Origin of the sequence: Bacteroides sp. 519, assembly GCF_010500955.1 — a bacterium.
In the GTDB taxonomy this organism is placed as follows: domain Bacteria; phylum Bacteroidota; class Bacteroidia; order Bacteroidales; family Bacteroidaceae; genus Bacteroides.
This window is the reverse complement of the sequence record NZ_QVMJ01000011.1, coordinates 115,344-173,014: the sequence shown is the minus strand read 5'-3', so window position 1 is coordinate 173,014 and position 57,671 is coordinate 115,344. Positions and strand designations below refer to the sequence as shown.

Below are 57,671 nucleotides of genomic sequence, written 5' to 3'. Positions count from 1 at the left end.
ACCAGAACTCGGAACAGAGTTACCGGAAGATTATCGGTACATTGTGCGATTCTATTTTTATTGGTGATGCGTTAGAGAATATCAGCTTCATATTCTGGTTACAGGAAAAGAACGATTCGGTATTGCATTATTTACATGCAAGTTTAGAGTATCCTGTTTTGGCTCACGACAGACGGTTGCTTAAGATAGCCGATGTATACCATGAAATGGAGGAATACGATTTGGCAAAGGTGTATTATAACAGAATGATCGAAGAATTCGGCAATGATATTTATACTGTTGTTGAATGTTTGCAAAAGCTGAAAGATATTGAATTAGAAGCAGGAAACAATGAAGTTGCTTTGCAGTATATGGAACGGCATAACCTTTTACTCGATTCGATAAATACAATGAGTAAACAAAGTGATATTGATGATGTAAGAAGGCTGTATTATCTGGGACAAGAACATCAGAAAGTGAAGATGCAACGTTTGTTCATTGTAGTATCGGCAGTATTGATTCTTGTGTTTCTGTGTTTTCTTGTTCATTGGTTTATGCAAAAAAACAAGCAACAAAAGTTACATGCCGAGAAGTATAAAAAGACGTTAGAGGTTACCAAGGAAGAGAATAAACAACAAAAACAGGAATTGATAGAAAAGCAGTATCAACAACTGGAAGAGTTGAAAGAGCAACTGGCACAAACCCGGTTGAATTATCAGGATAAGTGGAAAGCAGCCAATTTCCAGCAGCGCGAAGAGCTTACAAAACGTATCTACAATGAAGTGCTTTTGTTTGAATCGGAGGATCGGTTTATAAGTAAAATGAATAAAACCCTGAATAATATCCCGGCTAAACTGAAAGCACAGTATCCGGAGATTAGCTTCAATGATATTTTATGGTGCTGCCTGTTTTTGCTTGATATACAAACAAATGATATTTGCCTTATAATGAATTATAAAGTAACCAGCTTGTATAAGTATAAACAACGGTTGTATAAGAAACTAGGGTTTAATAGTGCAAAAGAGCTGGAGGAGTTTTTGAAGAAGGAGTATGAGGTATTAGGATAGAAAATTTACGATTCGACGATTTACGATTTACAATTGAAGTTACTCAGTACACTATGTAACTTCAATCGTAAATTGTAAATCGTCAAATCGTAAATAACATTACTCGTCTTTCTCTTTGCAAGCCTCTACCCCTTGTTGAAGCATATAAACTACTTCGCTAAAGAATGGTGCAGGTATTTCTGCCGGAGGCACAATATCGTTATTATGTACATTTGCCCTGTAGTTAACCTGTACATTTGCTGTTTTGCAGAAATACAATGAGCCAAGTTTTATGTTTTCATTGTCGGGATAAGCTATACAGATTGCCCCGTCGGCAAAGTCTAAACAAACAGAATATTCAGAGCCGATATAATACAAACAATAGTAAGAGCCGGCATCGCCCGATGGATCACGTTCCCAACCATTTTTGTACATACGGGTGCCAAAGTAACCTGTTACCCATATATTGGCAAAGGCATCGTAAGTTTGGTCGGTAATATCAGCATTGCTGAATGTTGGGCGCAGAAGTTGTGGGAATGGCTGCAACACTTCGTAGTCGTCCAGTTGTTCCTTCCATTGTTTTTTATCCTCATCCGACAGTTCAATAGGATGCACTAAACGAATCTCTGCATCGTCGGGTAAGATAAATGTATCGTCGTTGATATCGGCATAGCTGCCATCGCCCGAGTAACGGAAAGTAGTAACAGGTTTACCGTCTTTATAAATGCCAAAGATAAGTGAGATAGCAAATATCTGCATAATGGGGTTCTGGATAAACAGTTCCTCGAAACCTTCTTTATCCCAGATGCGACCTTTAGCCAAACTTTGTTGCAAGCGTAGGTTTTGCATGGCAACAAGCGATTTGAGTTCTTTCTTCAGGGTAGTAAAGTCGGATTTTGCATCGTTGTACATTTCAAGATGATCTTTAGTAGTGGTTGCCGGAAATGATTTAAGTTCTTTTCCATCTTCGTTCTTCAACTCAATTGTGAGGTTACCCTTAAGTTTTACAAAGAATTTGCGTCCGCCAGTATCAAGAATCATCTCTCCACGTTCGTCGAGGCCAAGGTTAGGAACAATCTTATCGGCAAGCTGCTCTGTGGTGATGCCTAATGATTGTGCAGCTGCTTCCATGGTTTCGCCAGCTATACGCTTCACCAGTTTGTTGCGGTGGGTGCGTCCCATGTTGTCTACTGCAACAAGAGCAATACGTGAGTTCGATACCGCCATTGCTTTTACAGCATCGCCTGCCATTGCCGATCGTGAGCCATACACAAACTTGGTTACAGCATTTTTCAGTTTCTGTATCCCTTCGGCTCCACCGTGTATACCTGCAAGGGTCATGATACCTTTACTCTTGCTTTCGGCACCAACTTCCAGCCATTCATCAAATAAATAGAGAACAAGTGCCTTAAGGTCGGCCTCTTCAAAGTAAGGACGCATTTTTTCGGGGTAGAGCATCTTCTTCATGTCCTTATCCAACGCATAGACAGCAATGTAACAAACCACATAATCAAGCTCGGCAGGTTCGGTAGTTCCGGCTTTGTGTACCACTGGCCATGTTTTAGGGTCGGCAATAGTTTGGTTACTTTGCCAACTGGGAACAAATGCTTTTTGCCAGTTCTTGGGAGTGCTCTTTTTAACATAAGCAGCAATGTCGAAGTTAGCATCGGCTATTCCGGCCTGACCTCCACTCAATGAGGCTGCATTGAGGTTTTCGAGAGCTGCCAGTGCTTTTTCGGCCCATTCGCGAATATCTTTGCGCTTTTCGTTAAGCAGTGCTTCTACTGCAGGACGTGCAGATGGATACGCAGGCAGGTATTTTATTGCTTTGGTACGCAGTGTTTTATTTTTTACTTTAAGTAAATCTACCAACAATTGGGGATTGGCATCGGGGTTGTCGGTATAAAGTGCATGTATAAAACCAATATTATACCCTAGCGATGTATAAGTAGCATAATCGTATGCTACATCCTGATGCTGTGTAAGGAAGGCACGGGCTCCGGGAATAAACATATCCGATATAGCCTGGGTGTTATGTATGGTATCGCATTTATGCTCTACATCCGATATAAGTATTTCATCGTAGAAAGTTACCATTCCCCACGTAGTGGCAAACCCACTGTTGAAGCCTTCCATAATAAAGTCGTTTAACTTCTCAGCATCCCATCCGTAGGCAGCCGTGGCACCTTTTACAAAGTAGGCGATATGACGTGATTGCCCACTAACGGCAGCCATCTGAATGATTGGGCGCACAATATTAGCTGCGGGTGGAAAATCAACTACAAGCCCCAGGAATTCGAATATTTCATAATAGCCGTTCTCACGGAACACCTGACCGTTATCGTAGTACTCTTTCGAACCAAATTTGGCCAGACGGGTGCGATCGCCATCAATGAAGTAAGCGCGCAGGTCGTTGTGGTAATCTGCATATTCTGAATTTTCATTGCCCACATTGTATCGCATGGTTATGTAACTATTCAGATAATTGTCTAATTTGGGTACTACAGCATCGTAAAGTGGTGTTTTATCGGCATTGCCAAGTATTTGGTAGAAGTGTACAAACAGTTCACTAACATGGTTTGCCTGTTCTAGCTTCTCCATTTGGTATTGATACACCTGAATGATGAGTTCTGTTGGATAATTTTTGAAGAAAAGTATTACATCCTTCATATCATACCTCCCGCCATCGCTGTAGATACCACGCAACAAGTGAAGATCTTCCAGACCGATGTGTTTGGCCATATTCATGGCGTAGTTGTATTGGGCAGCGGTGCTGTTCCGGGTATCGTAGCTCTTGTTGTATTTCTCGTCGCGGAAGTTGGGATAGAAGCTTTGATTGTAATCTAACAGATTTATTGCTGCTCTCGGACGCTTTCTAAAGTATTCGGCATACTTATCGTTAAGTTTCTGGTGTTTAAACTCACACAATGCACACGAATTGAATAGTAATTCAATTCCATTGCGATCAGCGTCTTCGTTGAATTCATCCATCAGGGCATCAAGGATAGGACCATATTTACTGGTATCTTTCAGATAAAGGAATGACGATGCTCTAAGACGCGACAATTGATAGCACTTGGTGGTAACTTCGTCGAATTCGGCCGGATTAGATTCAAATAACTTATTAAGTTGATTTTTATATCTTTCAATGTCTTCATCACTAATCTGGTCGTATAACTTGTAGAGGAGTCTTTCTATTTGCTGTACAACACCAAAACCTTTGATATTGAGATTTGCTTTGGAGTTACAATGGCTCAAAAGATAGAGAGCTTCGTCTTGTCCTCCTTTGGCATAGAGCAAACCTGCATATTCTCCCAGGGCAGGGCCTTCTTTTTTGTATTCATCATCATATTTAACACAATACACAGGGTTGTCTTCGTGTGGAATTTTCTCTACTGGTGGTAGTATGCTGGCGGCTTCGTCGTCTCCTGTATACACATATTTATCTAAGGCAATCATTTGCTCATCAGTGAGCGGGGTAGTAATGCATTTATTGTAGTGTTTTACAAGCTCTTTTTCTACAAATATGCTGATGTTGAGGTTCTTTTGTTCTTCTTCGGGTTCTTCCTCGGGCTCTTCTTCGGGTTCTTCAATGGGTTCGGTAACTGGTTCGGGTTCGGTAGTTTCCTGGGCGGGTTGAGTTACCGGTGTGGGTTGAGTTACCGGTGCGGTTGCAGCAGGTGCTGTGCTTCCTTCTTCAACATAGCCTTTCTTTGTTTTTTCGGCTACCAGTTTGTCGGCTGCTTTTTGACAGGCTGCTTCGTCGGCAAAGTCTTTGGTTTGTGTTTGACCATCGGTACCTGTTTTACCATAGTTTACGGTGAAAGAGTTTCCGTTTACTTCGATGCTCCAAAACTTGTTGGACTTTGCATCGGTGTAGAAAAAAGTTCGTTTCATGTTGTTCTTTATATTTTAATGCAATTACAATAATTCAGTTGCACTGCAAATATAGAAACAACGGGGGTACAACACAAGACAAACAGCCTTAAAAGTTAAGACAGTCCATTTCTTTAAATTGCTGATTATTAGCCGATTGTTATTAAGACAAGTGTTTTACTTAAGACATTGAAGTTTTTTTTCTACCTCAAATCGATAAACTTGATTGTTTTTCTACTCATTGGCGGCATTTGTATTTTCGAAATATACTCTGCCGATTCAAACGAAATAGTTGGTGCTACTCTTACCTTTGAACGGAAAAGGTCTTTAATTTCTTTTTCGAATGCTTCGCTTTTTACTTCACTACCCACACGAATCAGAATTTCGTCGGTACCCAAATCATTGGTGTAAACTTCGATAACATAATTTATAACAGCAGGAATACTATCCAGTATGTCGAACAGTGCCGGCGGATAAAGTGTGGTGCCTTTGTATTTTATCATTTGCCCTTTTCGGCCCAATACAGGACAAAGGCGTATCGTGTTTCTGCCACATGCACACGGTTCGGTATGATGATAACAAATATCTCCGGTTTTGAAGCGTAGCAACGGCATGCCTTCTACACCCAGTGTGGTAATGGTAACTTCGCCTGCTTCGCCTTGGGCTACAGGGTTATTGTCGTCGTCCAGAAATTCAACGATAATTAATTCGGGTTGCAAATGTCCGCCGCATAGCTCGCTGCACTCAGTGAACGACGATTGCATTTCGGTAGAAGCATACGTTGAATGTAGTTGTAATTCGGGCCATTTATCGTGTATTCTGCGGCCCAATGTGTTGAGAGTAAAATCCTGGTTTCGTAGTGCTTCGCCTATACAAACACATTTCCGTAATGAGGAGTGGTTGTAATTGATATTGTTTTTTTCGGCAAACTCAATCAGTTTAATTAAGAAAGACGGAACAACCATTCCACAGGTAGGATGAATACGGTTAATTGTATCCCATTGCAATTCGGGGATACCGTTGCCTACACGGGCAATGCCCATTCCCAGTTCGCGGGCACCAAGAAAATAAGCCAAGCCAGCCATAAAGCGGCGGTCGATGGTGGTCATTAGTTGAAGGATATCATCGGGGGTGCATCCTGCAGTGGTAAACGAAAGGTATTCGTTGTACGAAAGCCGATCGAGATCATTTGATGTAAGGCCAAATGTTACAGGATTTCCCAATGTACCCGATGTGGTTACATAATCAATAATCTTGTTTTTGTTTACACATAAAAACTGTTGATTATGTAGTTGCAAGTCGGTTTTGGTTGTTACCGGGATTTGTTTTAGATCTTCAATTGTCTTTATCCGGTTGATGTCGATGTTATAATCGGCAAACATCTTTTGGTAAAAGGCAGAATTTGTTTGCAGATATGCCAGTTGTACATTGAGGAGTTTTTCCTGAAATGCCTTGATTTCATCTGCCGGCTTAAATTGTATTTCGGGAATCTTGTTCATGCTTTTACTTAATAACAACCTTGAGTAAATGTTCATAATTAGTAGGACCTATTAACCGTCAGCTAAAGAGACTGTGTGAAAACATCCTCCCCCTACCCCCTCCAAAGGGGGATACCCTGCGGATACATTGTATAGCGCAGCTATCCTCCTTCGGAGGAGGTGCCCAAAGGGCGGAGGAGGACGTTTTCACACAGTCTGCTAAAGCTGACGGCAATTGATAACTAATTATGAACACTTACCTATACATACAATTACATTCCTGAGTACTCTTTTACAGTATCAACAATTTGTTTCAATGCATTGGTATCTTTGTCGGTTGTATACAATGAAACTTCAACCTTCTGACTATCAGTAGACGAGAATTCCAAGTAAGAGAACTTAGAAAAAATGTCGATATAAGTTTTATATTCTTGTCCGCCGAAGCTAGCCATCATCTGAACAACAGGAAGTGCAAGGATAGCATCAATATCAAGAACCATGTACATTGTTTTACCTTTAATGCTCGAAGAATAACGGGCATCTTTCAATGTTTGGGTATAGTTGGTTGTTCCTTTATAAACTTTCTCATCATTGGTCATATACATCCGGTTGTCTTTTACTCCGAAATAGAAGTTAAACTCTCTCGATTTATATTGATATTGATGTGGAGCCAGTTCAACGAGACTTTCTCTGCTCGAATTGAACTTGTCTTTGTTTTTGTAAATAACATCCAGTGCGTCATCCTTTTTAGTGTCGGCATAAGCAACAAAGGTAGGCATGTCTGCCATTGTAACATTCAGTAATGCAAGCGAAACATCACCATTAAATGCTTCAACAAGTTCTTTAGCTACAGCAGCAGCTTCGCTGTCTTCTTCCATTGATTTGCTAAACTCAGGATTCTCCATTAACATCTTGTAAAGTTCTCCTCCGTTAACATTAAAGGTTCCAAAGAAAAGAGGTGCTGCCGGGAAATCGCCCATGAAGTTAGCTTTAACTTTGCCCATCGATTTGTTACTGTTTTTAATTTGCTTGTTAAGCTCCTCGTTTTGAGTAACAAATTCTATATGCGAAACAAGTTTGCCTTTTTCAAAAGAGAAATCTCCAACGATATTAAAATCTTTAGGATTTATGTTCTCGGGTAGAGTTGTACCCATCTGGCGCATTTGGCGAACAATCTCGTCGGAGTATGCTTCTAAAGAAGTAAAGAATAATACATCACCCTTCTTGCTTTGTAGTTTCTGGAAATAGGTGTTTGATTGTATACTTTCTTCTGTTTTAGCTTTTAAGAATGTTGCAATGTTGTTTTCCTGGAAGTTGCGGTTTACATTACCTACAATTGCAGCTGCATCATTGTATGCAATAAAGCCACCGTTGCTTTCCATGAATTTGTAACCACTTTTATCAACTATGCCTTCTGATATTTTCTCTTCTACCATAAAGTTAAGGAACTCCTGTACTTTCTTAGCATCGGCTACCTTCATTACTACCATAGGATCGGTAGATGCAGGAGTAGTAAACATATATACAGGTGATTTCACAGCAAAACCAGATTCTTCCGGACTCTTCATGATCTTTTCTATCTGAGCAACAGTAGCAGGTTTAAGCCCACTAGTCATTGTTTCGATCATTTTTTGTTGTAAAGCTTGGTTCTCTTTGTCGTTCAAACCAGCTTTGTTGGTCATTGCATTGAGATCGAGAGCTATCACTGTATTAGCATCAGCAGGAATTACCTGTGTATAATCGCCTGCGGTTTTTGAACAAGCACTTGTCATGACCAATAATACGGCCGAAAGTACTAACTGATTGATTTTCTTCATTTTCATACACAAATTATAATTGGTTAATAGAATTGAATGTAAAACATGCCGCAAGGGCTGCTGTTTCTGTACGCAGACGGGATTTCCCCAGACTGATGGGGGTAAAACCGTTATCAATAGCTTTCTTTACTTCTTCTTCACTAAAGTCTCCTTCAGGACCTATCAAAATCAGAGCATCGGCTCCGGGTTCAAGTATGTCCTTAAGCATTGATTTCTCTCCTTTGTAGCAATGCGCTATATATTTTTGTTGTTTATGTGGTTGAGTAATGAAATCATTGAATGAGATCATTTCATTTATTTCGGGCAGGCGTGCTTTGAGCGATTGTTTCATAGCCGACACCATGATTTTCTCAATGCGATCTGTCTTGATTACTTTGCGTTCCGAATACCGACAGTTCAAAAAAGAAAGTGCATCGAACCCTATTTCGGTTGCTTTCTCGGCAAACCATTCGTTTCTGTCCATGTTCTTAGTGGGTGCCATAGCTATATGCAAACGGCCTTTCCACAATGGCTCCTGAAAAATGGTTTCGTTAATAGATACCATACAACGCTTATTGTCGGCAGCACTGATCTCGGCTTTGTAGAAATGTCCGGTTCCGTCGGTCAGAGTAATCTCATCTCCTTGCGAAAGGCGAAGTACCCTCAGGCAATGTTTTGCCTCTTCTTCGGGTAATTCCGGTTTGTTACGGATATCCGGTGTATAGAATATATGCATAAGTTATTGTTCGCGTCGTTGAATTTCATCACGTAACAGAGAAGCGAGTTCATAATCTTCTTCTGCAATGGCTTTATTTAGTGCATTCTTTAAAGAGTCCAGACTTTCTTTGGCAAACGTGTTTTGTTCTTTTTCTTTCTTTTCGGCTTCTTCTTCCTCAATAGCCTGTCTTTCTTGTATGGTAATGCTCTCTCGTGCAAGAATTGATTCGTAAATATAAATAGGGCTGTAAAAACGTACTGCCAATGCAATGGCATCGGATGTGCGTGCATCGATCCGGATTTCCGAATCTCCTTTCTTAAAGTAGATATATGAATAGAACACTCCTTCGTGTGCCCGGTAAATAAGTATCTCGCTTATCGAAATATCAAAAAGGGTGAGGCACGATGTAAACAAATCGTGTGTTAGTGGGCGGGGTGCTTTTATATCCTTCATTTTCAGTGCTATGGATTGTGCCTCGGCCGAACCTATAATAATAGGTAACTGACGGTCGCCGTTTACCTCCTGCAACACCATAGCATAAGCCGAGGCCTGTGCCTGGCTGTTTGATATATTTATAACTTTTAATTCTATCTTTTCCATATTTTTTGAGTTATGAGTTTTGAGTTATGAGTTTTGAGTTATTTCCCTGCGGCATCATAACTCAAAACTCATAACTCAAAACTCAAAACTTATTTCTTCTTAAAGATAATTGCGAACAGAATACCAACTACAATCATATAAGCGGCAAACACAAACCATGTGCTTTGCCAATCTCCGGTACGGAATCCGGCATTAAATTCGGTGTAGTGGTTTACTACCAATCCGGCGGCATACGATCCCAGTACGGCACCAACACCGTTGGTCATAATCATAAATACACCTTGGGCGCTTGCACGGATAGACGAATTGGTTGTTTGTTCAACATACAACGAACCCGAGATATTGAAGAAATCGAATGCCATTCCGTACACAATGTTCGAAAGCAATAGCAACCATAAGCCGCTACCGGGATCTCCAATACCAAATAGCCCAAAGCGTAATACCCAGGCAAACATACTGATAAGCATTACATTCTTAATACCGAATTTCTTTAAAAAGAACGGTATGGTAAGAATAAACACCACCTCGGATATCTGGGATATTGATAATAAAACAACTGAGTGTTTTACTCCAAAGGAGTCGATATATTGCGGGTCGCTGGCAAAACTGCTCAAGAACAAGTCGCCAAAGCTATTGGTAATTTGTAAAGCCGCTCCTAAAAGCATGGAGAAAATAAAGAAGATGGCCATGTTTTTATCCTTGAACAAGGTAAAAGCCCGCAAGCCCAGTGAGTCGACCAACGATTTGTTTGTAGTGGTTTTGGTTATTTCGCATTTAGGCAGACTGAATGCATAGAATCCCAGTACCAGAGCAGCCACTGCCGAGAGCCATAACTGCATGTGATTCAGTTTGAATCCACTGAAATCCACCACCCACATGGCTGCAATAAAACCAATGGTACCCCAAACACGTATTGGTGGAAAGTCTTTAACTATATCGAGCCCCTCTTTTTCAAGCGCATTGTATGCAACCGAATTGCTTAATGCAAGGGTAGGCATGTAAAAGATAACGCTTAATAGCATGCAGGTGTACAGTAAACCATACTCTGTTTGAAAAGATGCAGCTATAAGAGATAGCGCCCCAAGCAAATGACAAAGGCCGAGCAATTTTTGTGCAGGTACCCATTTATCGGCAACAATTCCCATCAATCCGGGCATAAAGAGAGAGGCTATCCCCATTGTCGCAAAAAAACTTCCGATTTGCACTCCGTCAAACCCCAGGCTGTTGCCTACATAACTTCCAAAAGATATTAACCAGGACCCCCATATAAAATATTGCAGGAAGTTCATGATTATTAAACGTAGCTTTATACTCATATACTTTGCTTTAAATATAGCTTGGCGTGTGCAAAGATACAATTTTTGGATAAATTTACTATTGTTATTCTCTATTAATAATATTTTCTATTATAGTATTTATCGGGTATATTTGCAGGATGGAGAAATTTGAACTACACATTCTGGGATGTGGCTCTGCACTACCTACAACCCGTCATTTCCCAACTTCGCAGGTTGTGAACATACGCGAGAAACTATTTATGATTGATTGTGGCGAAGGTGCACAATTACAGTTACGCAAATCGCATCTTAAGTTTTCGCGTTTAAATAATATATTTATTTCGCACTTGCATGGCGATCATTGTTTCGGACTGTTGGGGCTTGTTTCTACATTTGGATTGTTGGGGCGTACTGCCGATTTGCATATCTATTCGCCCAAAGGCCTTGAAGAGTTGTTCTCTCCTCTGCTGGGGTATTTCTGTAACAATCTTCTTTATAAAATTTATTTTCATGAGTTCGTTACCAATAAACCAACTGTAATATACGATGATCGTTCGGTTAGTGTAACCACTATACCCCTGCAACACCGTATTCCCTGTTGTGGTTTTCTGTTTGCCGAAAAGCAACCTCCGGCCCATATTATACGAGATATGATTGATGCTTACAACGTTCCGGTTTACGAACTGAACCGAATTAAAAACGGTGCCGATTATATTACTCCTGATGGCGAAATTGTTCCTCATAGTCGGTTAACCCGTCCTTCATCTCCGGCGCGTAAATATGCTTATTGTTCGGATACCCGATATGTAGAATCTGTCATAGAGCAGATAAAAGGTGTAGATTTGTTGTTTCATGAAGCAACTTTTGCTCAGGCCGAACTTCCACGGGCAAAAGAAACATTCCACACTACCGCACAACAGGCAGCACAACTGGCAAAGGCTGCGGAAGTTAAAAAACTGGTTATCGGACATTTTTCGGCAAGGTACGAAGAAGAGAACATACTACTGAATGAGGCCTCAGCTGTTTTTGAGAATACAGTTTTGGCCAAAGAATTATTGTGTATCGAAGTGTAGCAAAAAAAAATACAATATTGTTTTATTGATAGAATTCAATAAATATCTTTGCAGTCAATAAGCCAATTGAAAGCAAACATTAAAATCATGAGAAGACAAAGCACACTATTTATTATCTTTTTTTTGTTCCAATTAAATTCATTCGCACATTTCGCACATACAGATATTCTTATAATGGCTCATCCCACAACCGATTGTGAAGCCGCAAAAGAGTGGGCTTATAGAAGAAATGCTACACCAGAGTTTATCAAACTAGCCGAGATATATTGGGAACAAGCATGTCGGATAGGTATTAATCCGGTAATTGCTTATTGTCAGGCAGCAAAAGAAACCGGTTATGGACACTTTGGCGGCATTGTAGATGTTGGTGCCAAAAACACTTGTGGGATGAAACGACGAGGTAGAAATGGCGATCATCTTAGTGACCACATGAGGTTTGAATCGTGGAGAGACGGCGTATTGGCCCACCTGGACCACCTGGCACTGTATGCCGGAGTAAGCGGTTATCCTAAAGCACAAACCAAAGACCCTCGCCACTATAAATATTTAAAAGGAATTGCCCCCACAGTAAGAAAAATGGGGTCTATATGGGCCAGCTCACATTATTATGGTGAGGAACTTATTGGATTAATAAAGTCTTTGGAGGAGTTTCAGAAGTAAGCTGGCATTATTTTATCTCATAAACTATAAAAATGAAAATGAAAAGAGCATTCACAACAATCATCAGAAAAACAATAATACTCCCTACAATTCTATTACTAACAGCCTGTTCTGTTGAAAGCAACTCACAAGAGGTAGTTGATGAATTTATTTCTCAATTTGATGAAATGAACCTTGACGAAGCAAAAGAATTCCTGAAAAAAGAATATGAGGGCTATCAGCAGCTTGAGGCTTTGTTTAATGGCGGTTCTTTTTTCGGAGACGAAACTCCTAAAGAATATGCTAAGGAAGACGAGTCATACTCCGAGTTTCCAACATTTGCGAAACCTGAAGATATTGAAAAGGAATACAAAGAATTCTCTGCCAATGCTTATATAATACAAGAATATAAATATCCAAAAACCACAATCAGGGTACGGGTAGATGAAATTGAAATTGAAGTTTCCGGAAATACAGATTACCAAGCTAATAAAATATTTTTTCACGATGGTAGTGTTGACGATAAAATACAGAAATTTGATAGCTGGGGAGATTTGAATACAACCAAGGTAATAGACAGTATACAAACCACTATTAGCTATTCCTATGCTGAAGATTATAAACAATACGAGTTTACAGATGAAGTAAATTTTAATGGCGGAAGCATTAAAGTTGCTAAAAAGCAAGGTAATATGGCCGAGCTTATTTTTACAGGTAAGGCCAAGGATTATGAAAAAATCATTGCTTTAAACGATGAAGGCAAAGTTTTAGAATTTTCATCATCTTCATCGGGAACAAAAGGAGCAAAGGAGATGAGTAAAGTATATGCTAAGGCTTTTAAAAAACTTGTAAATGAAGCCAACAATTTTAAAACAGTTGATAAATTGAAGAAAGCTGTAAGAAAAGCATACTCTAAACTACCATCGATAAATGATAACGAAAAGAGCTATACGGGCTTTTTCAAGGGTAATGTAAGTTCGTTTATTGTGTATATGCCCACCAACACAATATCAAAGCAAATTGATTTTACTTTAGTAAACAAAAATCCCAATATTCAAAAACTGATTTATGCGTTTGATACCAACAAAGAAGAAAACTGCTTTTTAAATCAGGCAGGCGAACTTGTGATGTACCCCAACAATGAAAACTTTTATCCGGAAAATGATTTATATTATTATACTGAAACGAAAAACGATGAAGATGATGAAGATGAGGACCCTGTCAGGGAGATTTACTTTCTGGATACCGACAAGGAGCAACTAGTAAAAATACCCGAGATACAATCTGTAAGGACAGTTACAAACACTTGTGTTTCTGTTGAAAAAGACGGAAAAAAGGCATTGTGGAATGCTGAAGGGAAAGCTGTAACACCTTATATATACGATTGGATTGAACGTGTTGAAGGCAGTGAAGATATAATACATGTTTTTATAGATAATGAATGCGGATTAATAAATACTAAAGGTGAAACCGTTTTGCCTGTAATTTACAACCAGATAAGCGACTATACAAACGGAAGGGCATTAGTGAACATATCAGTAGAAAGAGGTGAAAAACTGGTAATGTTTATTGATGAAGCAGGTAAACAGGCAATACCGCTAACACAGTATCTGAAAGCAACAGAGTTCTCCGAAGGCTTAGCTGTTGTTACTGATAAAAATAGAAAATATGGATTTATTGATGTTAACGGAAAAATTGTATTGCCATTAATTTATGATGACGCAATACCTTTTTCGCATGGGATAACACTTGTTGAGTACAACGGAAAGTATGGTTTAATTAATAGAGAAGGAACTTTTATTGTACCTGCCACATCATACGGTTATTCAATGACTGGTATGTATAAAAGAAAATACCACCTCGACCGAAATGTATATAATGAATATGGGGAGATTATAGAAGAAAAAGAATATTAATAATAATAATGAAAATGAAAAGAGCATTCACAACAATCATCAGAATAATACTCCCTACAATTGTATTACTAACAGCCTGTTCTGTTGAAAGCAACTCACAAGAGGTAGTTGATGAATTTATTTCTCAATTTGATGAAATGAACCTTGACGAAGCAAAAGAATTTCTGAAAAAAGAATATGAGAATTATCAGCAGCTTGATGATTTGCTTGATGGCGGTTCTTTTTTCGGAAACGAAACTCCCAAAGAATATGCCAAGGAAGACGAGTCATACTCCGAGTTTCCAACATTTGCGAAACCTGAAGATATTGAAAAGGAATACAAAAAATTCTCTGCCAATGCTTATATATTACAATACTATAAATATCCAAAAACCACAATCAAGGTACGGGTAGATAATATTGATGAAGTTTCCGGAAATGCAGATTACCAAGCTAATAAAATATTTTTTCACGATGGTAGTGTTGACGATAAAATACAGAAATTTTATAGCTGGGGAGATTTGAATACAACCAAGGTAATAGACAGTATACAAACCACCATTAGCTATTCCTATATCGAAGATTATAAACAATACGAGTTTACAGATGAAGTAAATTTTGATGGTGGAAGCATTAAAGTTGCTAAAAAGCAAGGTAATATGGCCGAGCTTATTTTTACAGGTAAGGCCAAGAATTATGAAAAAATCATTACTTTAAACGATGAAGGCAAAGTTTTAAAACTTTCATTATCTTCATCGGGAACAAAAGGAGTAAAGGAGACAAGTAAAGTATATGCTGAGGCTTTAAAAAAACTTGTAAATGAAGCCAACAATTTTAAAACAGTTGATGAGTTGAAGGAAGCCGCAAGAAAAACATACTCTAAACTACCACCAATAAATAATGAAAAGAGCTATACGGGCTTTTTCAGGGGCAATGTAAGTTCGTTTATTGTGTATATGCCTACCAACACAATATCAAAGCAAATTGATTTTACTTTAGTAAACATAAATCCCAATATTCAAAAACTGATTTACGCGTTTGATACCAACAAAAAAGAAAACTGCTTTTTAAATCAGGCAGGCGAACTTGTGATGTACTCCACCTATAAAAATTTGTATCAGAAAAATGATTTATATTACTATACTAAAACGCAAAACAATGAAGAGGAGAAGCCTGTTTACGAGATTTACTTTCTGGATACCGACAAGGAGCAACTAGTAAAAATACCCGAGATACAATCTGTAAGGGCAGTTACAAACACTTGTGTTTCTGTTGAAAAAGACGGAAAAAAGGCATTGTGGAATGCAGAAAGGAAAGCTGTAACACCTTATATATACGACAGGATTGAAGGCATTGAAGGCAGCGAAGATATAATACGTGTTTTTATAGATGATGAATGCGGATTAATAAATACTAAAGGCGAAACCGTTTTGCCTGTAACTTACGACCAGATAAGCGACTATACAAACGGAAGGGCATTAGTGAGCGTATCAGTGGGAAGAGGTGAAAGACCGGTAATGTTTATTGATGAAGCAGGCGAACAGGCAATACCGCTAACACAGTATCTAAGAGCAACAGAGTTCTCCGAAGGTTTAGCTGTTGTTACTGATAAAAATAGAAAATGTGGATTTATTGATGTTAACGGAAAAATTGTATTGCCATTGATTTATGATAGAGCAGAACCTTTTTTGCATGGGATAACAGTTGCTGAGTACAACAAGAAGTGTGGTTTAATTAATAGAAAAGGAGAATTTATTGTACCTGCCAAAGCGCACAATTATGGAATATCTGGAATATCTGGTATGTATAAAAGAAAATACTACCTCGACCGAAGTATATATAATGAATATGGGGAGATTATAGAAGAATGGTAATTGTTATTTATAATAGTATGAACTACGAAAATATTAAATGCCCAAATCCTAAATGTGGCTGGCAACCCGACGCAACAAGTGAATGGATTTGCAGTGAATGCGGAACCACCTGGAACACATTTGACACAATATAAAACCATAGATTATGCATGGATATACACTTTCGATAGAGAAGGAGATATTGTTTCCACTAAGTGTTATGATCAGGATGATGACTTGTTGTATGTAAAAAAAGCAATAGAACCTAACGTGTATGAAATAAGGAATACTAACGAAAAACTCATTTGGAAACAAATCAAAATGTTGGGAAATCCTGTAATTGAAGAAAGTATTTACTGTGTAGACACTTTTTTGGTAGTTTCGAAATCGGAAGGTTCTTTAGACAAAGAAGGAAGGTGCGAAAAGTTTATGCAATACAATTCACAAGGACTACTATATAGTACAATAGTAGAATGTGCCAATGTGTGCTAATGTGTTGATGTAGAAAATGGGCTAATTAGCTACACAATAATAAAATAATTATTTAATTTGCATATTATTTAGTCATTAGTCCATTTGCACATTTGCATATTGACACATTAGCATATTCGCACATTAGCATAAATGAATTTACCCATTGATTTTATCGCACAGATACATGATTTATTAGGAGAAGATGAAGCCAATCGTCTCATCAATTCCTTGCAAGAACCATCTCCCGTTAGCATCCGTATTAACCCCAGTAAGGTAAACAATGCTCAACTTTCAACGCTCAACGCTCAACTGAAAAGGGTACCCTGGTGCAACAACGGATATTATTTGCCGGAACGTTTAACATTTACCTTCGATCCTTTGTTTCATGCCGGGGTTTACTATGTGCAGGAGGCATCGTCTATGTTTCTGGAACAAGCAGTAAAGCAAGTAGTTACCAATCCTGTGCTGGCACTTGATCTCTGTGCTGCTCCAGGAGGTAAATCTACACATTTAAGAAGCTTGTTGCCCGATGGTAGTTTGCTGGTTGCCAATGAAGTGATACGTAACCGCTCGCAGATTCTTGCAGAAAACATAACCAAATGGGGTCATCCGGATGTAATGGTAACCAACAATGATCCGGCCGATTTTGCACAAACAAATGTGTACTTCGATTTTATTCTGGCTGATGTACCCTGCTCGGGCGAAGGCATGTTTCGTAAAGACGAAGGTGCAATTGGCGAATGGAGTGCTGCAAATGTAGAGATATGCCGGCAACGTCAAAGACGTATTATTGCAGATATCTGGTCGTCGTTAAAACCCGGTGGCATATTGGTTTACAGCACTTGTACCTTTAATACAAAGGAGAACGAAGAAAATGTAGACTGGATAACCCGTGAATTAGGAGCAACCACAGTGAACGTACAACATGAATCTGGTATCGAACTAGTGAACGACCTGACAGATAAGAAGTTGAATGTATATCGTTTCTTTCCGCACAAGGTGAAGGGCGAGGGCTTCTTTATGAGCGTTTTACAGAAACATCCGGATGATTCTTTTTCTCCGGTAATGCGGAAAAGCTCTTCAAATAAAAAGAATAAAAAGGTACAGACCGAGGAAATAATACGATCTTCATACTACAAACCGGAACAGGATGTGTTGGAACAAAAGCTAAGAGTGCTACAATCCGGTATTTCTTTAGGTACAGTGAAGGGAAAAGACATTATACCTTCGCACGCTTTGGCTATGACGAATGTGGAACAAAGAAACACATATCCCCAAGTAGAGGTTACTTATGAGCAGGCTATAAGCTACTTGAGGCGGGAGACAATTGTACTCGATCCCACTTATCCTAAAGGAACTGTTTTACTTACTTACAAGCAACAGATTCTGGGTTTTGTGAAGAATCTGGGTAATCGTGCAAATAATCTGTACCCACAGGAATGGAGAATCCGCAGTGGATATTTGCCGGAAGAGGTTAAGGCATTGGCTTTGAGTTGAGAGTTGAGAGTTGGGCTTTAAGTTGAGAGTTGAGAGTTACCATGCGGCATCGTAACTCTCAACTCTCAACTCTCAACTTAAATTAAGCTTTGCGGTAATTTCTGTTTCTGAAAATATTTAGATAACAAAGGGGCCATTGGTGTATTCAACTCTCTGGCATCCTGTGTACAACCCTTTACACATGCGCAACACCTTGTACATTTCTCGGCAATGGTATGTAATTCATCTCCGGCAAGGATGGCCTCGTTAGGACATAATTCTACACATGCACCACAATGAGTACATTTGTTGCTATCGGTAACCGGAGCCTTTGGCATAGGAACATTTTTCTTGCGCAAAGCCATCACCTTTCTCATAAAGCCCAAAAGAGGGAAGAATGGCTGTTTCGGACGTTGTATGGCACGTACATCAACAAGATGTAATCCTTCCACATCTGTAGCATTCAATACTTTTTCTGCAATTTCCCGGCCCAGGTTTTGTGCGTAAGCTAAATCATCCTTATCGGGTCTGCCTTGTGAAATAGGGTTTTGCACAGAACTAAATGAATGTTCGCCTACAAAAGTGGCAGCCGCTATTACCGAAAAACCATGCCTTACAGCGTAGATGTCAAGTTCCATTAAAGCTTTTTCGTACGCCCGGTTTCCATATACAGCAACCAGTACCGCCGGAGTATTATCACCTTTAATTTCTTCCATTCTCTTCATAGCAAGAGGAGCTATTTTACCTCCATATACCGGTGCTACTATAATAGCAAGAGAGTTTGCAGGGATTTGAACACTTCCGGGAGAATGGTAGGTTAAATCTATTTCAGAAACATTTTCAATACCCGTTCCCTGAACAATTGCAGTTGCTACTTGTTTAGAAGTAAAGGTGGGCGAAAAATAAACCAAATGCGCTTTTGTAAGTTCCATAATTGTGATGTTAAGCTGCAAATATATTGTTTTTATGCTTAAAATTTAGAAAAATGCATCAAAATCAAATTTTGTTATTATCTTTGCACCGTTGATTTAAACTCTGATATCCAGATTTCCAATTCAATAGCAATTATCCCTACTCATATTCATAATAACAAATTACAATACTAGCAACTCTGTAGTATCATAGTTATGCTTTGCCTACCTACATATAACCCTGAAATAATTACAAAAAATATATTAACTACTTATTTATACGTATGTATAACATCATTCAATTAAACGACAAAAGTCTGTCGGAACTACAAACCATTGCTCAGGAGTTGGGCATAAAAAAAGCCGATTCATTTAAAAAAGAAGAACTTGTTTACAAGATTCTTGATGAACAAGCTATTGCGGGAGCAACAAAGAAAGTAGCAGCCGATAAAATAAAAGAAGAGCGAAAAGACGATAAGAAAAAACGGTCGCGCGTAAGTGTGAAAAAAGAAGCCGATAAAGTAATAAGCGCTTCTAAAAACGGTGAAGTAAACAAAGCCGAAGCTGCAACGGAGCCTGCTAAACCAGCCAAAAAAGCCCCTTCTAAAAAAGAAAAAGAAGAAAAGGAAGTTAAAACAGAACCGACTGTAGCAGCAGAAAAAGAAACCAAGGCTCCTGCCAAAAAGAAACCGGCAGCCCGCAGCAAAAAAACCGAAGAACCGATAGCCGAAACAACCGAAAAAGAAGTTGTTGAAGAAGTTAAGGAAAAGGCACCTGCAAAGCCTAAAAAAGAAATAAAACTCATTGAAAATAAAAAGGAAGAGGTAAAAGAGCTTCCTGAAACAACCCCTGAAAGTGTTGTAGATGATTTCATTCCAATAGAAGATCTACCTTCGGTAAAAATGGAATTACCAACCGAGTTGCTAGGCAAATTTGAAGCTACAAAAGTAGAACCAACCAAACCACAAGAAAAACCTCAGCAACAACAACCACAACAACAATTCCAACCTCAACAACAGCAACAGCAACAACCCAAACGTGTTCGTGTTGTTCCCAATAACAATAATAATAATAATCAACGTCCGCCGGTACAAAGAAATAATAACGGTGGTGGATATGTTGAAGGACCCGTACAACAGCCTGTACAGGAACGCAAAGTTATTGAAAGAGAAAAACCATACGAATTCGACAATATATTAACCGGTACCGGTGTACTGGAAATCATGCAAGATGGTTACGGATTCCTACGTTCGTCCGACTATAATTACCTGTCTTCGCCCGACGATATCTATGTATCGCAATCGCAAATCAAACTATTCGGATTAAAAACCGGAGATGTGGTAGAAGGTGTAATCCGTCCGCCGAAAGAAGGAGAAAAATACTTCCCACTGGTGAAAGTATCGAAAATCAACGGACGCGACCCAGCTTATGTACGCGACCGCGTTCCTTTTGATCACTTAACTCCACTCTTCCCGGATCAGAAATTCAAGCTTTGCCGCAATGGGTACTCCGATTCACTTTCTGCCCGCGTTGTAGATTTGTTTGCGCCTATTGGTAAAGGTCAGCGTGCTTTGATTGTGGCTCAGCCTAAAACCGGTAAAACCTTGTTGATGAAGGATATTGCAAATGCAATCGCCTCGAACCATCCCGAAGCATATATGATTATGTTGCTTATCGACGAACGCCCCGAAGAGGTTACCGATATGGCCAGAAGCGTAAATGCAGAAGTTATTGCCTCTACCTTCGACGAGCCAGCCGAACGCCATGTAAAGATTGCAGGCATTGTTCTTGAAAAAGCAAAACGGTTGGTAGAGTGTGGTCACGATGTGATTATCTTCCTCGATTCAATAACTCGTTTGGCTCGTGCTTACAATACTGTATCGCCGGCATCGGGTAAAGTACTTTCGGGTGGTGTGGATGCCAATGCACTACATAAACCCAAACGTTTCTTTGGGGCAGCACGTAATATTGAAAACGGTGGTTCGCTTACCATCATAGCTACTGCACTGATTGATACCGGTTCTAAAATGGACGAAGTTATCTTTGAAGAGTTTAAAGGTACTGGTAACATGGAGTTACAGCTCGATCGTAATCTTTCTAATAAACGTATATTCCCTGCTGTTAACATTGTGGCATCAAGTACTCGTCGCGACGACTTGCTGCAAGACAAACAAACCCTTGACCGTATGTGGATATTACGCAAGTACTTATCGGATATGAATCCTATCGAAGCTATGGATTTTGTTAAGGACCGTCTTGAAAAAACCAAGAACAACGATGAATTCCTGATGAGTATGAATAGCTAAGGAATTAATGTGCTAATGTGAAAATATGCCAATGTGCCAATTACAATGCGGATACTGCAAAGTAATTGGCACATTGGCATATTTTCACATTGGCACATTAGCACATTACAGCCTGTTCTTCTGTGACTCTCCTGCACCAGTACCTTTGTACTTGTTTCTTCCCTGGTTAAAACGATAACGAATGGTGAGTCTTACACTACGCATGTTGGGCGTTTCATTTTTACCCATTACATAATAAGTTCCTTCGTAACTGATACGGCTACTTCGGCGGGTCAGGAAAATATCATATCCATTTAATTGTGCAGTTAATCTGTCGTTAAAGAAACTCTTACTCAGTCCGGCATCAATGCCCCAACTCGTTTTGTTTATATAGGTGTTCAGTGTATTGTATTTACTGCTCCAACTGGTGTTGAGATTAAACAAGATGTTTGCAGGCAGTTTGAACGTGTTTTGCCAACGCATATACACCCGGGGGCGATCGAAATCTTTCATTCCAAAAGCCGTATTGGCAGTATACCACTGCTTTTGTAGCATAACTGTGAACCGTGGCGACCAGAAGCCAATGGTAGGTGTAGCATTTATTGTGAGATAAGCAGTGTTGTAAGATTTTGAATTGATAGGTTTAAACAATACAATATTAGGATTCTCTTCCGAGTAGGGCACTGTACTTAATATTACATCGTTTTCGCGTCGGGCATAAGCTGCACTCACCTGCCAGTATTTGTAAACCCCTGTTAGAGAAACGTTATGGCTGATGGATGGACGTAAAAACGGATTACCGGTTTCGTAGGTATAGTGATTGGCATAATATATACTACTACGAAGCGAATAAAATCCGGGGCGTTCAATATCTTGTGCGTAACTTAGTTGCAACTGTGCATTCCCTATTGGCATAGATGCCGAAAGTGAAGGAAACAGGTTATCGTATTTCTTTGATTGTTCGTTTTGCAGTACGCCCTCGTCGTAATAATCGAACACTACATGTTCGTAACGCAACCCGGCTTGTAGTTGCAAGTTACCCAATTCACGGCTGTATTCAACAAAGGCTGCTGTATTTTTTTCTTTAATTTCGTTGTCATCGTTCTCCAATACACCCTCCTTATTGCGATAGTTGGTTGTACGGTTGGTGTACGAAAATTCGCCACCAAAAGAAAAATTACCACCTAACAACGGATGCGCCAATATCAATTTCGAAGCATACAACCTATTTTTGGTTTTATTGGTAGTAGTTACTTGCTGTGCATATCCAGTGCCCGTAACAGGGGTAATGGTTTCTTGCGCATCTTGTTTTTCGTGTTCATCTGTCCACAATAAATCCGTATTAAAGTCGATATCCCAATCGTTTACCGTTCCGTTATAATACATGTTTATGGAGTTTTGTGTATCCTGTCCATCAAGCGAGGTTACACTTTGCGAGTTCTCGTACAGTAGATCATCGGCCTTTATTGCCGTATCAAAATTGCTAAAGTAGCGTCCTTTCGGAGTGCGGTCGTAGCGATATTTAAAACCTACCGAATGTTTGGAGTTCCAGGCATAATTCATTCCGAAATCGGCAATCAAATTCTGGGTCTTATTATACCCGTTGGCTTGAAACAATTGGTTCCAATGCTTGTCCAGGTACGAATCTTGCGTTAGAGTAAATTCGTGCCAGTCTTTGTATTGGTATAGAAATAACATTCCAAAGATATCGAGTCCTCCGGTACGATAATTAAGGTTCACTTGTTCCAGTGCATCCCAATATTTATCATCGTAATCAACAAACGTGCGGTTACTGAATCCAAAACCTTCGCCCACAGGCTTCTTGGTTTGAATACGAATCACTGCTTTTACCGATGCATCATACTTTGCACCCGGATTGTTTATAACTTCTACCGATTTAATATTGTCGGCCGATAGCTGGTCCAGTTCAGAACTGTCACGCATTAGCCTGCCGTTGATGTAAACCACCGGTGTGCCACGTCCCAACACCTGGAGACTACCTTTTTGCGAAGCCACTCCGGGGATATAGTTCAACATATCTTGTGCTGTTCCTGTTTGCGCCAGTACACTTCCTTCAATATTAGTTATCATGGCACCGGCTTTAAGGCGGGTAACAGGCAGATTACCTTTCACAACAACTTCATCCAACATCTGTGTATCGGCCTCAAGAATAATCGTTCCAATATGCCCAGCCTGTATCGGTTGGTACGTTGTTTTATAGCCAATGTTGGTTATCTGTATAAGGCAAGGTTTTACAGTTAATACTGATGCGCTGATTGTAAAATTACCACCGGCATCGGTCACTGCCCCTGCAATAAAGGTTGAATCTTGTTGTACCAGTAGCACAACATTGGCATACTCAATGGGTTGTTGCTGTGCATCTGTAATTACTCCGGTTACACTTTGAGCAGTTGTTGAAAGCACATAAAGCAAAAATGCTAAGAGAAGTTTTGTTCGTTTCATTATTATGTAGTTAATATTCCAGTCTTTACAAAAGTTGACAAAGGTAGTGCATTTTAGTCTTTCTTCCACCACTTCCATGTAAACTTTTCATTCTCTATGGCTTCCTTTCTGCGCTCCTCGAAGAAAGATTGTTGCGGAAAAAGGTCTAATGCAATACCTTTAATCCACATTTGTTCCATCTGCCAGGGAAAGTACTGCATAAAGGAGAATGTGGGTTCGCCCACAACAAAGCGCTCTCCATGCATGCCGTAGCACACCACATAACCTACCAGTCCTACCTGATCTTTGAAGAAGATGATTGTAGGCAAGCGGGTTTTCATTAACTGATCCATAGTAAGTACCTTTATATCGGCCATAAAGCCGGATTGTATGGCTGCATGTTTCATGCCCATAAGGGTTATCTTACCATCTTCAACAGAAGCCCACTCGGTGAGTTGGGGAATGGAGTAAGTTCCGCCATAGTAACGGATAACTGATGCCAGACAGGCAACATCGGGATCGATATTGTGCTCCTTGGCACGAATAAATGTTCGGCGAATGTTTCTATCAAAATTTGATGGCATACTGTATTCTTTTGTTTTAACTGTTGCAAATGTATGGCTTTTTAGCACTTGAGGCATAGACAGTATATAGACAATTAAAAACTTTAAATACTTAATAATAAGCGCATTAATGTTTTATTTTTCATTCAATATAGACAGTATATCTCTATTCGATAAAAAATAACGATGCCTGCTAAAAATATTGCCAAATGTTAACACGATTTGCATATATCACCCAATTTTTGTATCTTTAGCATAGCATAAGATAGCAGATATAATACGGGAATGTTGGTAACTTGAAATTACTATCATTCCCGTATTCTGTTTTTGTAAAACTCCGTAGTTTTCTTTGGCGAATTACAGAGTTTCCCAAAGAAAGCTACGGAGTTTTCCAAACAGAGCTACAGAGTTTTCCAAAGAAAGTTACAGAGAAGCATGCTGGTAGAACAGAAAAAGCATTTGGAGTGAATCGTTGCAAGAAAACGAAGAGTTAATTAAATACAAAAGCGTTAAAGTGAGAGAAAAGGGTAAAGATGATGAAAAATGCATCCAATAAACAACTTGTTGTTTAGTAATTTTACAGCCAACAAAAGGCAAGAAATAAAAAAAACACCTTACTCACCCCTCTTTATACGGGCCACAAGGCCGATTTTATAGCCTATTTTCAAAATGCTGCATTTTGCATTGACGAAATGCTGCATTTCGTTGGATCAAAATGCTGCATTTCGAAAGAGTGAAATGCTGCATTTTGAAATTGCGTTTTGCAGCATAAGGAAATTGTAATTATTTATAGATAGATAAAAATACACATGCAACACTTCCCGATTAATAGTTTTGTATCCAAACATCCAGTGTTTGATTCTTGCCGAACGGTTTTCCCAATCCCTGCATAATCCGTTCTTTCAATCTGAGTTTTCGTTTAGATACAGATGTAGGTAGTATTGCTATTATGGTAGCAATATTTGCAACAGGTATACCTAGCTTTATCAGGCAACACAGTTGTATATCGTCTTCAGTAAGTTGCGGAAATTCTTTGGCTAGTCGTTCGGCAAAGTTATCGAATAACCAATTCATGGTTCTTAGTATTTCTGCCCACTGTATTGTGTCCAGGTATTTAGGTTTCTTCTTTAAGGTATTCAGTTCCTTTATATATTCTAATAAATGGGTGCAAAGAAATTTTTCGCGGTTACGCAAGCATTTGTTTTCCTCGGATAAAACCATTAAAGTTTCCAATTCCTGTAATTTTTCTTTCAACGATGCTGAATAGAGGGATACATTTTTTTGCAACTCACTGTTTTCTTTATTTAAAGCTTCATTCTGAATTTGAATTTCGGTTATGGCTTTTTGTTGTTCTTCCAACAGTTCCTGAACATCATTGTTCTGTTCCATTTCTGCCATAAGTTCGCTTATCCGGTTTTCGTTTCGGCTAATTTGCGATTCATTTGCAAAAATTTTCAAGGTGTAGTTTTTTATCTCTTCCTGATGTTTTTGAATAGTACGTTGTTTTCGTATTAATTTGCGTTGATATACAAAAATCAAAAGAGCTATAATAATTAGTAGTGCAATTAACAGTATTAATGAATTACGAACCACACGGTCTCTTTCTATTTTCAACTGATTCTTTTCATTTATAACTTTTTCCTGATTATATTTTTCCTGCATTTCAATAAGTGCACGACCACGTTCTATTTTATGAATGGAATCTGAATAGAACTGAAATTTATCTCCATACCCTATAGCCTCTTTATATTTCTTTTCTTTCTGACTTAAATAATATAAAGCTTTGTATGCAGATCTTTTTGTGTAAATGTTATCCGTTAACAAAGATTTGTTTAGATAATAGTATGCTGAATCATTTTTTTCTATTGATCGATAAAGATCACCTATTGTTAGTAAATTCTGGGGCAAATCCATATTTTGGTCCATTTTCAAATCAAGTGATTTTTGAATATATTCAAGAGCATGCGAATACTCTCCCATTCGAGTATACACTGAAGACAGTTCATTTAGTGCACGATTGATCGCTCGTATATTTTTCGTTTTTCTTGCAGCTTCAGCAGACATCTTATAATACTCAACACTTTTTTTCCAATCTTTTAAGGAAGCAGATATTCTACCAAGATAGGACAATGCAGCAGATATATAGGAATTATTTCCAGACAATTTAGCATAATCCAAACTCTTTATAAAAGCTTCTTCTGCGTATTGATACAATTGACGATATATATATATATTCCCCAACCCCGAATATATCAGATGCCCCAGTTGATAATCCTCTGTTTTTTCAATCTCTTTGCTTGCATCCAAATAAAATTGCGTAGCTTTTTCTGCCTCACGCCATTCTTCGTTTAGTGCCCCTTCCAAATACAAAGCCAATGCTTTTCTATGCGGATTATCTTGTTCCATAAAATACTGGTAGGCTATGTCTATTAACGAATCGTTCGATTCGTCGATATAATTTTTATACCGTGCTTGTGTAAGTAACAAGCACCAAGTGGCATGTTGCAGGCGGTTAGAGGCAACAGGCATAGGCATTTTTTCTAATATTGTCAATGCACTGTCGGGGTGTTGATACATAATGGATTCAGCGCGAATAAGTTCGGGTAGCAGGGCCTCATCCTTTTGGTGAGTGCAGGAAGAAAAAAATAGAACTAGTATAATAAATAAGAATTGGCTTTTCATTGTAAGCAGATATTTTTATTTGTACGCAAATGTAAACTTTACTTTCATTAATTCAAAGAAAAAAATAGATTTAATCTATTGGCTGACAAGCTTTAACTCCTATAACTCCAATTAGCTCCTTCCATTCTTAAATTTTCTTCCATGTCTTTAATAAAGTATGCAATTTTCTGTTTCAATTGTTCGTTTTCATCGTTGAATGCATCTTGGGTTTTTTGCAGCTTTTCATACATATCTATCTTGTTTTGCATCATCCGGTTTATTTGTTGTTCAAACATTTTTGGTGTTACTTTTTTCACTTCACTATATATGCCCAGCCCATGGTTTACATACTGACTGATGCGAAAATTGTACTCATCTTTTGCCGGGTAAACCAGTGCAGGTAATTGGGCTTTGATTCCTTCAAACATTGTATTCAAATCACCAGAAATGAGGGCAATATCGCACATAGGAAGTATGGGCGAAAGATTCATGAAACGATATAAAGTCATATTATCCGGAAGAAGAGACAGCTGTGCAGTGTTTTGTTCATTGTTACTTAGCAACATTACTTTGTACTGCTTGTTATTTATGCAGCTTTTTTTGATTACTTCGTAAAACCTGTCGAGCTTTTGTGGAGGCATTCCTTCTTCAAGCAGACCAATTATCAGGATGTTATTTTTATCTTTTTTTATTGTGGACAACCAATCCATCATGGCATCATCCGGATTGTGTAGTAATGGTGTTTCATCGTCCGAGGGTGGCAAGTACATTACCGGCACATCTGTTTTGTGTTGAGGTGCACTATTCAATAAATGTGCATCAATAAATATATATTTTATACCTTGTTGCTGGTAAAATGTTGCTTTTTCTTTTAACCCATAATCCAACAATACCATGTGAGGGCTAAACCAATGGAGATCGTTGGGATAATACACCCGACCAATTCCTTTATCAAGTAATCCGGATGTAAATACAGAGTCCGACGTATCTGTGTAATACACTTCATGCCCCATTTCGTACAGCATGGTGGCTAGTTTCAATGTTATTCGTACATTACCAGTGTTGGGCTGCATATCAAAAAGAAAAGTATACATTGCGTTTCTTGTATTTTATATTTATAATTATACAAATGTATAGCTTTTATGTATGCTTCGTATAGACACAATATGGACAATCGGGAATTGTAACTCGTTTAAAAACAATATGTTCCGTTTTTATTCTCAGCCCGATATAGACAGGCCATTCACACTCTTCCAAGAGTTAAAGAAGTTATCGTTTCGCCAGGAGTTATAACTCAAAAAATAGCTATCGGCTGAAAAGCTTTAACTCATTCTTGAATATCATTAACTTTCTCTTTAGCATTTAAATAATAAAAAGTATTTTTGCTGGAGAATTAAAAAACAATAACGGATTATGAAAGAAATCGATTGGTCAAATCTGTCTTTTGGCTATATGCCAACAGACTATAACGTGAGAATCAATTACCGCAATGGTGCATGGGGTGAACTCGAAATAAGCAGCAGCGAGTATATTAATATTCACATGGCTGCCACCTGTCTTCACTATGGCCAGGAATCATTTGAAGGATTAAAAGCTTTCCGTGGAAAAGATGGCAAAGTTCGTATATTCCGTATGGAAGAAAACGCAAAACGTATGCAACTATCTTGCCAGGGTATTATGATGGCCGAGTTACCAGTTGAACGTTTTGAAGAAGCCATTACTAAAGTAGTACAATTGAACGAGCGCTTTGTTCCTCCTTATGGAAGTGGTGCCTCTCTCTATATTCGTCCGTTATTAATTGGTACAGGTGCCGAAGTAGGTGTTAAGCCTGCCAAAGAATATATGTTTCTGGTGCTGGTAACCCCGGTAGGTCCTTACTTTAAAACAGGTTTCAAACCTTCTCCTTATGCTATTTTGCGTCATTACGACCGTGTTGCTCCGTTGGGTACAGGCCGTTATAAAATAGGTGGTAACTATGCAGCCAGCCTTATGGCAGGCGAAGAAGCACATCGCTTAGGATACTCGGCAGTATTGTACCTGGATGCAAAAGAAAAAAAATACATTGACGAATGTGGCCCTGCCAACTTCTTTGGAATCCGTGGAAACTCGTACATCACTCCGAAATCAGACTCTATCCTGCCTTCAATCACCAACAAAAGTTTAATGGTTCTGGCCGAAGACTTGGGAATGACTGTAGAATGCCGCCCTGTTCCGGTTGAGGAACTAAGCACTTTCGAAGAAGCAGGAGCCTGTGGTACAGCAGCCGTTATAAGTCCTGTGGGAAAAATAGACGATTTAGACGAAAATAAATCATACATCTTTAGTAAAGATGGCGAAGCAGGACCGGTTTGTACAAAACTATATAATAAACTAATGGCCATTCAATGTGGCGACGAGCCTGATACTCATAATTGGGTAACAGTACTATAAACTAGTTGAGAGTTAAGAGTTGAGAGTTGAGAGTTACCATACGGCATAACTTTTAACTCTCAACTCTCAATTCTCAACTCTCAACTTTTTAATGTTGTGGGAAAAAATAAACTACAGAAGTTTGCCGACATGGCAAGCTATCCGCATGTATTTGAATATCCTTATTCCGTTGCCGATAATATTCCTTTCGAAATGGCAGGTAAATGGAATAAGGAATTCTTTAAAAACGATAATCCAATTGTGCTGGAATTAGGTTGCGGCCGGGGCGAATACACCGTTGGCCTGGGTGCAATGTTTCCAGATAAGAATTTCATTGCAGTAGATATAAAAGGTGCCCGTATGTGGAGTGGCGCTACCGAATCGTTGGAAAAAGGCATGAAGAATGTAGCTTTCTTACGTACCAATATAGAAATTATTGACCGTTTCTTTGGAAAAGACGAGGTAAGCGAAATATGGCTTACTTTTTCTGATCCACAGATGAAGAAGGCTACTAAACGCCTCACCTCAACGTATTTTATGGAACGCTATCGCAAATTTCTGAAAGATAAAGGCATTATCCATGTAAAAACAGATAGCAACTTCATGTACACTTATACCAAATACATGATAGAAGAAAACAAGCTGCCGGTTGAGTTTATTACAGAAAACCTGTATAACTCCGGGTTAGTTGATGATATATTAGGAATTAAAACCTATTATGAACAACAATGGCTGGATCGCGGCTTAGATATTAAATACTTAAAGTTTCTTTTACCTACCGAAGGTAATCTGGTTGAACCCGAAATAGAAATAGAACTTGATTCTTATCGCAGTTACAACCGAAGTAAAAGAAGCAGTCTACAAAAGAAGTAATGAGTAGTGAGTAGTGAGTTTTGAGTAACGATGCCGCATAACTCAAAACTCATTACTCATAACTCACTACTCATTACTCACTACTCAAAACTCATTACTCAAAACTCATTACTTATGACATTATATCCCAAACTAATTCTTGATGCGCTTGCAACAGTAAGATACCCAGGAACAGGTAAAAACATAGTAGAGTCTGGCATGGTTGACGATGACATGCGCATTGACGGAATGAAAGTATCCTTTTCGCTGATTTTCGAAAAGCCTACCGATCCCTTCATTAAATCTATTGTTAAGGCTTCGGAAGCAGCAATCCTTACTTATGTAAATAAAGAAGTTGAAATAGTAGGTAACATCAATATAAAATCGAAGCAAGCACCCCGTCCCGAAGCAGGTAAACTCTTGCCACAGGTTAAAAATATTATTGGCGTATCTTCCGGAAAAGGCGGAGTAGGGAAGTCTACCGTGGCAGCTAACCTAGCTGTGGCTCTGGCAAAGATGGGTTATAAAGTAGGACTGTTAGATGCCGATATCTTTGGCCCTTCCATGCCCAAAATGTTTCATGTAGAAGATGCTCGTCCTTATGCCGAGAAAATAGATGGGCGAGACATGATTATCCCAATCGAAAAATACGGAGTTAAGCTATTGTCGATCGGTTTCTTTGTCGATCCCGACCAAGCTACCTTGTGGCGCGGAGGTATGGCAAGCAATGCATTGAAACAGCTTATTGGCGATGCTGAATGGGGAGAACTGGATTATTTCCTGATAGATTTACCTCCCGGCACAAGCGATATTCATCTTACCATTGTTCAAACACTTGCATTAACAGGTGCTATTGTTGTAAGTACACCGCAAGAAGTAGCTTTGGCCGATGCCCGTAAAGGAATCAATATGTTTACCAACGATAAAGTAAACGTTCCCATTATTGGATTGATCGAAAATATGGCCTGGTTTACTCCTGCCGAACTTCCTGAAAACAAATATTACATCTTTGGAAAAGATGGTGCAGCCAAACTTGCCGAAGAGATGCAGGTACCTTTACTGGGACAGGTTCCTTTGGTACAAAGCATTCGCGAAGGAGGCGATGAAGGCACACCAGTAGTACTTAATGAAGATTCGGTTACAGGACAGGCATTTATAGCAATTGCAGAAAATGTAGTTAAGCAGGTTAATCGCAGAAATGATGAACAACCGCCAACACAAATAGTTGAAATAAGTAAGAAATAACGAATTGTAATGATCCCGGTTAAATAAGGACTTACAGACGAATAAAAAGGATATTTAGCGTACCGATTTATAAACAAAAAAGACTAGTTTTGCTATTATAATATTGCAAAACCAGCCATGAATAAAACAGATTTACTTGAGAGTTTTGTTGATGCTTTGAGCCAGAAAGCATCCAGGAAAGCCGAACTAATTTCGACTGTAACTGATATTTTACGGATTGAAAAAGAATCGGTAGCCCGTAGGATGAATGGAAAAGTACAATTTACTATCCGCGAAATGGGGATACTAGCTAAAGAACTGGATATTTCGCTCGATTTATTGTTGAACCTGCAACAAGATTATATACCCATATCTTTTAAAATGAATTCTCCCGTATCTGTTTCCATGGAGGATTTTTTATGCTATATGGAAGAATTGGTTACTGTGTTAACCACAAAAAATGAAGATGAAATAGAAATAGGATCGGTAGTTGAATCATTGCCGGTAGAACTCTATATTGATTATCCGTATTTATGTAAGTTTGTTTATTTTAAATGGGGACACTATTTTGTGGGCTCATCGCGGTTCAACTATTATTCGCATTGGGAGCTGCCCGAGAGATTGAATCTTATTCACAATACTGTGAAGAGGATTTTCCACAGATCCAAATCAATTTTCTACATCTGGGACCGTTCTCTGATATGGAATTTGGCAAACGACATTAAGTATTTCAACCATATTCATGCTTTAACTACCGAAGAGACAGAGTTAATAAAACAAGATCTGCTTGATTTACTGGCTGATATAGAAAAACTTACTGAAAATTCTCTTTTTATTGAGAAGCAAATGGAGTTTTATGTTACCAATTTAAATATAGGGGTTAGCAGTTCTTATTACCTATGCGAAAATGATTATGTATCTATGTTTAAATCATTCTTCATACATTCTGGTATCCTGAAAGATTATGAAACAGGCCACAGAGTGCATCAATGGATAAACTCGCTGAAGAAAGTATCAAGCCTGATTTCGGGTAGTGGCGAGAAAGAACGTAAGTTGTTTTTTAAAGAACAACGGATGATTGTTGCAGGGATATAAAGCGCGAAGGGATATAAAGCGCGAAGGCACGAAAGGATGAAGGCGCGAAAGGGTAAAAGTGTAAAAGATCTTCCCCTTTCGCGCCTTCGCGCTTTCATCCCTTCGCGCCTTTAAGTTTAAAGCTTAAACTGCACAGGTACGGTATATTTGCAATTTACAGGTGTACCATCCTGTTCGCCGGGTATCCATTTGGGCATACTTTTTATAACCCTTATTGTTTCTGTATCCAATTCCGGATTAACTGGGCGTACAATTACAGGATTTTCTACATCTCCGTTTTTATTCACTACAAACTGTACAATAACGCGCCCTTGTACTTTATTAGCCTTTGCTGCTTCCGGATATACAATGTTTGTATTTAAATAATTCATCAAAGCAGTTTGTCCTCCGGGAAACTGTGGCATTTTTTCTACTATTTGAAATATTCCGTCTTCTCCAACAACAGCTTTTACTTTTTTAGGGGTATATTCAGGAGAACGGAATTGTACTGGAAGAGTATACCTGCAACGTACAATTTCTCCCGCCTCGTTTTTGGCTGGTTCCCATTTAGGCATAGCTGCAATAACACGAAGTGCTTCCTTATCTAAATAAGGGTCTACACTACGTTTAATAGCCATATCCGAAATAGAGCCATCTTTGTTTACTACAAACTGCACAATAACTCGTCCTTGTATTTTGGCATCCGAATTCATAGCCGGATACTTAACATTCTTATTTAAGAATTTCATAAGTTCACTGTTGCCTCCCGGGAAGTTGGGCATCTTGTGCGCCATCTCAACAACAGGATCTTCCTGATCAATTGTTTCAATACTTTCTCCAGTGGTTGTTACAATGTCTTCAATAACTCTTTCGGTTGTGCGTGCTATGGCCTCAATATTACTAACCAATAATAGTAAGGCAGCCAGTAGGGGGAAGATAAAATATTTGGCTCTTCCAATTGCTTTGGTTCTTCGTTTGTTCATCATCTTAATTCGTTTTTTTAGGGGTAATACATTAAAGTTATTATATAGGGTAGCTACCTGTTTGTTATGTGCCAATCCCAGAAGGTGGTATTGGTATGTTTTGCAATCGTGTCCGGTTTCCAGCACCTTGCGGTCGGCCAGATATTCCAGATTGCTTCTTACTTCTCTTTTAATAAGCCATATAAACGGATTAAACCAGCAAACAGCGCATAGCAGTTCGCTAAAAATTACATCGATTGAGTGCCATTGCCGGGCATGAGTCTGTTCGTGGGTTAGTATTTCTTTTAACTCTTCTTCCGTATGGGCATCCGGGTATATAAATATCCATTTGAAGAAAGAAAATGGTCCGGCTTGTTTATTGAGCATTTGCACTTTAACATCCTTAATATATACTGTAGTGGTTTGTAACCTTAGTTTCAACAATCCGAATAACTGCACCAATAACCGGGTTACTAATAGTGCTGCAATGCCAAGATATACATAAAATAAAATGGTAGCCGGATTTGTTTTTTCTTCGAGTGCAACAACTGCACTATTCTGAATGCTGGGAGATGCCGGCTGAACAAGTTCGGGCATAAACTCGGGCATAAATACGGTTGCATAAATATCGGCCATTGCAACTATAGGTTCTTGTTGCTTTGCCCAATCTTGTATATTAAGAAGCGGATGTAAGAAAGAGATTACCAAGAAAGAGAGTAAGGTTACTCTTCTCCAACCAAAGAACGTATCTTTATAAAAGAATAACCTGTAAAAGCCATAGAACACTACCATGGCAAGGTTCACTTTCAGGAAGTATATTAGTTCGGGATTCATGGCAATATGTTTTAGTATTCTTTTCCTTTTTCAATCATATCAATGATGTCTTTTAATTCATCGGATGATATCTTTTGATCCTTAGCAAAAAAAGACACAAGCTCTTTATAAGAATTCTCAAAGTAGTTCTTAACTACACTGTTCATAAAAGTTTTCTTGTATTCAATTTCTTTAATGGCAGGTGTGTATTGATAGGTATTACCAAAACGCTTTGCCGAAACATATTTTTTTCTTTCAAGGTTTTTAATAATAGAGGCCACTGTTGTATAAGGTGGTGCGGGTGGTTGAAATTTGGCAACAACATCTTTTACAAAACATTCTTCCATCTCCCAGATGTACAACATCACTTCTTCTTCTTGTATAGTTAACTTTTCCATAATTAGTTTATTACGAATACTTCGCAAAGTTACGAGAGTTTCGTAATAAAGCAATAGTCAATAAGTTAATTGATGTTTATGATACAAACTTTTATAAATAAAAAGCCCGCAAACACTGTATTGTCAGAGTTTGCGGGTATTTACTGTTTGGGGTCAAAAATAGTATTAGCGAATAATCAAAGCTAACACTAGGCACATTATTAACAGAAAACTGTAAAGCAGATTTTCACAATTCTTTTCAGTGAATCTTTTCTCTTTCATAATTTCAGGTTAATAGTAGTTTGTCTCTTAACAAAGATAAACAATATTAATTGAAAACGAACAAATAAAACGTAAAAAATGCAATAAAAGGAAATAAGTACTATAATTTGTTACTTATAGAGGTCTCTTTTGGCCTGCATTATTCATACTCATACTCGTTTGGTTCAGTTAGAGGCTGAGTTGAACTAAAAGTGAGGTAAAGGAGGTAAAGTGAGGTAGAGGAGGTAAAGTAGGCGATGCCGCATGGAATTCCATTACTCAACTACTTTACCTCCTCTACCTCACTTTACCTCCTTTTCAATCTGTGTTGAAACAAAAGATACACGTTGTAGGGGCATCCCTTGTGGGTGCCCTGATGTGTGCCGCATGGTTAATATATGCATAGGATACATTGCAAACCATTATCAGGGCACCCACAAGGGATGCCCCTACACCATGCGGATCATTTCAACTCCTATCTGATTTGAACCAAAACTCCCCCTCCCAGAAGTTTAAAATACAAAATTTGTCGTCATTCAACACGCAGAGGTCTTATTCTATTGATTAACAGAGCCTTAAACGCGTGTTGAATGGCGTGTTGAGAATGTTGTTACAAATATTTCGTCACGCTTTGATGAGGGTAAAAGGTTGTCGGTAGAACGCCGACAGTTTCACAGTAGGAAACCAACAGTTTCACGGTAGGAAACCAACGGTTTCACGGTAGGAAACTAACAGTTTCCTATATAGAAAACTACTTGTTTTCTATGCTGTAACTACTTGTTTTCTACATAGGAAACTACTTGTTTCACTGCATAAAACAAGAATGAAACTAGTTGTTTCATGCGCATCTCGCGTGTTGACAATGCTGTAATGATATTTGCCAGCACACTTTGCCAGCACGCTTTAATGAGCTGTTAATCAAATACATAAACAGCTGTGTGCTGGCAGTGCTTGCAAATTTCGATTTTTAACTTCTAGGAGGGGATAAAATTATGGTTCAGTTAGGAGCTGTGTTGAACCAAATAGATGAAGTATGAATAATGCAGGTTAGGAGTTAAAAGGAGTTATAGCCAATAATGGCTTCCATTCTTGAATATGGTTAAAAAAGGACTTGCGGATTTTTATTATTGAAATCGAATTCATAATTTTGCCCTGTTTAGTTATATAAAAGGTACTAGAACTTTTTTGATAGAGAAACGGCTAAACATCCGGGGAAGGAGTCGCACACCTTCCCTTTTTTTATAGGTACGAATTGCATAGTTAAAGCCCTTCGGGCTTATTAATCATTTAGACGATTTACAATATCCATCTTCTGATGTAAAACTCTTATTATCTCTACTCCTTCACTTGATTTCTTGTAGAAAATGAGATGTGATTTAACTTTAGAATAACGGTATCCTTTCCTAATATGCTCAAAACTACGGCCAGACTCAAAATTTTCTGAGATATATTCTATTTCGTTTAAAATCAAGTTATAATATCTATCAGCTTGTTCTACAGACCAGTTTTCTACAGTATAAAGCCAAATGTTATCAATGTCTTTTAAAGCTTCTTCGCTTATTGAATAAAACGCCATTATTTTAAATTCTTGGTATGAAGTTCTTTTAAATGGCTTTCTCTATCAAAGTTTTTGATCTTAGGGCTATTTTCTCCTTTTTCGAGTTCGTACACAATAGCTTTTGCTTTATTATCTTCTTGCTCAAAAACTCTTAGAGCGGCTCTAATTACTTCGCTAACAGATGTGTATTTCCCAGAAGAGATTTGTTCGTTGATGAATCTTTCAAAATAATCTCCTAATGATATTGAAGTGTTTCGTGGCATATTCTTAGCTTTTTCACAAAAATACCAATTTCTGGTATTGAATCAAAATGTTTCATGCTTTTTAATATTCCATAAAAACAAAAAGACCATCCCATAAGAGACAGTCTTTTCTAATTCCAACTTATATTGTATTCTATTGATAAATCGCTTTCTTTCCTGCAAGCAGTGTATTCTTCATTAACGAAACAATTGTCATGGGGCCAACTCCACCCGGAACCGGAGTGATATACGAACACTTAGGAGCTACCTCTTCAAAAAGAACATCGCCTGTAAGCTTAAAGCCTGATTTGGTTTTATCCGAAGGTACACGGGTTGTACCTACATCAATAACTACTGCACCTTCTTTTACCATTTCGGCTTTTACAAAGTTGGGCTGACCTAATGCAGCAATAATAATATCAGCTTCCTGACATTCCTTCACCAAATCTTTGGAGCGGCTGTGGCATACTGTTACTGTAGCATCGCCCGGATAGCCTTTCTGCATCATAAGCATAGCCATTGGTTTACCAACAATATTACTGCGGCCAAGTACCACACACTTCTTTCCGGAAGTTTCTATTTTATATCGTTTCAATAACTCAAGGATACCGTTAGGGGTTGCCGATAGATAGCATGGAAGCCCGATAGATAGGCGTCCTACATTGATGGGGTGAAAACCATCCACATCTTTTTTATAATCTATTGTTTCAATAACCTTCTGTTCCGAAATATGTTTAGGCAGAGGAAGCTGAACAATAAATCCATCTACATCATCATCTGCATTCAACTCTCTTACCTTAGCCAGAAGCTCTTCTTCGGTTACATTATCTTCGTAACGGATAAGAGAAGATTTGAATCCACACACTTCGCATGCTTTTACTTTAGCAGCTACATACGTTTCACTACCGCCATCGTGACCTACCAAAATAGCCGCCAGATGAGGACGTTTGCCACCAGCGGCAACAATTTCATTTACTTCGGCTGCAATTTCCTGCTTTACCTGATCGGAGATTGCTTTTCCATCAATAAGAGTCATATGAGTTATGAGTTTTGAGTTATGAGTTATGAGTTTTGAGTTAACAATGCCGCATGGCAACTCATAACTCAAAACTCATAACTCAAAACTAAGTTATCTTTTTCCTTTCGGCATCATTTTTCCCATCTTACTTGTTGTAACCATCTTCATCATTTTGCGGGTCTGATCAAATTGTTTCAACAAGCGGTTTACCTCCTGAATGCTTGTACCGCTACCTTTAGCAATACGGTTACGGCGCGAACCGTCTAGCATTGCCGGGTTCGAACGTTCGGCAGGAGTCATAGAGTAGATAATTGCTTCAATGCTTTTGAAAGCATCATCGTCCAGATCAATATCTTTAATGGCCTTACCTACACCCGGAATCATAGATGCAAGTTCCTTGAGGTTACCCATTTTCTTGATCTGTTTAATTTGATTGAGGAAGTCGTTAAAGTCGAATTGGTTTTTGGCAATCTTCTTTTGTAAGCGTTTGGCTTCTTCTTCATCGTATTGTTCCTGGGCACGTTCAACAAGCGAAACAATATCACCCATACCCAAAATACGGTCGGCCATACGCGAAGGGTGGAACTGGTCGATAGCATCAAGCTTTTCGCCTGTACCCACAAACTTAATTGGTTTGTTTACAACCGATCGAATAGATAAAGCCGCACCACCGCGGGTATCACCATCGAGTTTTGTAAGAACAACACCATCAAAATTAAGTCTGTCGTTAAATTCCTTAGCGGTATTAACAGCATCCTGACCAGTCATTGAGTCAACAACGAAAAGAATTTCATTTGGATTGATTGCATTTTTAATAGCTTCAATCTCGTTCATCATCTCTTCGTCAACAGCTAAACGACCGGCAGTATCGACAATTACCAAATCGTATCCTTTGGCCTTTGCTTCGGCAATACCATTCTGTGCAATTTTTACCGGATTCTTATTTTCGGGCTCCGAATACATCGGAACTCCAATTTGTTCGGATAATACGCGTAACTGTTCAATGGCCGCAGGACGATAAACGTCGGCAGCTACCAGCAACGGGCGTTTGTTCTTTTTGGTTTTCAGCATTTGGGCCAGTTTACCCGAGAATGTTGTTTTACCCGAACCTTGCAAACCCGACATAAGTATAACAGCTGGTTTTCCTTCCAGATTAACTTCAACCGTTTCGCCACCCATTAATTGTGTTAGTTCGTCGTGAACTATCTTCACCATCAATTGGCTTGGTTTTACAGCTGTAAGTACATTTTGTCCTAATGCCTTTTCTTTAACCGTATCGGTAAACGTTTTGGCTACTTTGTAGTTAACGTCGGCATCTAATAGGGCTTTACGAACATCCTTCAGGGTTTCGGCAACATTGATTTCGGTGATTTTACCTTCACCTTTCAGAATCTTAAATGATCTCTCTAGTCTTTCACTTAAATTATCGAACATATCTGGTTTTTATTAATTTACAGGTTTGGAAGCGCAAAGTTAATGAATTATTTTAATGTGCCAATGTGCCAATATGCCAATGTGCCAATGTTTTAATGTGCCAATATGAAAATATGCCAATGTGCCAATTACTTTGCAGTGTCCGCATGGTAATTGGCACATTGGCATATTAGCACATTGGCATATTAAGTATTGGCATATTAAAACATTATATCTTCTTATTCTGCCATTTTGCTTTTTTGAAGTAAATGTAACTCACCAGTAAAAGTAATGAGTAATAAACCACTTCGGTGGTGAAGCATATCTCTACCGGGGCCTGTAGTACGGTTCCGATAAATAGCATATAAAGTACATAGAATACCAAGGTAAATGATTCGAGCAACAAGGCCGAACGTGTGTTGCCGGTTCCAGAAACGCTATTGAATACCACATTGGCAACCGATGCAATAACCATAGCAATACAAATAACATATACTGATGAAATGCATGCCTCGATCAAGCTGCTGTTGCTGGTATATACAGAGACGATTGCTTTGGGGAAGATAGCAATAGCACCTGCCAATCCTAACATCAGCAGGAGTGAGAAACGGGCAATCTTTTTAACCAGTGGTATCACATCTTTAACACCTCCTGCGCCAATGGTATTACTAACCAAACTGTTGGCAGTTGCCGACAGAGCATTAACCGGAATAAACATCACCACATAAATACTACGAACTATATTGGCAATGGCCAGTTCTCGCTGCCCGATTCGTTCAACAACCATAAAGAAAACAAAGAATGTACCCATTGATAGGAAATGCTGTAACATAGTGAAACAAGAAATGCTAAGTATGCGGGCCAATAGTTTAAAGTCGAACGAGCCGAACCGATTTAAAACATATTTTTTAAGATCGACAGTGATATAGGTATAAAGCACATAGAAGAGTATTGAACTTGCCTCTGCAATAACCGAGGCGATGGCTGCACCTTTGATACCCATTTCGGGGAAACCACACTTACCAAATATCATGGCATAATCTAGTGCTACATTCACCAATGCCATAACAACTGCGTTAATAGTAAGCACCTTTGTCCGGGTTATTCCAATATAGAATGCTCTGAACATGGCTCCCATAAACGAGAAGAAGAAACCAAACACACGCCAGTTAATAAACTCCATGGTGGCATCGTAGATTGTTTCCGACGAAACCACCACCCGCATAATATCGCCACCCCAAAAGCGTGCTACTCCAAAAGCAAAGAAAGCCAGAGCCAACAGAAAGATACATCCCTGAATCATTACCGGACCAACATCCTGATATTGCTGTTCGCCGTTGCGGCGGGCAATAACTATCTGAGAACCAATGCTAAAACCAAATGCTACGGTAAATATGCATATATAAAACAATCCTCCCATGGCAGAAGCACCAAGAGCAACTTCACTAACATGTCCTAGGAAAGCAGTATCGGTTACATTTATAACATTTTGAGCCAGTAAGCTCAGGAGGATAGGAAAACTAACACTCCAGATTTGCTTATTTTTGTACATAGTCAAGGATTTTTTTGAGGCGCTGCAAAGGTATGACTTTTATCCTACTTCGGCACTATATTTCTTCCCAAAACTCACTATTTAGCACACCTAAAAGTGCGTATTAAAGTACACCTAAAAGGCAACCTAAAGGTATACCTAAAGGGCAACCAAAGTCTTTATATATAAGAACGCGCAATAAACCAAAACAAAAACTAAAACAAAAACTATATAATAACTCTAGTGAGTTATTAACACACACTCTCGGATTTAAAATGATATTTGAAACACTAGGTTACGTTTTCATCCCGGTAGGATAACGCTTTCATCCCGGTAGCATGAAGCCTTCATCCCGGTAGGATAAACGGTTTATGTCGGTAGGATAAACGGTTTATGTCGGTAGGATAAACGGTTTATGTCGGTAGGATATATATAACATGTTTTTGAATTTGAAACCGCATAAATAAAGACCTTTATTTACCTTTAATTGTTTATATTATTATATATTTGTAACCAACATTATTAATAAAACCAACCTCTTATGGAAACAAAAAAAATCACCTTTCAGATTTTGTTCACAAGTGATATTCATGGCTCGTTCCGTGACTTCAACTACACCACAAACAAAGAAATAAAGACAGGATTTTCTCGCATAGCTTCATTAATGAAAAAAGACAAAGAAAACTTTCCGGGCACAACTATTATTTGCGATTGCGGCGACAGCATTCAGGGCAACGGCACAGGAGAGCTTGTAAAAAGTGGCAAATACAAACCATATCCACTATTTGCCGCATTTGAGTCGGTAGGGTATGACATTGTTGCTCTGGGAAACCACGAATTCAACTTTGGATTGAAAGAAATTTACTCTACATTCGAAGGATACAAAGGCACGAAGCTTTGTGGAAATGTATACAAAGACGGCAAACTGCTGGAAGGATTTGAACCCTATCGTATTATTGAGATACCCAATGGACCACGTGTTGCATTCATCGGAATGGTGTCTCCAAATATTGATGTGTGGGACAAAGCTAATATCGAAGAAGCAGAAATTGAAACAGAAAGTGCAGCAATTGAGACGCAAAGAGTTATAAAGACACTGAAAGAGAATGATTTGGCCGATTTGTTTGTCGCTGTTCAACACATGGATGAAAAAACAGAAGTGAATCGCGAAGGCTCCGGAGCCAAAGATGTTGTAGAAATGAACCCAGAACTGGCAGTCTTCCTGGGCGCCCACTATCATACAATCAAAGGAAGCAAAGAAAAGCAGCATGTATTATGCAATAGTGTAAAATTCGCCGAAAACCTAAATTCGGCAATGTCGTATGGACAGGTGTTAATAACAGCAACTGAAGTAGATGGAAAATGGCAAGTTCTAAATAAAACCGGAGATTATGATGAGTCGGACGTAAAAACAGATATCATTTGCTCCGACGAAAATACGCCAAATGACCCTGGAGTACTTGAAGTGACGGAAGAAGCTCACCAATACATAAAAAAATACATGAGTGAAACAGTGATAGGCTGGCTGCCAGAAGCACCTCTACTCCCTGCTCCGGAAATCAAAGGTACACACGAAGGTGTTTTAAAGAGTAATTCTCTGATCTATTTTGTTTCAAAAGTTATGCTTCACTATTCGAAAGCTGATATTGTGGGTGTGCCATTGAATCATTTTGAAGCCAACTGTAGCGAGAGGAAGATTACAGCCGGAGGTATTTCACAACTCTATGTTTATGACAACAATACATTACATACTGTCGGCATGACAGGAGCACAAATTATTCAGTGGATGGAATGGTCTTATGCCTTTTATGGCACAGACTTGCAAGGGGGCAAACCTGCGGTGAATCTGGAAACAGATCTTACAATACCTTATGGTACCCGCAAAGTATATCTGCACGATCAGTTTTCTGGAATTAACTATACAGTAGACTTAACCAAACCCGTGGGTCAACGCATTCATGTGATAAGTATGAAGAATGGCGAGGATTTCTGTATGGACAAAGAATACATCGTGGCAACCACCAATTATCGGGCTAGTACCAATTTGGTTGAAAACTCTGACGATGGTATCTTTAAACCGGGACAAAAAACAGCAAGACCCCTTAAAGAAAATATAGAATCTCCTAAGGGAAACAGCAATATGCTTGACCTGATTGCTGAATATATTTCCGAGCTGAAAGACCAGGCTGTACTGAATGAAGCGGAAAACAATTGGGAATTCATCAACCTCAATTGGAACAAGAAATGGCGCAATCTGGCTATTGAACTAATCAACAATGGTACGATAGAAGATTATAATCATCAAATTCCGGTTACGATTGAGATGGTGAAGTCTTACTTAAAATAGAAAACCAAGAAAAAAGGCTGTCCTTCATAATTTGTGGACAGCCTTTTTTAATCTAATCAAATTATTCTAACTTAACCGGTCTCTTTATATAATTCTCCATGTGATCCAGAGGTAGTGTTATGAAAGGAGTTTGCCATCCGCCTATGCGCACATTGACCCCTGCGTACTTAGCCAACAAGGCAGCAGCCTCTGCTTCCGGCAATGTACTTGCTTCTTTAGCGGCTTCATAAATTTCTTTATATTTGTCGGTTGTGCCAATAGCCACGGTCATCATTGCACCATATTTATGAATGAATTCATTAAGTACTTGTTCCACGATTTTATCATTGACACTTTCATCATTCAAACAAATATCGGTAATTACCCCGGCAGCAAAACGCTCCAACTTGAATTTAGACAACGAATTCATCGTTCCCATAATTCCTTGATGTACAGTTCCGGGCACAGGTGAGAAATTGGGAGCTATAGGCATACCATCAAGACGATTTGCCGAAGCAGCCACTCCTCTTCCCTGCCAGTTGTATTGCTCAAAAGTTCCGATACCAGCTGTTATCTTCATTTTGATATTAAACTTTTTGCCTAAAGGCAGGCCATAATAACCGGCTAAAGCCCGAAGAGATGCTATCTTTCTCCATTCTCTTTCCGGCACATCATCTTGGAATAGTTTCTTGCCAAAACTTGCTGAATTCTGAACACAGTGGTAGAACATATCCAAAATATCGCAAGTTAATTTGTCTGCATCAACATTATTATTACCAAATTTAGGAGAGTTCGTGTCAAAATTTACCTTTATATCTTTATAGAGTTTTGTCTTATCTGCCGGCAGAGAAGAGTTGTTCTCTCCAAAATTCTCTCTGATAGCCTCACAGACCTGCTCTAATGTATATTCCTTCTTGTCGAAAACCCAGTGACGAATTGCACTTAACTGGTTGACCATATCCGGAACAGCCCCTATCACTATTCCTCCCAGATTGTGATTGGCTCCTCCTGCTGCTTTATCGGCTCCTTTGTCCATGCAGCCTTCCAAATATGCCGAGAACAGAGGCGATGGTGCTGCATTCTCATCAATCATATAGTACATAAAAAGGGACATCACAGATTGATCTACAAAGAACTGAAGATGCGACTCCAGATAAGTCATTACATCATCAAAACTCTGTGGCACAGGAGTAGTCGGAGACATTTTGGCTCCTCTAAAAAGGGCCTCATCTTTCTTTAGAGATGCCCCCTGATTCAAGGCAGCTTCTACAGCTTGCATACCCACAAGCATGGTGAAAGTCCAGTCCGACTTCCCGTTGAGAATAGGTTCCCAGCAGCCATCAACACAATAATCATTTGCTAACTCCTGCATCTTTTTGCGCACCTCGGGTGTATCTTTTTCATCCTGCATCAAAGCCTTATACATGGCAGGAATCATGATGTCATCATTCAACACCGACGGGTTGTTTTTGGTCTTGAATATAGAGGAAGCAACCTTCTGAATCAATCTTTCCGGGCTATCTTTGTGAATGCGAACGTAAATGCCAGGAGCCGAAAGATTTACATTCTCAACAGCTTGTATGATCAGGTAAGTACAGTCATTGGTGGCATCTGTTCCATCCGGTTTTTTGCCTCCAACAATGATATTCTGCAAAAAATTGTTCACTCCCGCTTTCTGATCAATATAATAGGGATGGGTTCCCAATACTGTGGCATAATCTACGTGATCCTGCTTGATCAGGTGTTTTGAGCTCAGGTTCAAGCGTCCTGCACACTTTAGAATGAAGCATTCAATTATTTCCAGTGCCTTATCTACATCTGTTTCTTTTTCCAGATATGGATACAACACCTGATCTAAACGACCCAATGATATAAAGTTCATCGAAGCATGAAGTGCTATATGAAAAAAGCAAATGCATTGCATAGCTTCATGAAAAGTTTCGGCAGGTTGCGCAGGCACTTTACGGGCAATACGTGCCAACTCATTCAGTTCATCTGCTCTTTCCGGATGTTTCACTGCTTCTTTTTCTGCCAAATCAGCAAAACGATTTGCATAATCGATAACCGATTGACAAGCCAACTTCACTGCCCAATAAAAATCGAATTTCTTTTTCTGTGCAATGAGTTTTCCATCTGCATTTCTCAACAGGCGAAGGCCTTCTTCCTTTTCCTCTGCAGAAGCTTTTTTGTCTCTACATATCTCCTCATATTTCTTTTCTAAAATAGCAGTATCTTTTTTTCCATTCTTTATAATAGGAGACAACTCATCTAGCTGCTTGCTACAGAAATCAATTTTCTTCTGTAATCCATCGCTCAACAGCTCTTCATAGTTCATTGTGTTGTGTCCAAACAGAGAAGCGGCATTCCGATTTGTTATAGAACCTGCTCTTAACTCGTCATCGGTAAGAAAGCGCGGGAAAACTTTTCCCAGCCCATTCGATCCCATTGGCATATTGCCCAGCAGAAGATCGCCTTCCAATATATCAGCAGTGTGAGTGTGTTTGCTATTCTCCTCATCGGTCATAGCAAGCAGCATGCGATCTATTGCAATAGCCCGTCGCACAATTACCGAACAGTTTTCAATGGGCTTCCATAAAGGAAAACGCTCGTTAGGATCTTTTGCTTTTACTACATCATCAAACATTTCTTGAGTAAACCATTCATTCGAACGATCGCCCAATGCTTTGGTAATCAGATGATCATAAAGCTTTTTCACACGCGCACTCATTTCAGTGCTTAGTTTCATTGTTTTCATACTTAATAGTATTGAAATTGGTAAATACTAATGATATTTTGTCTTCACAGGCCTTTATTTCTTCCTGCGAAGGTGGATTTATTTGTAAAGGAATACCACTTTGCATATAGTGTGCATCATAATATGGATTCCACGGGTTCAGACAAACAGAAGATAAGGAGAACTCTTTGAAGAGTTCCAGAATATCCTCTAACACATCATCGCGATCGAAGAAACCCGGAACCATAGGTATACGTGGCAAGATATTGGCATTCTCATCAGTAAGCAGTTTCAACACTTTCTGTATATGCTTGTAGTGACGTTTATGATCTTTGCCTGTGACTACTCTCATGCCAAACAGCCACAGGTCAACAAGTGGAAGCACATTTTTATATATCTCCGGAGATAGCAATCCTGATGTTTCTACTGCTGTATGATAACCATTCTGTTTACACAACTGCAATAATTGCTTCGCTGCATCTGTCTGTAACAAGGCTTCGCCACCCGACAAAGTAATGCCTCCTTTTTTTCCTCCCAGTTGAAGATAAGGAGACACTTGCTCAAAAAGAGAAGAAACCGAAACTTCAACTGTTGGCAAATGCAATGCACTTCCTTTCACTCCGGTTACACTTGCCGGACATTGTTCAACACAAGATCCACATTGAATACATTTATCGCGGTTTATTATATGTTTATTCTCAATAAAAACATGGCATTGATTTTTGCAGGCAGAAACACAACGTTGACAGCCAATACAGACATTCGGATTGAAAAGAAGAGGAGCATAATTTAATTGTGAATGCGGAGAATGACACCACTCGCAGCGCGCATTGCATCCTTGAAAGTATATCACAACACGTACCCCTGGGCCATCGTGTACAGAGAACTCAGCAATGTCGTATATCCGAAGTAAACAAGAAGTATCTGATTGACCCTCTTCTGTCAGATTTATTTTCATACTAATGACCCGTTGGCGGAATTAATTAGTTAATAATATGTCTAAAAATAAGTTGTACATTTAGTATATTAGAAGTGACCAAAGTCCTATGCACAACTTATATGCAATATTCGCAAAATTTCTTCACATCTGCAAGCAGTTTTCTTATAATCTGGTAAATGAACATGGTAACATCCTTCGCTCTGGAGTTATTCCTCGCTTTTCTGATTTAGAAGTTTCTCTTAGTTTAAATCAAAAGACTTGGAAACCAACATTTAAACCTTTCGTAAAGGCCAGAAAAAGAATTGAAACGCTCTTTTCTCAAATGTGTGACCAGTTTATGATGATTAGGAATTACGCTAAAGACGTCAATGGATATATTCACAAGAATAATCAGCAAAACCAGTTTTATAATATCAACAAAATAAATAATAAACCTATCGGAAGAGTTAAATATGCGCTAATTTAATTCCGCCAACGGGTACGAACAATTATGTAGTACAATATAATAGTTTTAACACTCCCCGAATTGCAAGTGCCAATTAATCCTCTAACTTTGCATTTATGAACAGCACATCACAACTGACAGACCAGCAGATTAATGACATTCGAAACGGTAAAGTAGAAGCTTTCGAAATCCTTTTTGAACTATTTTATATACGTGTAAAGAACTTTGCTCAGGGAATGATTAAGAACGAAGACAGTGCAATGGAGATTGCCCAGAACGTCTTTATGAAAATATGGATGGCCCGTGAAAGACTCTCTTCCGAACTATCCCTCAGCAGTTATATATTTACTATCGCCAAAAACGAAATACACGATTACTTTAAAAGCCAGTATTATTTTCTCAACTATCAGGAATCATTGCGCGAATCAGGCAATAATCTTGAATACGAAATTGATTCCGAGTTCAATCTCAATGAAATAAAAGAGGTAGTAAGCAAAACCGTAGACAAAATGCCGGAACAGCGTAAACTGATTTTTAAAATGAGTCGTGAAGAGTTTCTGAGCAATGAAGAAATTGCAAATCGCCTGGGTATATCAAAACGAACAGTTGAAAAACATATCAGTCTGGCACTGGCAGCCATAAAAAAGAATCTTAGTGATTTTATGTTCTGGGTATTTGTGTTCTTAATTCGGTTTTGAAACGCTGAGTTGCGCTAAGTTTAAAACCTAAATATTCTCCGCGTAACTAAGCGTTTCAAATAAAAATACAAAAAAATCACTTCTCCATTACGTGTGTTGCCCAAGTTATCAGTATTAATTATAGAAGCAAGATTAAAATGAACAAAACAACACCAACCAAACAGGAAGTATCCAGATACTTTTTTAACGTCTGCGATGTTAAAACAGCCCGGAAAGTGGAGCACTGGTTTTTTCACCATGGGAAAAGTCCGGAAGCCAGCGAACTACTACTTTCCATCTGGGAAGAGCTGGACCAGTCAGTTGTAGGACAGGAAGAAGCTCATCTGGCGTTTGAAGAGTTCAAAAAACGTTTCACAAATATTCAGGCTGCACCAACAACCCCAAGCAAACCGGTAGCAAAGGTGAAGTGGACAGTATGGATACAACGTGTAGCAGCTATCTTGTTACTACCTATCATTGCATTCACCCTTTACCAGTATTTTTATATACAGGAGGAAAAAACTGTTATGTGGGTTGAGAAAAATATCCCTTATGGAGAATCCGGTGATATTACTCTACCCGATGGTACAGCTGTACGGATGAATGCAGGAAGTAAAATTATCTATCCCGAGAAGTTTTTGACCAACAACCGTCAGGTGTTTTTTACAGGTGAAGGACACTTTACAGTTGCCAAAAACAAACGTAAACCTTTCCTTGTACAATCTAATGAGATAAACGTGGAAGTACTGGGAACCGAATTTAATCTTAAATCTTATTCTGAAGATAAGATTATACAGTTAAGCTTGCTTAACGGATCGGTTGAATTTGTAGGTAACACCAACCGGAACAAACAAATAAACTATGTATTGAAACCCGGTGAGGAAGTTTTTTACGACAGGGAAAAAGTTACACTTTGGAAAGAACGGTTTACGGTAGACAACTACTCTTCCTGGAAAGATAAGAAATATTACTTCAAAGATGTTAGGTTCGAAGATATTGCTAAAGAATTGGAACGAAATTTTAATCTGAAAATTGTGATAAAAACGGATTCTCTTAAAGACATTCATTTCCGCATGGCCTTTGTCAATAACGAGTCGCTCGACGAAATTCTGCAAACAATAAGGAATGCCGACAAGCGAATGCATGTGGTACAAACCGGTCAGATTGTGGAAATATACTACTGATAACAGAAATTAATTTAATATTTTATGAGACACAATGGTGCGGCACACATTAACCGAAGTGACGGGTCGGATTACCTGCTTGATCTTACTGCAACTTACAATAAATCTTTCAACGACCATAGCCTGAAAGGGCTTGTGGGGTATGCATTCCAGATATATAACTCGGAAGGATTAAATGGTACCTCGCGCGATTTTATTACTGATGCATTCCTTTACCATAACATGGGTGCAGGTGCCAAAGACCGTCAGGAAGTAGGTTCATCAGCCAGTAAGCGCTCTATAGCATCTTACTTCGGACGTGTAAACTATAGCTATAAAGACCGCTACCTGGTTGAGGCAACTCTCCGTATTGATGGCTCTTCAAACTTTACACCCGAAAACCGTTGGGGGTATTTTCCGTCAGCTTCCGTAGGATGGCTGTTTTCTGAAGAATCGTTTATGAAAAATACATCTTCATGGCTTTCTAATGGTAAACTCCGTGCTTCTTATGGTTCTACCGGAAACGAGAATGTGAGATATGGACTACAAAATACGTATTCTATTGACTGGCGAAATGCTATCATTGGTGGAGGCGAAAACAAAGGTGCTTATGTAAGTGCCATGGGTAATAAAGATCTCACTTGGGAAACAACTACCGAGTTTAATATTGGTATAGACCTCGGATTCTTTAACAGACGTATTCAATTGACTGCCGAGTATTTCAATAGGCAGGTGAAAGATCTTTTACAGGGTTCAAAACCAATTCCATCTTATAATGAAGTAGGTAGTATTGTTGCCAATGCAGGTAAGCTTCAAAGCCAGGGATACGAAATAACATTGAATACGGTAAACATAGTAAGCAAGGATTTAGAGTGGAATTCAACCCTCACCTTATCACACTACAGTGATAAATGGAAAGAACGTCCTTCTTACCTCACCATGAAACCTTATCAAACAAATAGCGATCCATACAACGCATGGTGGGCCTACGAAGCTGTAGGTATTATGCAACCGGGAGACGCCGTTCCTAATGCACAAAAAGACTTGTTGCCAGGTATGGTAATTCTGAAAGACCGGAACGATGATGGTGTTATTGACGATGAAGATAAAGTGTACCAGGGTAGCGGCTCACCTAAACTCACATTTGGGCTAAACAACGCTATACGTTACAAGAACTTCGATTTCAGTATCTACTTCTATGGCGAGTTTGGAAATAAAAGAGGAGCAAGCTATAAAGAAAACTGGACGTTTATGGATACCAACCAGTCTGTTAATGTATCTGTATGGGCAAATAAATCATTCAGTAGCACTAATCTGAATGGCCAGCATCCTACTTACCTGAAACAGGGAACATACGGCTGGGGCGACTTTTACACAAAGAACATCTACTTTGTACGTTGCGGTAGTATAACATTGGGCTACACCATTCCGGTGAAAAAGAACATTCTGGAAAATGTACGCGTATATGCCAATGTTAACAATCCGTTTGTGCTAACTAACTGGACAGGCTTAGACCCGGAAACAGATAACGGTTCGTTCCCTTATCCTAATATCCGGTCGTTCGGTATGGGTGTAAACATAACATTCTAATAACAGAAAAACATAAAGCATCATGAAAAAACATGTATTAAACAAAATAATAGCATTTGTTACCTGTATGGCGCTATTTACCGGTTGCCAACTGGAAAGCGAACTATACAGCCAGATTGGTGAGGAGATGGGTTTTCCCAGTAACGCTGAAGATGCCACAGCACTCGTCTCAGGAACCTGTTATACCATCTTTTCACCTTGGGGCATCTTTTATCCAGATGCAGGATACTTCACCAACTCGGAAATGGTTACCGACATTGGCGAGATTTCTTGGGGATGGACTACTGCATACAACTCTTACGAGGCAGATGATTGGCATATAAATGGAGGCAGTCGTTGCCAGTACCGTTCGTACAATTATATTTCAATGATGACATTGACATTACATAAAATAAAAGACGTGTCGATGGATGAGAAGTTAAAACAACGTTTGATGGGCGAAGTTAAATGTGGTCGCGGTTTCCTGGCCTTCCTGTTATATGACCTGTATGGTCCTATCCAGATTGCCGACCTGGAAACCCTTCTATCACCCAAAGATGAGAAGCTTATTCCACGCCGTACGGATGAAGAAATGCACGAGTTTATCGAAACCAATTTACTGGAAGCAGCAGAAGTTCTTCCTCACAGCTACTCTTCGGGTGAATACGGTCGTTTCACCAAAGGATTGGCAAATACTGTATTGCTTAAATTTTATATGCTCACTAAACAATGGTTGAAAGCAGAAGCCATTGGGCGCGAACTGACTAAACCCGAATACGGTTACAAACTGGTAGATAATTACAATTCACTCTTTGATCTGGGAACAGAGCAGAACACCGAAACTATTTACGCAGCCGCAGCCAAAGCCGGCGTAATCGAGCATAAATGGCATGCCCATGTATTACCTTCGGATTATCCAACACCCGCAGGTGTAACTATGACCAAGTGGGGCGGCTTTAAAGTGGCATGGCCATTTTATGAAACTTACGAAGCGGGAGACAAACGCTTGCAACGTTTAGTTGGCGAATATACCGGAACAGAGGGTGTTGTACACAACCGTAAAAACGACCGCGACAGCGGAACACAAGGTCAACTTTACAAAGGTGCCGTGCCTCAAAAATTCGGTTTGGAAGGAGTAGTTGGCGAAAACTGCGAAATAGATATTCCGGTTTACCGTTATGCCGATGTTATTACATTGTTGGCTGAAGCTATAGTACGCAATACAAATAAAGTATCTCAGGAAGCTATTGAGCATTTGAATGCTGTTCGTACCCGTTCCGGACTTCTGCCTTATAGTACTGCTGACTTTAAGAATGTAGATGAGTTCTTCGAAAAGCTTCTTCTGGAACGCGGACACGAGTTCTATTTTGAAGGTGTACGCCGTCAGGATCTTATCCGTCATGGTAAATTCATTGAAGCAGCTGTAAAGAAGGCAGAGTTTGAAGGACAACCAACAGGTAAAATTACTACTATAGTTGATGGCAAGTACAAGTACGAGCGGTTCCCTATTCCGCCCAGCATTATTTATGAATCGCAGGGATTGGTTATTCAGAATCCGGGATACTAGTTTATTTACTATTTTACTATTTATAATTTACAATTATGAAAAAGCATTTACTATATATTACGGCCGTTCTACTGGGCTCAATGGTATCCTGTGTAGACGATGATAGCTATAAAGTTGAGGTGCCGGTTGCCGATATCACACTAGCATCACCAGAAGAAGCAGAAAACTTCGATCTCAACAATATGGAGATTGATGAATATACTTTCTCATGGAATGAAACAATAGACGGAGGTACTACTCTCCTTCTCAGTGCAAACGAGTTTTTATTGAGTCCCATTACATTTGATACTGGTAATAATAAATCTCATTCCATTGCGGTTGAAGTACTCGACCAGATTGCCTCTGCAACAGGAGCCGTAGGCGGAAATGCAGGAACTGTATACTGGGGAGTGAAGCCTACTAAAGATCTGGGTATAGCAGCCCGCGAAATCCGTTCGGTCAATGTGCGCCGGTTAATATCACGTCTGCTTGTTCCGGAAGACCAGAAACAGATAGCCTTGGATAGTGACCGTCCTGAACTGCCTGTGAGTTTTACATGGGACCCTGAGGGGGAAGATCCATCAACAGAGTACACCATTACATTCTCTGGTAAAACCGACATGAGTGGTGAAGTAATAAACTTCCCTGTAGGAGCAGTTAAAGTAGCAGGTCTAACACAAAGCCAGTTGCAAGAAGTATTCCTCAAATATTCCAACCATCCGTTTAAAGGTATCCGTGTATATTGGAATATACAGAAGAAAGGCTCTGCCAACTATCTTTCAAGAACTTCATCGGCCCTGGATATTGACCCAATGATGATATTCCGGGATGTTCGTGGTGACGAAGATATCACTTACAAAGTTGCTAAAATATCCTTCCGCGATGGACGTGTTCAATACTGGCTGGCCGAGAACCTGCGTACTACAAAATATCCCGACGGAACAAATATAGAAGACGCCAATATAATGTTTGCTCCATCGCCAACATTTACCGACGAACAGATAAAAACCTACGGAGGTTATTACCGTCCGAATCCTACTATGTTCACTAAACTACCATCTACAGGATGGAGGATGCCAACCATAGCAGAATGTCGCGACTTGTATGCCGAGGCACAGGCTCAGGAAGGTACTTATAATGTACTGCGTGATCCTCAGTTCTATAACTACGAATCTACACAAACCGATCCTAAAGTTAATAAATGGAAGCTAGGACTGGTTACTGCAGGCCAGCAACAAGGCGAGGATAAAGCAATTACCAATACTGGCTACTCATACATCATGGCTACCGGAATTGGCGAGGATAATCATCGTGCCGCCATGCTCGATCACTTCGCTATTTGGGAAGTTTGGGCGGTTGGAACCAATGTCAGATTAATCTATAACGAATAAAAATCCGAAGCAATGAAATTAATCAAGCTGTTTTCAATAGTTTCTATATTCTTGGCATTATCGGTACAATCCTGTTCCGATGATAAGCCAACCCAACCGGTATGGGAGTATCCGGGTAATGGTGATAAAGATCCGGAGGAACCGGAACAACCCGAACCCATAGGCCCTCTTACCAGCATCAAGGCAATTTGTAACCCCGAGAGGGGTTACAACCTTGAAAGTAATTATTTTGCTCATAACCTGGCTAATCCTTGGCACAATGTTTCTTTTCCCAGTCTTTGGATACCTGAAATAGAGACACTTAATAACGCCAAAGACGATGGTATAACTTTAACCCAACTTACTTTCTATCTGAGTGAGTTCGTAGGAAAAGACATCTCACAGGAAGCATTCGATAATATGCAGAAGGTATTTGACAGTGCCCGCGACCTGGGTTATAAAATACATATCGTATTCGCCTACGACTATGATCCGTATGCAACGGATGCAACATTCGACGATGTTTTCCGCCATCTTGCACAAATAAAGCCATTCATTGAAAAGAATATTGGCATTGTTGATTTGTGGCGCATGGGATTCATTGGCGCATGGGGCGAAGGCAATCAATCACCAATGAGCAACGACTGGGAAAACAAAACCAAGCTGGTAAAAGGCATATTAGATGCTTATCCAGAGCGGTTTATGGCTCTGCGGTATCCAAGTCATCTGGCCAAGTTCATTGATCTGGGATTAACAGATGAGTACGTAGCGCGGGTTGGATATACTAACGACTACTTCACGGCTTCGGAACATCCCCGGGCACCGGGCAATGATTATACCTTTGGCTCGGCAGATTACCTGCAAGTAGAAGAAAAAAGCCCGTTTGTAAAAGTGGTTGGCGAAATTCCTTATAATGAAGATACTGAATGGGGACTTGATTTCCTAATCTCCGTACCTAACTCTATCAAAGCATTAAAAGAGCATCATTACAGTGCACTAGATGTTACCCAAAACAATGCTCTCAACTTTGAGAACTGGAAACGTTACGAGCTTACTCCTGATGAGTTGAAAAATATGAAAGTATTGTTCGATGATGCTTATTTCCGCAACAGCGAAGGAAAACTGGTTAAACGCTCTGCTTATCAGTTTGTACGTGATCACCTGGGCTATCATCTTTATCTGAATGCGGAAAAAACAAAGTTGGAGGTAAGTGGCAAACAATTATCTTATAACATAACTGTTTATAATACAGGTTTCTCAACCATACTTAACCCTCGCCCCGTACATCTGGTATTGGTAGACGATCAGGGTAATATTGCACAAACCATCACCCTGGAAGATGTTGATCCGCGTAACTGGCAACCATACGACCCGCAAAAGCAGGATTACAAGCAAATTTACCACAGTATAAAAGGTAATACTGCAATTACAGTATCGGGCAAGTACAAAGTAGGACTGTGGTTACCTGACCCAACCGAAGAACTAAAAGATATTGATATATTCTCTATCCGGTTTGCAAATACTGCTACAGTGGAGACAGAGAAATACAGAATTAATATTATAGGCGAAACAGAATTTTAATAAAAAAATATTCCCACATGAAAAGTCTAACCTTGATCTCTCTTATATTTATCACCCTGTGCAGTATTTCATGCACAGGGGCGGATTCCCCAGTAGGTCCGGCCAATGCTGGACCCCTCCGGAATCCGGATCGTGGGTTCCATCTGGAATCCAATTATTTTGCCGAGAACTTTACTAATCCTTTTAACAAGAAAGAAATATTCCCAAAGGGATTTATTGGCGACCGCGAAAAACAATTTGATGCAGAAAAGGAAGAAATCACCCTACTACAACTGTATATTTACCTCACTGAGTGGGTAGATAAAGATATATCTCCCGAAGGGTTGGCTAATATACAGACCTTGTTCGATGCTTTGGAGGAAAACGGATATAAAGCTATCTTACGGTTTGCATACAACTGGCAGGGATTAAATACTTCCGGTGGTGAATCTCCCCAATGGATAACACGGCATATTGAGCAGTTACGCCCTATTCTTACAAAAAACCGCGGACTGATTGCTACGATTCAAACTGGGTTTCTTGGTGCCTGGGGCGAATGGCACACTACTCCCATGCAAAAAGATATGGAGGGTAAAAGTGCAGTAGTAAATGCTTTACTTCAGGCTTATCCTGCCCCGTACAGCATACAGATACGTATTCCCGACCATAAAAATGCTTTAACACTTAACCGCGAAGAAGACCGGATACGCATATCGTATGCAAATGACTATTTTACAGCAGGTGAGCATAGTCATGCTCCCGGAAATGACTTTATACCGGGCAGTAACTGGTACAAGCAGGTACTTAAGGAGTCTCCTTGGTTTTTTATGAGTGGCGAGATTCCTTATGATGAAGACACGGAATGGGGGCTTCCGGATCTTATCAGTACTCAAACTACTTTGAAGATATTACGTGATCATCATTATTCGGCCTTTGATATCACACAAAATTACACAAAGAACATCACTTCTTGGAAACAAATACAAATTACACCGGAGGCTCTCCGAGCAGATAAAATTCTGTTTGCTCCAGAGTACTTTCTGGACGAAAAGGGAAATCCAAGGGAAAGAACTTTTTTTGATTTTGTGCGCGATCATTTAGGATACCGTTTAAATCTAACCTCTCATCCTATTCTCTCTACCAAAGATGATATACTAACTTATGAGATCAGCCTTACCAATACTGGATTTGCAGCACCAGTTAATCCGCGCCCCGTATTTCTGGTCTTTATCAATAACAAAAATGAGGTAGTGAAAGAACTACAGTTAGAGCATGTAAATCCGCGTAACTGGCAACCTTTCGACAATGAAGCAGGAAACTACAATCTGCTAACACATACCATGAGTGGAAGCATCAGTACCGGGCTATCTGGCAAATATAAGGTTGGCTTATGGATGCCGGATAACGAAAAGTCATTACGTTACAATAGTATTTATGACATAAAATGGCCAGAGAATCTATATCTTAGTCATTGGACGGATGAGGATGGAAAGTATTTTATCAATCTTGTAGGTCAAGTTAACTTTTAAACTCTGGATCATCCCGGTAGGATAATACTTTCATCCCGGTAGCATGAAGCCTTCATCCCGGTAGGATAAACGGTTTATGTCGGTAGGAGAGAGGCTTTATCCTACCGGGATGAAACGAGTTTGTAATTTCTTATTTTTTTGTTAAATTTGTAGCTTATGAAAAATAAGAAATCATTCCTTATCATTGCCCTTGCCTTATTAGCAATAGCAACCCTTACAATACATTTTGCTCCCAATAACAGCAAGCTTGCTGTTATTGATACCGAAGAAAGCGAGCAAGAAGCATCCTATATTATAGAAGAACCATTTTATGATGAAGAAAGTGAACAAGAAGTACCCGATGATACAACGCATTTAGCAAAATTCAAACCTAAATATTGGTTTGAGGATTTTAACACAGAAGTATATAAAGGTGAACCAGCTGCTCCTGATTTTACCAATAACCCGTTTGCCAACGATCAAGAGTTTGTTGATTTTATAACCAAGGGTTGCGAAAAAAACGGTGTCAACTTTGGCGGACACTATACCATTATTGAAAAAGGATGTGGTGCTATGTGCGAGCATATATTTATAGTCGATCGCAAGTCGGGGAAAATATTTACGCATATAACATTAAAGAAAAATGATGGTGAAGATGGAAAATATGGTTACAGATATTGCAATGATAGTAGATTGTTGATTGCCAACAGCAATTTATTAAATGCTGATAACTATTACATCACAGCATGGCGAATAGAACCGGAGTTATACAAGTGGACAGGCAAAGATTTTAAATTTATTCAATAGATCGAAGATTTTACCAAAATCTACTCAGCTCATAACTATAGTCCTGTAAACGGTCGCAGGTTCTTATAAAGTAACCGAATTCCTCTTGGTATGAGTTTACTATTAGTTTATTAAATAATCCACATTGCTCACTTTGCCAGTTTGTTTTTACTTGCCACTTTCCGTCTACCCAATCATAACTTAAACATGGATCTTTGCTTAAACAGGCTTGTGCATAAATGCTTTTGGCTTTTATATCAGGAGTTTCTGC

General features: G+C 39.2%; 42 protein-coding genes and 1 pseudogene (2 of these 43 cut by a window edge). 22 read left to right on the top strand and 21 right to left on the bottom strand.

The genetic code is table 11. From position 1 onward, the window contains the following. Positions 1-1,046: the 3' portion of a tol-pal system YbgF family protein gene (locus D0T85_RS11550; protein ID WP_163213434.1), read on the top strand. The gene continues 853 nt to the left of window position 1, outside the view; only the last 1,046 of its 1,899 coding nucleotides appear in the window; its start codon lies beyond the left edge, outside the window; it ends in the stop codon at positions 1,044-1,046. Between the two features lie 99 nt (positions 1,047-1,145). Here the strand turns inward: D0T85_RS11550 and D0T85_RS11545 are convergent, their stop codons facing one another. The 6 genes from D0T85_RS11545 to D0T85_RS11520 form a co-directional block, all read right to left on the bottom strand. After that, on the bottom strand, positions 1,146-4,922 hold the full coding sequence (locus tag D0T85_RS11545) for a DUF4132 domain-containing protein (RefSeq protein ID WP_163213432.1): 3,777 nt from the start codon (positions 4,920-4,922) through the stop codon (positions 1,146-1,148). Positions 4,923-5,104: 182 nt separating this feature from the next. Next, positions 5,105-6,400, bottom strand: a complete 1,296-nt coding sequence (locus D0T85_RS11540; protein ID WP_163213430.1) for a phenylacetate--CoA ligase family protein — start codon at positions 6,398-6,400, stop codon at positions 5,105-5,107. A gap of 251 nt (positions 6,401-6,651) precedes the next feature. Beyond that, positions 6,652-8,202, bottom strand: coding sequence for a DUF4836 family protein (locus D0T85_RS11535; protein ID WP_163213428.1), 1,551 nt, complete (start codon positions 8,200-8,202; stop codon positions 6,652-6,654). Between the two features lie 7 nt (positions 8,203-8,209). Continuing rightward, positions 8,210-8,911: a 16S rRNA (uracil(1498)-N(3))-methyltransferase gene (locus D0T85_RS11530; RefSeq protein WP_163213426.1), complete on the bottom strand. Its 702-nt coding sequence runs from the start codon at positions 8,909-8,911 to the stop codon at positions 8,210-8,212. A 3-nt stretch (positions 8,912-8,914) separates the two neighbouring features. Then, on the bottom strand, positions 8,915-9,493 hold the full coding sequence (locus D0T85_RS11525) for a bifunctional nuclease family protein (RefSeq protein ID WP_163213424.1): 579 nt from the start codon (positions 9,491-9,493) through the stop codon (positions 8,915-8,917). A gap of 89 nt (positions 9,494-9,582) precedes the next feature. Then, on the bottom strand, positions 9,583-10,809 hold the full coding sequence (locus tag D0T85_RS11520; RefSeq protein ID WP_163213422.1) for a nucleoside permease: 1,227 nt from the start codon (positions 10,807-10,809) through the stop codon (positions 9,583-9,585). A 119-nt stretch (positions 10,810-10,928) separates the two neighbouring features. Here D0T85_RS11520 and D0T85_RS11515 point away from each other — a divergent pair, with 119 nt between their 5' ends. The 6 genes from D0T85_RS11515 to D0T85_RS11490 all read left to right on the top strand — a co-directional run bounded on the left by D0T85_RS11515 (position 10,929) and on the right by D0T85_RS11490 (position 18,201). Beyond that, a complete protein-coding gene (locus tag D0T85_RS11515; RefSeq protein WP_163213419.1) occupies positions 10,929-11,843 on the top strand; it encodes a ribonuclease Z in 915 nt (304 codons plus the stop codon). Positions 11,844-12,017: 174 nt separating this feature from the next. Next, entirely contained in the window at positions 12,018-12,503 is a 486-nt protein-coding gene (locus tag D0T85_RS11510) for a glucosaminidase domain-containing protein (protein ID WP_163213417.1), read from the top strand. A gap of 32 nt (positions 12,504-12,535) precedes the next feature. Next, entirely contained in the window at positions 12,536-14,398 is a 1,863-nt protein-coding gene (locus tag D0T85_RS11505; RefSeq protein WP_163213415.1) for a WG repeat-containing protein, read from the top strand. Positions 14,399-14,412: 14 nt separating this feature from the next. Then, positions 14,413-16,251 carry a WG repeat-containing protein gene (locus tag D0T85_RS11500; RefSeq protein ID WP_163213413.1) on the top strand — a complete coding sequence of 613 codons (1,839 nt, stop codon included), beginning with the start codon at positions 14,413-14,415 and terminating at the stop codon, positions 16,249-16,251. 78 nt (positions 16,252-16,329) lie between these two features. Beyond that, complete coding sequence (locus tag D0T85_RS11495; RefSeq protein WP_203558463.1) at positions 16,330-16,722, top strand: hypothetical protein; 393 nt, start codon at positions 16,330-16,332, stop codon at positions 16,720-16,722. 132 nt (positions 16,723-16,854) lie between these two features. Then, complete coding sequence (locus D0T85_RS11490) at positions 16,855-18,201, top strand: RsmF rRNA methyltransferase first C-terminal domain-containing protein (protein WP_163213409.1); 1,347 nt, start codon at positions 16,855-16,857, stop codon at positions 18,199-18,201. Positions 18,202-18,278: 77 nt separating this feature from the next. On the opposite strand, the gene D0T85_RS11485 is transcribed toward D0T85_RS11490, so the two are convergent. After that, entirely contained in the window at positions 18,279-19,112 is an 834-nt protein-coding gene (locus tag D0T85_RS11485; protein ID WP_163213407.1) for a 4Fe-4S binding protein, read from the bottom strand. Positions 19,113-19,375: 263 nt separating this feature from the next. Here D0T85_RS11485 and rho point away from each other — a divergent pair, with 263 nt between their 5' ends. Beyond that, positions 19,376-21,397 carry a transcription termination factor Rho gene (gene rho / locus D0T85_RS11480; protein WP_163213405.1) on the top strand — a complete coding sequence of 674 codons (2,022 nt, stop codon included), beginning with the start codon at positions 19,376-19,378 and terminating at the stop codon, positions 21,395-21,397. Positions 21,398-21,502: 105 nt separating this feature from the next. Here the strand turns inward: rho and D0T85_RS11475 are convergent, their stop codons facing one another. The 4 genes from D0T85_RS11475 to D0T85_RS11460 form a co-directional block, all read right to left on the bottom strand. Further along, a complete protein-coding gene (locus D0T85_RS11475; RefSeq protein WP_163213402.1) occupies positions 21,503-23,839 on the bottom strand; it encodes an outer membrane beta-barrel family protein in 2,337 nt (778 codons plus the stop codon). Between the two features lie 53 nt (positions 23,840-23,892). Beyond that, complete coding sequence (locus D0T85_RS11470) at positions 23,893-24,402, bottom strand: cysteine peptidase family C39 domain-containing protein (RefSeq protein ID WP_163213400.1); 510 nt, start codon at positions 24,400-24,402, stop codon at positions 23,893-23,895. Between the two features lie 804 nt (positions 24,403-25,206). Beyond that, positions 25,207-27,063, bottom strand: coding sequence for a lipopolysaccharide assembly protein LapB (locus tag D0T85_RS11465; RefSeq protein ID WP_163213398.1), 1,857 nt, complete (start codon positions 27,061-27,063; stop codon positions 25,207-25,209). Between the two features lie 92 nt (positions 27,064-27,155). Next, positions 27,156-28,136 (bottom strand): hypothetical protein, encoded by a 981-nt coding sequence (locus D0T85_RS11460; protein ID WP_163213390.1) that lies wholly within the window; start codon positions 28,134-28,136, stop codon positions 27,156-27,158. A gap of 319 nt (positions 28,137-28,455) precedes the next feature. On the opposite strand from D0T85_RS11460, the gene D0T85_RS11455 reads away from it, so the two are divergent. The 4 genes from D0T85_RS11455 to D0T85_RS11440 all read left to right on the top strand — a co-directional run bounded on the left by D0T85_RS11455 (position 28,456) and on the right by D0T85_RS11440 (position 32,622). Further along, positions 28,456-29,472, top strand: coding sequence for a branched-chain amino acid aminotransferase (locus D0T85_RS11455; protein WP_163213388.1), 1,017 nt, complete (start codon positions 28,456-28,458; stop codon positions 29,470-29,472). Positions 29,473-29,568: 96 nt separating this feature from the next. Continuing rightward, complete coding sequence (gene trmB, locus D0T85_RS11450; RefSeq protein ID WP_163213386.1) at positions 29,569-30,324, top strand: tRNA (guanosine(46)-N7)-methyltransferase TrmB; 756 nt, start codon at positions 29,569-29,571, stop codon at positions 30,322-30,324. Between the two features lie 114 nt (positions 30,325-30,438). Further along, positions 30,439-31,548, top strand: a complete 1,110-nt coding sequence (locus D0T85_RS11445; RefSeq protein ID WP_163213384.1) for an Mrp/NBP35 family ATP-binding protein — start codon at positions 30,439-30,441, stop codon at positions 31,546-31,548. Positions 31,549-31,665: 117 nt separating this feature from the next. Then, positions 31,666-32,622, top strand: coding sequence for a helix-turn-helix domain-containing protein (locus D0T85_RS11440; RefSeq protein WP_163213382.1), 957 nt, complete (start codon positions 31,666-31,668; stop codon positions 32,620-32,622). A 116-nt stretch (positions 32,623-32,738) separates the two neighbouring features. Here the strand turns inward: D0T85_RS11440 and D0T85_RS11435 are convergent, their stop codons facing one another. The 7 genes from D0T85_RS11435 to D0T85_RS11405 form a co-directional block, all read right to left on the bottom strand. After that, positions 32,739-34,397: a M56 family metallopeptidase gene (locus D0T85_RS11435; protein ID WP_163213380.1), complete on the bottom strand. Its 1,659-nt coding sequence runs from the start codon at positions 34,395-34,397 to the stop codon at positions 32,739-32,741. A gap of 11 nt (positions 34,398-34,408) precedes the next feature. Next, positions 34,409-34,774, bottom strand: coding sequence for a BlaI/MecI/CopY family transcriptional regulator (locus tag D0T85_RS11430; protein WP_163213378.1), 366 nt, complete (start codon positions 34,772-34,774; stop codon positions 34,409-34,411). A 1,519-nt stretch (positions 34,775-36,293) separates the two neighbouring features. Continuing rightward, a complete protein-coding gene (locus D0T85_RS11425; RefSeq protein ID WP_163213376.1) occupies positions 36,294-36,590 on the bottom strand; it encodes a type II toxin-antitoxin system RelE/ParE family toxin in 297 nt (98 codons plus the stop codon). After that, positions 36,590-36,835 carry a type II toxin-antitoxin system ParD family antitoxin gene (locus D0T85_RS11420; RefSeq protein WP_163213374.1) on the bottom strand — a complete coding sequence of 82 codons (246 nt, stop codon included), beginning with the start codon at positions 36,833-36,835 and terminating at the stop codon, positions 36,590-36,592. Before D0T85_RS11420 ends, D0T85_RS11425 begins: the two co-directional genes overlap by 1 nt. 133 nt (positions 36,836-36,968) lie before the next feature. Continuing rightward, positions 36,969-37,850: a bifunctional methylenetetrahydrofolate dehydrogenase/methenyltetrahydrofolate cyclohydrolase FolD gene (gene folD, locus D0T85_RS11415; protein ID WP_163213372.1), complete on the bottom strand. Its 882-nt coding sequence runs from the start codon at positions 37,848-37,850 to the stop codon at positions 36,969-36,971. Positions 37,851-37,943: 93 nt separating this feature from the next. Continuing rightward, complete coding sequence (gene ffh / locus D0T85_RS11410) at positions 37,944-39,266, bottom strand: signal recognition particle protein (protein ID WP_163213370.1); 1,323 nt, start codon at positions 39,264-39,266, stop codon at positions 37,944-37,946. 208 nt (positions 39,267-39,474) lie between these two features. Continuing rightward, positions 39,475-40,797, bottom strand: coding sequence for an MATE family efflux transporter (locus D0T85_RS11405; RefSeq protein ID WP_163213368.1), 1,323 nt, complete (start codon positions 40,795-40,797; stop codon positions 39,475-39,477). 520 nt (positions 40,798-41,317) lie between these two features. Here D0T85_RS11405 and D0T85_RS11400 point away from each other — a divergent pair. After that, a complete protein-coding gene (locus tag D0T85_RS11400) occupies positions 41,318-43,123 on the top strand; it encodes a bifunctional UDP-sugar hydrolase/5'-nucleotidase (protein WP_163213366.1) in 1,806 nt (601 codons plus the stop codon). A gap of 61 nt (positions 43,124-43,184) precedes the next feature. Here the strand turns inward: D0T85_RS11400 and D0T85_RS11395 are convergent, their stop codons facing one another. Together D0T85_RS11395 and D0T85_RS11390 are read right to left on the bottom strand one after the other, a co-directional pair. Next, entirely contained in the window at positions 43,185-45,857 is a 2,673-nt protein-coding gene (locus tag D0T85_RS11395; protein ID WP_163213364.1) for a pyruvate formate lyase family protein, read from the bottom strand. After that, the gene (locus D0T85_RS11390; RefSeq protein ID WP_163213362.1) at positions 45,832-46,794 is read right to left on the bottom strand and encodes a glycyl-radical enzyme activating protein; all 963 of its coding nucleotides are present in this window, start codon (positions 46,792-46,794) and stop codon (positions 45,832-45,834) included. The genes D0T85_RS11395 and D0T85_RS11390 overlap by 26 nt, the downstream gene beginning before the upstream one ends. A 208-nt stretch (positions 46,795-47,002) precedes the next feature. Between D0T85_RS11390 and D0T85_RS22775 the strand changes: the two are divergent. From D0T85_RS22775 to D0T85_RS11350, 9 genes and pseudogenes are all read left to right on the top strand, one after another. Beyond that, positions 47,003-47,242, top strand: a pseudogene (locus D0T85_RS22775) (IS982 family transposase); the annotation flags it as partial. A gap of 95 nt (positions 47,243-47,337) precedes the next feature. Next, on the top strand, positions 47,338-47,919 hold the full coding sequence (locus D0T85_RS11385) for an RNA polymerase sigma-70 factor (protein ID WP_163213360.1): 582 nt from the start codon (positions 47,338-47,340) through the stop codon (positions 47,917-47,919). Positions 47,920-48,056: 137 nt separating this feature from the next. Then, positions 48,057-49,082: a FecR domain-containing protein gene (locus D0T85_RS11380; RefSeq protein WP_163213358.1), complete on the top strand. Its 1,026-nt coding sequence runs from the start codon at positions 48,057-48,059 to the stop codon at positions 49,080-49,082. A 24-nt stretch (positions 49,083-49,106) separates the two neighbouring features. Further along, positions 49,107-50,651: a SusC/RagA family TonB-linked outer membrane protein gene (locus D0T85_RS11375; protein WP_163213357.1), complete on the top strand. Its 1,545-nt coding sequence runs from the start codon at positions 49,107-49,109 to the stop codon at positions 50,649-50,651. A gap of 22 nt (positions 50,652-50,673) precedes the next feature. Next, a complete protein-coding gene (locus tag D0T85_RS11370) occupies positions 50,674-52,197 on the top strand; it encodes a RagB/SusD family nutrient uptake outer membrane protein (RefSeq protein WP_163213355.1) in 1,524 nt (507 codons plus the stop codon). Between the two features lie 35 nt (positions 52,198-52,232). Beyond that, positions 52,233-53,567, top strand: coding sequence for a SusE domain-containing protein (locus tag D0T85_RS11365; RefSeq protein ID WP_163213353.1), 1,335 nt, complete (start codon positions 52,233-52,235; stop codon positions 53,565-53,567). A 12-nt stretch (positions 53,568-53,579) separates the two neighbouring features. Continuing rightward, positions 53,580-55,127 (top strand): DUF4832 domain-containing protein, encoded by a 1,548-nt coding sequence (locus D0T85_RS11360; protein ID WP_163213352.1) that lies wholly within the window; start codon positions 53,580-53,582, stop codon positions 55,125-55,127. 17 nt (positions 55,128-55,144) lie between these two features. After that, positions 55,145-56,635, top strand: coding sequence for a DUF4874 domain-containing protein (locus D0T85_RS11355; protein ID WP_163213350.1), 1,491 nt, complete (start codon positions 55,145-55,147; stop codon positions 56,633-56,635). A 156-nt stretch (positions 56,636-56,791) separates the two neighbouring features. After that, entirely contained in the window at positions 56,792-57,421 is a 630-nt protein-coding gene (locus tag D0T85_RS11350; protein WP_163213347.1) for a hypothetical protein, read from the top strand. Positions 57,422-57,431: 10 nt separating this feature from the next. Here D0T85_RS11350 and D0T85_RS11345 read toward each other — a convergent pair whose 3' ends face one another. Next, positions 57,432-57,671: the 3' end of a hypothetical protein gene (locus D0T85_RS11345; RefSeq protein WP_163213345.1), read on the bottom strand. It continues 2,037 nt past the right edge of the window; 240 of the gene's 2,277 nt are visible here — the last part of the coding sequence; its start codon lies off the right edge, out of view; it ends in the stop codon at positions 57,432-57,434.

Excerpts from the sequence above, each read along its gene's own strand:
- D0T85_RS11545 (WP_163213432.1), bottom strand. The coding sequence starts at position 4,922 with ATGAAACGAACTTTTTTCTACACCGATGCAAAGTCCAACAAGTTTTGG.
- D0T85_RS11540 (WP_163213430.1), bottom strand. The coding sequence starts at position 6,400 with ATGAACAAGATTCCCGAAATACAATTTAAGCCGGCAGATGAAATCAAG.
- D0T85_RS11535 (WP_163213428.1), bottom strand. The coding sequence starts at position 8,202 with ATGAAAATGAAGAAAATCAATCAGTTAGTACTTTCGGCCGTATTATTG.
- D0T85_RS11530 (WP_163213426.1), bottom strand. The coding sequence starts at position 8,911 with ATGCATATATTCTATACACCGGATATCCGTAACAAACCGGAATTACCC.
- D0T85_RS11525 (WP_163213424.1), bottom strand. The coding sequence starts at position 9,493 with ATGGAAAAGATAGAATTAAAAGTTATAAATATATCAAACAGCCAGGCA.
- D0T85_RS11520 (WP_163213422.1), bottom strand. The coding sequence starts at position 10,809 with ATGAGTATAAAGCTACGTTTAATAATCATGAACTTCCTGCAATATTTT.
- D0T85_RS11515 (WP_163213419.1), top strand. The coding sequence starts at position 10,929 with ATGGAGAAATTTGAACTACACATTCTGGGATGTGGCTCTGCACTACCT.
- D0T85_RS11510 (WP_163213417.1), top strand. The coding sequence starts at position 12,018 with ATGGCTCATCCCACAACCGATTGTGAAGCCGCAAAAGAGTGGGCTTAT.
- D0T85_RS11505 (WP_163213415.1), top strand. The coding sequence starts at position 12,536 with ATGAAAATGAAAAGAGCATTCACAACAATCATCAGAAAAACAATAATA.
- D0T85_RS11500 (WP_163213413.1), top strand. The coding sequence starts at position 14,413 with ATGAAAAGAGCATTCACAACAATCATCAGAATAATACTCCCTACAATT.
- D0T85_RS11490 (WP_163213409.1), top strand. The coding sequence starts at position 16,855 with ATGAATTTACCCATTGATTTTATCGCACAGATACATGATTTATTAGGA.
- D0T85_RS11485 (WP_163213407.1), bottom strand. The coding sequence starts at position 19,112 with ATGGAACTTACAAAAGCGCATTTGGTTTATTTTTCGCCCACCTTTACT.
- rho (WP_163213405.1), top strand. The coding sequence starts at position 19,376 with ATGTATAACATCATTCAATTAAACGACAAAAGTCTGTCGGAACTACAA.
- D0T85_RS11475 (WP_163213402.1), bottom strand. The coding sequence starts at position 23,839 with ATGAAACGAACAAAACTTCTCTTAGCATTTTTGCTTTATGTGCTTTCA.
- D0T85_RS11470 (WP_163213400.1), bottom strand. The coding sequence starts at position 24,402 with ATGCCATCAAATTTTGATAGAAACATTCGCCGAACATTTATTCGTGCC.
- D0T85_RS11465 (WP_163213398.1), bottom strand. The coding sequence starts at position 27,063 with ATGAAAAGCCAATTCTTATTTATTATACTAGTTCTATTTTTTTCTTCC.
- D0T85_RS11460 (WP_163213390.1), bottom strand. The coding sequence starts at position 28,136 with ATGTATACTTTTCTTTTTGATATGCAGCCCAACACTGGTAATGTACGA.
- D0T85_RS11455 (WP_163213388.1), top strand. The coding sequence starts at position 28,456 with ATGAAAGAAATCGATTGGTCAAATCTGTCTTTTGGCTATATGCCAACA.
- D0T85_RS11445 (WP_163213384.1), top strand. The coding sequence starts at position 30,439 with ATGACATTATATCCCAAACTAATTCTTGATGCGCTTGCAACAGTAAGA.
- D0T85_RS11440 (WP_163213382.1), top strand. The coding sequence starts at position 31,666 with ATGAATAAAACAGATTTACTTGAGAGTTTTGTTGATGCTTTGAGCCAG.
- D0T85_RS11435 (WP_163213380.1), bottom strand. The coding sequence starts at position 34,397 with ATGAATCCCGAACTAATATACTTCCTGAAAGTGAACCTTGCCATGGTA.
- D0T85_RS11430 (WP_163213378.1), bottom strand. The coding sequence starts at position 34,774 with ATGGAAAAGTTAACTATACAAGAAGAAGAAGTGATGTTGTACATCTGG.
- D0T85_RS11425 (WP_163213376.1), bottom strand. The coding sequence starts at position 36,590 with ATGGCGTTTTATTCAATAAGCGAAGAAGCTTTAAAAGACATTGATAAC.
- D0T85_RS11420 (WP_163213374.1), bottom strand. The coding sequence starts at position 36,835 with ATGCCACGAAACACTTCAATATCATTAGGAGATTATTTTGAAAGATTC.
- folD (WP_163213372.1), bottom strand. The coding sequence starts at position 37,850 with ATGACTCTTATTGATGGAAAAGCAATCTCCGATCAGGTAAAGCAGGAA.
- ffh (WP_163213370.1), bottom strand. The coding sequence starts at position 39,266 with ATGTTCGATAATTTAAGTGAAAGACTAGAGAGATCATTTAAGATTCTG.
- D0T85_RS11405 (WP_163213368.1), bottom strand. The coding sequence starts at position 40,797 with ATGTACAAAAATAAGCAAATCTGGAGTGTTAGTTTTCCTATCCTCCTG.
- D0T85_RS11400 (WP_163213366.1), top strand. The coding sequence starts at position 41,318 with ATGGAAACAAAAAAAATCACCTTTCAGATTTTGTTCACAAGTGATATT.
- D0T85_RS11395 (WP_163213364.1), bottom strand. The coding sequence starts at position 45,857 with ATGAAAACAATGAAACTAAGCACTGAAATGAGTGCGCGTGTGAAAAAG.
- D0T85_RS11390 (WP_163213362.1), bottom strand. The coding sequence starts at position 46,794 with ATGAAAATAAATCTGACAGAAGAGGGTCAATCAGATACTTCTTGTTTA.
- D0T85_RS11385 (WP_163213360.1), top strand. The coding sequence starts at position 47,338 with ATGAACAGCACATCACAACTGACAGACCAGCAGATTAATGACATTCGA.
- D0T85_RS11380 (WP_163213358.1), top strand. The coding sequence starts at position 48,057 with ATGAACAAAACAACACCAACCAAACAGGAAGTATCCAGATACTTTTTT.
- D0T85_RS11375 (WP_163213357.1), top strand. The coding sequence starts at position 49,107 with ATGAGACACAATGGTGCGGCACACATTAACCGAAGTGACGGGTCGGAT.
- D0T85_RS11370 (WP_163213355.1), top strand. The coding sequence starts at position 50,674 with ATGAAAAAACATGTATTAAACAAAATAATAGCATTTGTTACCTGTATG.
- D0T85_RS11365 (WP_163213353.1), top strand. The coding sequence starts at position 52,233 with ATGAAAAAGCATTTACTATATATTACGGCCGTTCTACTGGGCTCAATG.
- D0T85_RS11360 (WP_163213352.1), top strand. The coding sequence starts at position 53,580 with ATGAAATTAATCAAGCTGTTTTCAATAGTTTCTATATTCTTGGCATTA.
- D0T85_RS11355 (WP_163213350.1), top strand. The coding sequence starts at position 55,145 with ATGAAAAGTCTAACCTTGATCTCTCTTATATTTATCACCCTGTGCAGT.
- D0T85_RS11350 (WP_163213347.1), top strand. The coding sequence starts at position 56,792 with ATGAAAAATAAGAAATCATTCCTTATCATTGCCCTTGCCTTATTAGCA.